This is a genomic window from Allobosea caraganae, from assembly GCF_003351345.1.
In the GTDB taxonomy this organism is placed as follows: Bacteria; Pseudomonadota; Alphaproteobacteria; order Rhizobiales; family Beijerinckiaceae; genus Allobosea; species Allobosea caraganae.
Genome location: NZ_QQTO01000005.1, coordinates 56,674 through 111,903 on the forward strand (window position 1 = coordinate 56,674; position 55,230 = coordinate 111,903).

General features: G+C 66.7%; 54 protein-coding genes (2 of these 54 cut by a window edge). 30 read left to right on the forward strand and 24 right to left on the reverse strand.

Features of this window, described 5'->3' with window-relative positions:
- Positions 1-88 carry the 5' end (the start) of an HlyD family secretion protein gene (locus tag DWF00_RS02345; protein WP_114830770.1) on the reverse strand. The gene continues 1,112 nt to the left of window position 1, outside the view, so the window shows 88 of its 1,200 coding nt (coding positions 1-88); the start codon lies at positions 86-88; its stop codon lies beyond the left edge, outside the window.
- A 144-nt stretch (positions 89-232) separates the two neighbouring features.
- Here DWF00_RS02345 and DWF00_RS02350 point away from each other — a divergent pair, with 144 nt between their 5' ends.
- Positions 233-898, forward strand: a complete 666-nt coding sequence (locus DWF00_RS02350) for a TetR/AcrR family transcriptional regulator (RefSeq protein WP_114830771.1) — start codon at positions 233-235, stop codon at positions 896-898.
- On the opposite strand, the gene DWF00_RS02355 is transcribed toward DWF00_RS02350, so the two are convergent.
- Both DWF00_RS02355 and DWF00_RS02360 read right to left on the reverse strand, forming a co-directional pair.
- Positions 861-1,817, reverse strand: a complete 957-nt coding sequence (locus tag DWF00_RS02355; protein ID WP_181832759.1) for a DMT family transporter — start codon at positions 1,815-1,817, stop codon at positions 861-863. The two genes, DWF00_RS02350 and DWF00_RS02355, sit on opposite strands and share 38 nt — an antisense overlap.
- 211 nt (positions 1,818-2,028) lie before the next feature.
- Positions 2,029-3,063, reverse strand: a complete 1,035-nt coding sequence (locus tag DWF00_RS02360) for an aspartate-semialdehyde dehydrogenase (RefSeq protein ID WP_114830773.1) — start codon at positions 3,061-3,063, stop codon at positions 2,029-2,031.
- A 596-nt stretch (positions 3,064-3,659) separates the two neighbouring features.
- Between DWF00_RS02360 and DWF00_RS02365 the strand changes: the two genes are divergently transcribed.
- Positions 3,660-4,751, forward strand: coding sequence for a hypothetical protein (locus tag DWF00_RS02365; RefSeq protein ID WP_114830774.1), 1,092 nt, complete (start codon positions 3,660-3,662; stop codon positions 4,749-4,751).
- 113 nt (positions 4,752-4,864) lie between these two features.
- Positions 4,865-5,170, forward strand: a complete 306-nt coding sequence (locus DWF00_RS02370) for a hypothetical protein (RefSeq protein WP_114830775.1) — start codon at positions 4,865-4,867, stop codon at positions 5,168-5,170.
- Between the two features lie 55 nt (positions 5,171-5,225).
- Here DWF00_RS02370 and DWF00_RS02375 read toward each other — a convergent pair whose 3' ends face one another.
- The 4 genes from DWF00_RS02375 to DWF00_RS02390 form a co-directional block, all read right to left on the reverse strand.
- Positions 5,226-6,662 carry a homospermidine synthase gene (locus tag DWF00_RS02375; RefSeq protein WP_114830776.1) on the reverse strand — a complete coding sequence of 479 codons (1,437 nt, stop codon included), beginning with the start codon at positions 6,660-6,662 and terminating at the stop codon, positions 5,226-5,228.
- A gap of 93 nt (positions 6,663-6,755) precedes the next feature.
- Positions 6,756-7,565 (reverse strand): phosphodiesterase, encoded by an 810-nt coding sequence (locus DWF00_RS02380; protein ID WP_114830777.1) that lies wholly within the window; start codon positions 7,563-7,565, stop codon positions 6,756-6,758.
- A 207-nt stretch (positions 7,566-7,772) separates the two neighbouring features.
- Complete coding sequence (locus DWF00_RS02385; protein WP_114830778.1) at positions 7,773-8,309, reverse strand: GNAT family N-acetyltransferase; 537 nt, start codon at positions 8,307-8,309, stop codon at positions 7,773-7,775.
- A 233-nt stretch (positions 8,310-8,542) separates the two neighbouring features.
- On the reverse strand, positions 8,543-9,688 hold the full coding sequence (locus DWF00_RS02390) for a type III PLP-dependent enzyme (protein WP_114830779.1): 1,146 nt from the start codon (positions 9,686-9,688) through the stop codon (positions 8,543-8,545).
- A 600-nt stretch (positions 9,689-10,288) separates the two neighbouring features.
- Between DWF00_RS02390 and DWF00_RS02395 the strand changes: the two genes are divergently transcribed.
- Positions 10,289-10,507, forward strand: coding sequence for a type II toxin-antitoxin system VapB family antitoxin (locus tag DWF00_RS02395; RefSeq protein ID WP_114830780.1), 219 nt, complete (start codon positions 10,289-10,291; stop codon positions 10,505-10,507).
- The gene (gene vapC / locus DWF00_RS02400; protein ID WP_114830781.1) at positions 10,494-10,883 is read left to right on the forward strand and encodes a type II toxin-antitoxin system VapC family toxin; all 390 of its coding nucleotides are present in this window, start codon (positions 10,494-10,496) and stop codon (positions 10,881-10,883) included. The genes DWF00_RS02395 and vapC overlap by 14 nt, the downstream gene beginning before the upstream one ends.
- 7 nt (positions 10,884-10,890) lie before the next feature.
- On the opposite strand, the gene DWF00_RS02405 is transcribed toward vapC, so the two are convergent.
- The 3 genes from DWF00_RS02405 to DWF00_RS02415 form a co-directional block, all read right to left on the reverse strand.
- Complete coding sequence (locus DWF00_RS02405) at positions 10,891-11,463, reverse strand: glyoxalase superfamily protein (RefSeq protein WP_114830958.1); 573 nt, start codon at positions 11,461-11,463, stop codon at positions 10,891-10,893.
- A gap of 190 nt (positions 11,464-11,653) precedes the next feature.
- Positions 11,654-12,763, reverse strand: coding sequence for a calcium:cation antiporter (locus DWF00_RS02410; RefSeq protein ID WP_114830782.1), 1,110 nt, complete (start codon positions 12,761-12,763; stop codon positions 11,654-11,656).
- Positions 12,764-12,840: 77 nt separating this feature from the next.
- A complete protein-coding gene (locus DWF00_RS02415; RefSeq protein WP_114830959.1) occupies positions 12,841-13,674 on the reverse strand; it encodes an N-acyl homoserine lactonase family protein in 834 nt (277 codons plus the stop codon).
- Positions 13,675-13,761: 87 nt separating this feature from the next.
- On the opposite strand from DWF00_RS02415, the gene DWF00_RS02420 reads away from it, so the two are divergent.
- Positions 13,762-14,430 (forward strand): TetR/AcrR family transcriptional regulator, encoded by a 669-nt coding sequence (locus DWF00_RS02420; RefSeq protein WP_114830783.1) that lies wholly within the window; start codon positions 13,762-13,764, stop codon positions 14,428-14,430.
- Between the two features lie 121 nt (positions 14,431-14,551).
- The gene (locus DWF00_RS02425; RefSeq protein ID WP_114830784.1) at positions 14,552-16,144 is read left to right on the forward strand and encodes an OpgD/OpgG family glucan biosynthesis protein; all 1,593 of its coding nucleotides are present in this window, start codon (positions 14,552-14,554) and stop codon (positions 16,142-16,144) included.
- A gap of 141 nt (positions 16,145-16,285) precedes the next feature.
- On the opposite strand, the gene DWF00_RS02430 is transcribed toward DWF00_RS02425, so the two are convergent.
- Positions 16,286-16,669: a RidA family protein gene (locus DWF00_RS02430; protein WP_114830785.1), complete on the reverse strand. Its 384-nt coding sequence runs from the start codon at positions 16,667-16,669 to the stop codon at positions 16,286-16,288.
- A gap of 190 nt (positions 16,670-16,859) precedes the next feature.
- Here DWF00_RS02430 and DWF00_RS02435 point away from each other — a divergent pair, with 190 nt between their 5' ends.
- Positions 16,860-17,594, forward strand: a complete 735-nt coding sequence (locus DWF00_RS02435) for an AprI/Inh family metalloprotease inhibitor (protein ID WP_245973717.1) — start codon at positions 16,860-16,862, stop codon at positions 17,592-17,594.
- Positions 17,595-17,697: 103 nt separating this feature from the next.
- On the opposite strand, the gene DWF00_RS02440 is transcribed toward DWF00_RS02435, so the two are convergent.
- On the reverse strand, positions 17,698-18,309 hold the full coding sequence (locus tag DWF00_RS02440) for a GNAT family N-acetyltransferase (protein WP_114830786.1): 612 nt from the start codon (positions 18,307-18,309) through the stop codon (positions 17,698-17,700).
- A 158-nt stretch (positions 18,310-18,467) separates the two neighbouring features.
- Positions 18,468-19,064 (reverse strand): LysE family translocator, encoded by a 597-nt coding sequence (locus DWF00_RS02445; protein WP_114830787.1) that lies wholly within the window; start codon positions 19,062-19,064, stop codon positions 18,468-18,470.
- Between the two features lie 98 nt (positions 19,065-19,162).
- On the opposite strand from DWF00_RS02445, the gene DWF00_RS02450 reads away from it, so the two are divergent.
- From DWF00_RS02450 to lpdA, 11 genes are all read left to right on the forward strand, one after another.
- Positions 19,163-20,029 (forward strand): LysR family transcriptional regulator, encoded by an 867-nt coding sequence (locus DWF00_RS02450; RefSeq protein WP_425453044.1) that lies wholly within the window; start codon positions 19,163-19,165, stop codon positions 20,027-20,029.
- A 93-nt stretch (positions 20,030-20,122) separates the two neighbouring features.
- Positions 20,123-21,304 (forward strand): cell division protein ZapE, encoded by a 1,182-nt coding sequence (gene zapE / locus DWF00_RS02455; protein ID WP_114830789.1) that lies wholly within the window; start codon positions 20,123-20,125, stop codon positions 21,302-21,304.
- A 248-nt stretch (positions 21,305-21,552) separates the two neighbouring features.
- On the forward strand, positions 21,553-22,152 hold the full coding sequence (locus tag DWF00_RS02460; protein WP_114830790.1) for a TetR/AcrR family transcriptional regulator: 600 nt from the start codon (positions 21,553-21,555) through the stop codon (positions 22,150-22,152).
- A 406-nt stretch (positions 22,153-22,558) separates the two neighbouring features.
- A complete protein-coding gene (gene mdh, locus DWF00_RS02465; protein ID WP_114830791.1) occupies positions 22,559-23,521 on the forward strand; it encodes a malate dehydrogenase in 963 nt (320 codons plus the stop codon).
- Positions 23,522-23,623: 102 nt separating this feature from the next.
- Entirely contained in the window at positions 23,624-24,820 is a 1,197-nt protein-coding gene (gene sucC, locus DWF00_RS02470) for an ADP-forming succinate--CoA ligase subunit beta (protein ID WP_114830792.1), read from the forward strand.
- A gap of 9 nt (positions 24,821-24,829) precedes the next feature.
- On the forward strand, positions 24,830-25,714 hold the full coding sequence (gene sucD, locus DWF00_RS02475; protein WP_114830793.1) for a succinate--CoA ligase subunit alpha: 885 nt from the start codon (positions 24,830-24,832) through the stop codon (positions 25,712-25,714).
- A 110-nt stretch (positions 25,715-25,824) separates the two neighbouring features.
- Positions 25,825-28,782 carry a 2-oxoglutarate dehydrogenase E1 component gene (locus tag DWF00_RS02480; protein WP_114830794.1) on the forward strand — a complete coding sequence of 986 codons (2,958 nt, stop codon included), beginning with the start codon at positions 25,825-25,827 and terminating at the stop codon, positions 28,780-28,782.
- Positions 28,783-28,825: 43 nt separating this feature from the next.
- On the forward strand, positions 28,826-30,097 hold the full coding sequence (odhB, locus tag DWF00_RS02485; protein ID WP_114830795.1) for a 2-oxoglutarate dehydrogenase complex dihydrolipoyllysine-residue succinyltransferase: 1,272 nt from the start codon (positions 28,826-28,828) through the stop codon (positions 30,095-30,097).
- 10 nt (positions 30,098-30,107) lie between these two features.
- Positions 30,108-30,509 (forward strand): MAPEG family protein, encoded by a 402-nt coding sequence (locus DWF00_RS02490; protein ID WP_114830796.1) that lies wholly within the window; start codon positions 30,108-30,110, stop codon positions 30,507-30,509.
- A gap of 17 nt (positions 30,510-30,526) precedes the next feature.
- Positions 30,527-30,952 carry a VOC family protein gene (locus DWF00_RS02495; protein ID WP_114830797.1) on the forward strand — a complete coding sequence of 142 codons (426 nt, stop codon included), beginning with the start codon at positions 30,527-30,529 and terminating at the stop codon, positions 30,950-30,952.
- 55 nt (positions 30,953-31,007) lie between these two features.
- A complete protein-coding gene (gene lpdA / locus DWF00_RS02500) occupies positions 31,008-32,405 on the forward strand; it encodes a dihydrolipoyl dehydrogenase (RefSeq protein ID WP_114830798.1) in 1,398 nt (465 codons plus the stop codon).
- Positions 32,406-32,518: 113 nt separating this feature from the next.
- Here the strand turns inward: lpdA and folD are convergent, their stop codons facing one another.
- Positions 32,519-33,379 (reverse strand): bifunctional methylenetetrahydrofolate dehydrogenase/methenyltetrahydrofolate cyclohydrolase FolD, encoded by an 861-nt coding sequence (gene folD, locus DWF00_RS02505; protein WP_114830961.1) that lies wholly within the window; start codon positions 33,377-33,379, stop codon positions 32,519-32,521.
- A 151-nt stretch (positions 33,380-33,530) separates the two neighbouring features.
- Between folD and DWF00_RS02510 the strand changes: the two genes are divergently transcribed.
- The 5 genes from DWF00_RS02510 (at position 33,531) to DWF00_RS02530 (ending at position 38,712) form a co-directional block, all read left to right on the forward strand.
- Positions 33,531-34,859: a cytosine deaminase gene (locus tag DWF00_RS02510; RefSeq protein ID WP_114830799.1), complete on the forward strand. Its 1,329-nt coding sequence runs from the start codon at positions 33,531-33,533 to the stop codon at positions 34,857-34,859.
- 136 nt (positions 34,860-34,995) lie between these two features.
- The gene (locus tag DWF00_RS02515) at positions 34,996-36,423 is read left to right on the forward strand and encodes an FAD-binding oxidoreductase (protein WP_114830800.1); all 1,428 of its coding nucleotides are present in this window, start codon (positions 34,996-34,998) and stop codon (positions 36,421-36,423) included.
- A 1-nt stretch (position 36,424) separates the two neighbouring features.
- Complete coding sequence (locus tag DWF00_RS02520) at positions 36,425-37,006, forward strand: NAD(P)H-dependent oxidoreductase (protein WP_114830801.1); 582 nt, start codon at positions 36,425-36,427, stop codon at positions 37,004-37,006.
- Positions 36,960-37,586: a MarR family winged helix-turn-helix transcriptional regulator gene (locus DWF00_RS02525; protein WP_245973719.1), complete on the forward strand. Its 627-nt coding sequence runs from the start codon at positions 36,960-36,962 to the stop codon at positions 37,584-37,586. The genes DWF00_RS02520 and DWF00_RS02525 overlap by 47 nt, the downstream gene beginning before the upstream one ends.
- 211 nt (positions 37,587-37,797) lie before the next feature.
- On the forward strand, positions 37,798-38,712 hold the full coding sequence (locus DWF00_RS02530; RefSeq protein WP_245973720.1) for a DMT family transporter: 915 nt from the start codon (positions 37,798-37,800) through the stop codon (positions 38,710-38,712).
- 100 nt (positions 38,713-38,812) lie between these two features.
- Here the strand turns inward: DWF00_RS02530 and DWF00_RS02535 are convergent, their stop codons facing one another.
- Positions 38,813-39,724: an NAD(P)-dependent oxidoreductase gene (locus DWF00_RS02535; protein WP_114830804.1), complete on the reverse strand. Its 912-nt coding sequence runs from the start codon at positions 39,722-39,724 to the stop codon at positions 38,813-38,815.
- 73 nt (positions 39,725-39,797) lie between these two features.
- Here DWF00_RS02535 and DWF00_RS02540 point away from each other — a divergent pair, with 73 nt between their 5' ends.
- The gene (locus DWF00_RS02540) at positions 39,798-40,880 is read left to right on the forward strand and encodes a LacI family DNA-binding transcriptional regulator (RefSeq protein ID WP_245973721.1); all 1,083 of its coding nucleotides are present in this window, start codon (positions 39,798-39,800) and stop codon (positions 40,878-40,880) included.
- A 7-nt stretch (positions 40,881-40,887) separates the two neighbouring features.
- Here the strand turns inward: DWF00_RS02540 and DWF00_RS02545 are convergent, their stop codons facing one another.
- The 5 genes from DWF00_RS02545 to DWF00_RS02565 form a co-directional block, all read right to left on the reverse strand.
- Positions 40,888-41,784: an NAD(P)-dependent oxidoreductase gene (locus DWF00_RS02545; protein WP_114830805.1), complete on the reverse strand. Its 897-nt coding sequence runs from the start codon at positions 41,782-41,784 to the stop codon at positions 40,888-40,890.
- Positions 41,785-41,828: 44 nt separating this feature from the next.
- The gene (locus tag DWF00_RS02550; RefSeq protein ID WP_114830806.1) at positions 41,829-42,743 is read right to left on the reverse strand and encodes a carbohydrate ABC transporter permease; all 915 of its coding nucleotides are present in this window, start codon (positions 42,741-42,743) and stop codon (positions 41,829-41,831) included.
- Positions 42,736-43,698 carry a carbohydrate ABC transporter permease gene (locus DWF00_RS02555; protein ID WP_114830807.1) on the reverse strand — a complete coding sequence of 321 codons (963 nt, stop codon included), beginning with the start codon at positions 43,696-43,698 and terminating at the stop codon, positions 42,736-42,738. The genes DWF00_RS02550 and DWF00_RS02555 overlap by 8 nt, the downstream gene beginning before the upstream one ends.
- 216 nt (positions 43,699-43,914) lie before the next feature.
- On the reverse strand, positions 43,915-45,216 hold the full coding sequence (locus DWF00_RS02560; RefSeq protein WP_114830808.1) for an ABC transporter substrate-binding protein: 1,302 nt from the start codon (positions 45,214-45,216) through the stop codon (positions 43,915-43,917).
- 173 nt (positions 45,217-45,389) lie between these two features.
- Positions 45,390-46,445 (reverse strand): ABC transporter ATP-binding protein, encoded by a 1,056-nt coding sequence (locus tag DWF00_RS02565; RefSeq protein WP_114830809.1) that lies wholly within the window; start codon positions 46,443-46,445, stop codon positions 45,390-45,392.
- 242 nt (positions 46,446-46,687) lie between these two features.
- Here DWF00_RS02565 and DWF00_RS02570 point away from each other — a divergent pair, with 242 nt between their 5' ends.
- The 3 genes from DWF00_RS02570 to DWF00_RS28955 all read left to right on the forward strand — a co-directional run bounded on the left by DWF00_RS02570 (position 46,688) and on the right by DWF00_RS28955 (position 49,508).
- Positions 46,688-47,449: a FadR/GntR family transcriptional regulator gene (locus tag DWF00_RS02570; protein ID WP_114830810.1), complete on the forward strand. Its 762-nt coding sequence runs from the start codon at positions 46,688-46,690 to the stop codon at positions 47,447-47,449.
- Between the two features lie 164 nt (positions 47,450-47,613).
- Positions 47,614-48,573: a 2-hydroxyacid dehydrogenase gene (locus DWF00_RS02575; RefSeq protein ID WP_245973722.1), complete on the forward strand. Its 960-nt coding sequence runs from the start codon at positions 47,614-47,616 to the stop codon at positions 48,571-48,573.
- A gap of 152 nt (positions 48,574-48,725) precedes the next feature.
- Complete coding sequence (locus DWF00_RS28955) at positions 48,726-49,508, forward strand: AprI/Inh family metalloprotease inhibitor (RefSeq protein WP_181832760.1); 783 nt, start codon at positions 48,726-48,728, stop codon at positions 49,506-49,508.
- A gap of 103 nt (positions 49,509-49,611) precedes the next feature.
- Here DWF00_RS28955 and DWF00_RS02590 read toward each other — a convergent pair whose 3' ends face one another.
- Together DWF00_RS02590 and hppD are read right to left on the reverse strand one after the other, a co-directional pair.
- Positions 49,612-50,940: a dicarboxylate/amino acid:cation symporter gene (locus DWF00_RS02590; protein ID WP_114830811.1), complete on the reverse strand. Its 1,329-nt coding sequence runs from the start codon at positions 50,938-50,940 to the stop codon at positions 49,612-49,614.
- 191 nt (positions 50,941-51,131) lie between these two features.
- Entirely contained in the window at positions 51,132-52,262 is a 1,131-nt protein-coding gene (gene hppD / locus DWF00_RS02595; protein WP_114830812.1) for a 4-hydroxyphenylpyruvate dioxygenase, read from the reverse strand.
- Between the two features lie 126 nt (positions 52,263-52,388).
- On the opposite strand from hppD, the gene DWF00_RS02600 reads away from it, so the two are divergent.
- Both DWF00_RS02600 and DWF00_RS02605 read left to right on the forward strand, forming a co-directional pair.
- Positions 52,389-52,859, forward strand: a complete 471-nt coding sequence (locus DWF00_RS02600; protein WP_114830965.1) for an Lrp/AsnC family transcriptional regulator — start codon at positions 52,389-52,391, stop codon at positions 52,857-52,859.
- A 109-nt stretch (positions 52,860-52,968) separates the two neighbouring features.
- Positions 52,969-53,934: a tellurite resistance TerB family protein gene (locus DWF00_RS02605; RefSeq protein WP_114830813.1), complete on the forward strand. Its 966-nt coding sequence runs from the start codon at positions 52,969-52,971 to the stop codon at positions 53,932-53,934.
- A gap of 12 nt (positions 53,935-53,946) precedes the next feature.
- Here the strand turns inward: DWF00_RS02605 and DWF00_RS02610 are convergent, their stop codons facing one another.
- Entirely contained in the window at positions 53,947-54,279 is a 333-nt protein-coding gene (locus tag DWF00_RS02610; RefSeq protein WP_114830814.1) for an NIPSNAP family protein, read from the reverse strand.
- A gap of 2 nt (positions 54,280-54,281) precedes the next feature.
- Positions 54,282-55,230: the 3' portion of a pyridoxal phosphate-dependent aminotransferase gene (locus tag DWF00_RS02615; protein WP_114830815.1), read on the reverse strand. It continues 236 nt past the right edge of the window; only the last 949 of its 1,185 coding nucleotides appear in the window; its start codon lies off the right edge, out of view; the stop codon is at positions 54,282-54,284.

The window sequence follows — 55,230 nt, forward strand, 5'->3', positions numbered from 1 at the left end:
GTTCGGGAGCGGCCGTCTCGGTGACCGGCTCGACGAGCTTGAGGCGGTCGCGGCCCTGCGGCTTTTCTGTGAGGGTCTCGGCAGACATGGACGATCCTGTCGCTTATAATTCGAACCCGGCGGTTCGATTTCGGTTGAAATAGCGCGGGCGATGGCGCATATCAAGCGAAATCGAACTGAGTGGTTCGATTTATTTTACGCGGTCCGATGCAGCGCCGCGCGGCTGGATGGAATGGACACGGTGTCAGAGACGATCGAGATGCCGCGCCGGCGGCGGGTTGCCGGAGCCGACCCGGAGAAGCGCCGCCAGATATTGGACGGTGCCCATGAAGTTTTCCTTGCCAGCGGCTTCGACGTTGCCAGCATGAGCGACATCGCCGCGGCGGCGAATGTCTCGAAGGGCACGCTCTACGTCTACTTCGAGGACAAGGAGCACCTGTTCCTCGCCCTGATCGAGCGGGAGCGCGAAAGCCAGAAGCGCGCCGCCTACGAGGCGCTGGACGACGATCCCGACCCGGCGCATGCGCTGGCGACCTTCGGCGAGCGGCTGATCCGGCTGCTCTCCTGCGATTTCGCGGTCAGCGCCCATCGCATCGTCATCGGCGTGGCCGAGCGCATGCCCGATCTCGGCCGCGAGTTCTATGAGAACGGCCCGCTCCAGGGCACGAAGCGCCTAGCCGGCTATCTCGACGACCGGGTCGCGGAGGGCAAGCTCGCGATCGAGGATACCGCACTCGCCGCCTCGCAATTCCTCGACCTCAGCCAGTCGACTCTGCTGCGGCCGCGGCTGTTCAACGCCGTGCGCGAGAAGCCGTCCGACGAGGAGATCGCCCGCGTGGTCACGGCCGCGGTCGAGATGTTCATGGCGCGCTATGCGCTGAAGCCTTCGAACGGGTGAATTCGCGGGCGCGCATGCGCTCGCGATGTGCCGTGTAGAGGCCCGAGCAGGCGATGATCACCGAGCCGACGATGGTCCAGATGTCGGGCAGGGCCGCGAACAGGAAGAAGCCGAAGAGCGAGGCCCAGAACAGCTGCGAATAGGTGAACGGCGCCAGCACCGAGGCGTCGGCGTGGCGGAAGGCCAGGATCATGAACCAGTGGCCGGTGGTCGAGACCAGGCCGACGAGGATGCAGAGCGCGAATTGCTCCGCGTTCAGCGGCTGCCACCAGAACGGAATGAACAGGCTGGAGATGGCGAGGCCGACCAGCGCCGAATAGGTCATGGTCGAGATCGGGTTCTCGGTGTTGCTCATCATCCGGGTGAAGATCAGCCCGAAGGCCCAGCTCAGCGCCGAGACCATCGGCAGCAGCGAGGCGAGATGGAAGCTCTGCCCGCCCGGCCGGACCACGATCAGCACGCCGGCGAGCCCGACCAGCGTCGCAGTCCAGCGCCGCCAGCCGACCCGCTCGCCGAGCAGGGGGATGGAGAGGGCGGTGACGAAGAGCGGCGTGACGAAGCCCGTCGCCGTCGCATCCGCGACCGGCAGGTAGCGCAGCCCCATGACGAAGACGATCGAGGAGCAGACCAGGCCGCAGCCGCGCAGGATGTGCAGCGCCGGGCGCTTCGTGCGCAGAAGCCGCGTGCTGCCGCTGCTGGCCACGATGGCAAGCATCAGGCCGGCGAAGGTGGCGTAGCGGATCCAGGTGATCTGGAAGGCAGGCAGGCTGGCGGCGAGGTATTTCGAGACGACGTCCGAGGACGAGAAGAACACCGCCGCGAGCAGGACCAGCCCGATGCCGCGCAAGGGGGCGTCGTGGCGCAGCGATTTCGGCTCCGCCGCCTTGGGCTTGGGCTCTGCCGCCGTGGCTGAGAACAACGGCGCGGATCTATTGGCGGTGGCGGGGAGGGTCACTGGCCTGGCAATTCATGACGAGGCCGTGACGTTAACAGTGTTCGCGCCGATCCGGACACGCAAAGGCGGCACGGGACCCATGCATGCCCGTGCGCCGCCAAGTCACCAATCGTTAAGGAAAAGGCGGGCCGCCGGGCCCGCCTGTCTTATTCGCTCGAATCGATAGACTATTGGCTCAGGCAGCCTGCTTGCGCGGCTGGATCAGCTTGCGGTTGATCAGCACTTCGGCGATCTGGACCGCGTTCAGGGCCGCGCCCTTGCGCAGGTTGTCGGAGACGCACCAGAAGGCGAGCCCGTTCTCGACCGTGTTGTCCTCGCGGATGCGCGAGATATAGGTCGCGTCCTCGCCGGCCGCCTCGTGCGGGGTGATGTAGCCGCCGGGCTCGTGCTTATCGATGACCAGGATGCCGGGCGCGGTGCGCAGCACCTCGCGGGCCTCGTCGGCCGTGATCGGCTTCTCGCACTCGATGTTGACGCTCTCGGAATGGCCGATGAAGACCGGCACGCGCACGCAGGTCGCGGTCAGCTTGATCTTCGGATCGAGGATCTTCTTCGTCTCCGCCATCATCTTCCACTCTTCCTTGGTGAAGCCGTCCTCCATGAAGGCGTCGATCTGCGGGATGAGGTTGAAGGAGATGCGCTTGGGGAACTTCTTGGTGCTGACCTCGCCGGCGGTGAAGATGGCGCGGGTCTGGTTGAAGAGCTCGTCCATGGCCTCCTTGCCGGCGCCGGAGACCGATTGATAGGTCGAAACGACGACGCGCTTGACCTTGAAGCGGTCATGCAGTGGCTTCAGCGCCACGACGAGCTGGGCGGTCGAGCAGTTCGGATTGGCGATGATGTTCAGCTTGGTGAAACCGGCGGCAGCGGCGGCGTTCACCTCCGGCACGATCAGCGGCACGTCGGGGTGCATGCGCCAGGCCGAGGAATTGTCGATGACGACGCAGCCCTTGGCGCCGATCTTCGGCGACCATTCCTTCGAGACCTCGCCGCCCGCCGACATCAGGCAGATATCGGTGTCGGAGAAATCGTAATGCTCGAGCGCCTTCACCTTCAGCACCCGGTCGCCGAAGGAGACTTCGGTACCGATCGAACGCGAGGATGCGAGTGCGACGACTTCGCTGACCGGGAAGGCGCGTTCAGCCAGGATGTCGAAGATTTCGCGGCCCACATTGCCTGTGGCGCCGACAACCGCGACCTTGAAGCTCATGATGTTGGTCCTTGATTGGATAAACCGGTTCTGTCTCCCCGGGGATTGCCGGCCCGCATCATCGAAGCGGGTCGGACTTAGCCCCCGCCGGGGGGGAGGGGCCCGGAACCGAGGCGAAGCGTCAGCGCGGCGTCCGGAGGGTTCCGGTCGCCGGTTTGGTCGTGCGTTTCGTCGTCAGACGGACAGTCACGTTCAACCAATCCCGAGGGCTGCAAGCATTCGCGGTCGCACGGTTGTGCCGCGCGACAGCATGTCAGAACACCGCCGGCCATCAAAAGTCAATCCGTTCTTCCTGCTCCCTCCTGTCTTCCCTTCTCCCCTTGCGGGAGAAGGTGCCCCGGCAGGGGCGGATGAGGGGTCGCGCCGCCCTTTCCAAGGACTTGAATCTTGCCGAGCGACATTGCAATCGTCGCGCGACCCCTCATCCGTCTCGGCTTCGCCGAGCCACCTTCTCCCGCAAGGGGAGAAGGGAAGACGCCTCGTTAACCCTGCTCCCTAACCCCGCGTTCACGCTGAGCGACGATCGCGCCGGTCCGGTAACCGGGCGCTGACCCGGCCGCGGCAGGCTGCCCTCCGGGTGAGGACAGGGTTCAGTTGTGTCGGGTCAATTCACGTCGCTTCTCTCGGAGCGCCTGCGCGCGCTGATGCCGGCCTGGCGCGAGGCCTGCGTCGCGGTCGCGCGCCGGGCGCCGGCGCTTCCGGCCGGCCGCCAGAGCAAGCTTCGCTCCTTCGATGGCGTCGGCGCGCTGATCAGCACGGCCGACAGCATCGAGGCAGCCTTTCGGGTCGTGCTGCGCTGGCCGCGCTCCCGCCTGAGCCGCTGGGGCCTCGGACTGACCGGCGCGCTCGCCTGGCGCGGGCTCGCGGCGCTGACGGGCATCGGCCTGACCGCGACGCTGGTCACCGCGCTCTCGACCGACGATAGCGAAATTCGCCTTGCGAGCCTGACCGAACTGCCTGCCGCCAGTCAGCGCTTGGTGCGCGACGTTCGCCAGGAGCCACGCGCGGTTCTCGGCGACGAGGGTTGGGTCAGGATCGCCAAGCCGATCGCGATGTTCGGACTGGATTCGGCCGAGCTCGACCGGCAGGCCCCCAGCTACGAGGCGCGGCGCAGCCAGGATGGCGGCAAGCGCGAGGACGTGCTGGCCTTCGGCGGCTTCACCGAGGCGAAGCCGTATCTGGTGCTGCGCCTGCTGCTGGACGCCAAAGACGAGCAGCTCTCCCAGCCTTTCGTCATCTCCCTGGTGCGCGAGGCGGCCGGGCGCGGCATGTCGCTCCAGCGCAGCGGCGCGCCGACCGGGATCGAGACCAAGTTCGGGCTGGTCGAGACCGCCGACGCGACGCTGAGCGACGGCGCGACCAGCCGCGCCTGCATCGGCTTCCGCCACCGGATGGGCGATGCTCAGCTGTCGCTGAGCGGCTGGTGGTGCGGCGCCGAGAAGCGCCCGGCCGACCGCCAGCAACTGGTCTGCCTGCTCGATCGGGTCGACCTGCTCAGCGCCGGCGACGACCGCGCCCTGCATGCCGCCTTCGCCCGCACCGAACTGAAGCGCCAGCCGGCCTGCTCGCCGCCGCGCCTCTCGGCAAGCGGGCGCAAGACCTCCTGGCTCGACGGCGACGGCAGCGCGCCGGCCCTGCGCACGAAGAGCGCCGCGGCGGAACGGCCCCGCGCCAATCCACGGCAATAGCGGCCTGCCTATCGGCTCGCTAACAAAAACGTTAACTACGCTGCGATAGGCTTCTGCCCGATCTTTTCGTCCCTATATCCAGTTGGTCGCCGCATCTTTTTGGAGTTGCCGTCATGCGTTCGCTCAAGCGCCTTGCAGCCGTCTTTGCCCTGTCGATCGCGGCGTCGACCGTTCTCGTTTCCATGGCCGAGGCCCAGTCGCGCCGGCAGCCGCTGCGCGTCACCGTGCAGAAGCGCAGCTATCTCGATCCGGGCAACGTCGTGCCGGTCAACTCGATGAACAGCTACGCCAGCCAGCATTTCTACACGAGCCCGGTCTACAGCAACACGGGCGAGCTTTACGGCGAAGGCACCTTGCCCTCCCGCATCGGCTCCGGCGCCAACCCCTTCGCCAACACGATCGCACTGCCGCGCTACTGAGCGCAGGCTCCGGAATGCGAAAGGCCCGCCGGTTGGCGGGCCTTTTTGTTGCGTGTCAACGCACCAGGATGTTCCGGAACTGCCAGGGGTCGCTGGTGTCGAGGTCCTCGGGGAAGAAGCCCGGGCGGCCGTCGAGCGGGGTCCAGTCGGTATAGGCGCCAATGACCGGGCCGAGATAGGGCAGCTGCACCTCGAGGCAGCGGCGGAAATCCATCTCGTCGGCCTCGACGATGCCGGCAGTCGGGTTCTCCAACGCCCAGACCATGCCGGCGAGCACGGCCGAGGTGACCTGCATGCCGGTGGCGTTCTGGTAGGGGGCGATGCGGCGGGTCTCCTCGACCGAGAGCTGCGAGCCGTACCAGTAGGCGTTCTTGCCGTGGCCGTAGAGCAGCACGCCGAGCTCGTCGATGCCGTCGACGATCTCGTTCTCTTCGAGGATGTGCTGCTCCTCCTGGACGTTGCCGCCATTGCCGAACATCTCGTGCAGCGAGAGCACGGCGTCGTTGGCCGGGTGATAGGCGTAGTGGCAGGTCGGCCGATAGGCCGGGTTGCCGGCGGCGTCGCGCACGGTGAAGTAGTCGGAGATCGAGATCGCCTCGTTATGGGTGACGAGGAAGCCGTATTGCGGGCCGGGCGTCGGGCACCAGGTGCGCACGCGCGTGTTGGCGCCGGGCTGGAGCAGGTAGATCGCGGCCTGGCAGCCCTTTTCATGGGTGCGGCCGTTCTCGGGCATCCAGGTCTCGTGCGTGCCCCAGCCGAGCTCGGCCGGCTGCATGCCCTCGGAGACGAAGCCCTCGACCGACCAGGTGTTGACGAAGACGTCGCGCGGCTTGGGGTGCCTGGCGCGCTGCGTGTCGCGCTCGGCGATGTGGATGCCCTTGACGCCGACCTGCTGCATCAAGGCGCCCCATTCGGCGCGGGTCTTCGGCTCGGGGACCTGCAGGCCGAGATCGGCCGAAAGGTTCAGCAGCGCCTGCTTGACGAACCAGGAGACCATGCCCGGATTGGCGCCGCAGCAGGAGACCGCCGTGGTGGTGCCGGCCGGACGGGCGTGCTTGGCCCCGATCGTGGCCTCGCGCAGCGCGTAGTTGGAGCGTTCGGCCGCGCCCTTGCTATGGTCGAAGTAGAAGCCGAGCCAGGGCTCGTTGACCGTGTCGATGTAGAGAGCGCCGAGCTCCGAGCAGAGCTGCATGATGTCGAGCGAGCCGGTGTCGACCGAGAGGTTGACACAGAAGCCCTGGCCGCCGCCCTCGGTGAGCAGGGGTTGGAGCAGCGCCTTGTAGTTCTCGGGCGTCACCGATTCCTGGATGAAGCGGATGCCGCGCTCGTCGAGCAGGGCGCGGTTGCTGTCATGCGGGTCGATCACGACGAGGCGCGAACGGTCATACTCGAAGTGCCGCTCGATCAGCGGCAGCGTCCCACGTCCGATGGAGCCGAAACCGATCATCACGATCGGGCCGGTGATCTTGCCGTGTACGGGCCAGCTGGTCATTTGCGGATATCCTCGTGTGCTGTGAACAATGATTGGGGCGGCTCCTATGGACGATGGCGGGTCGCGTCAACGTTCAAGGGCCGGTCGGCGGAACTAGCTTGCGTCCGGTCTGAAGGGGTAGGGGCCGTCATACCGGCCGGAATAGGCCGTGTGCGAGATCAGGCGGTCCTGCGCGAAGAGGTGCAGCAGGAAGGCCGGTGGCTCCATCAGGAAGCGCGCCGGTGCGCCCTCGCGCAGGTCGAGGATGACCTGATGCGAGACGCCGGGCGCGACCTGGCCGAGCGTGCCGGCATAGCGCACCTGGACCGGCCGGTGGTGATGGCCGCAGAGCACGCGCTCGATGTTGGGGTAGTGCGCCACGATCTCGGCGAGCCGCCCGGCGCCTTCCTTCAGCATGACGGCGTCGAGATAGCCGAGCCCGCAGGAAAACGGCGGATGGTGCATGAACAGCGCCACCGGGCGGCCGTCCGCGCCAGCGAGCGCCGCCTCCAGGAAATCGAGCCTGATATCGCAGATCGCGCCGGCGCTGGAGCCTGGCTGCACGGTGTCGAGGCCGATCAGCCTGATTGGCCCGAGATCGGCGAGGAACTGGACGAAGCCGCCATCGGTGACGGCATGCGGGCCGAGCTCGAGCCCGGCGACGAGGTTCTCGCGGTCGTCGTGGTTGCCGGGCAGGAGCAGCGTAGGCAGGCCGAGTCCGGCCAGCATGCTGCGCAGCAAGGCGTATTCCTCCGGCCGGCCGTTCTCGGTCAGGTCGCCGGTGATGACCAGCGCATCGGGTTTCACCGGCAACGCCGCGACCGCCTCGAAGGCGCGCCGGGTCATGCCGACCGTGTCGGAGACGCGGAGGGCGAGCTCGCCGGGCGGGCACAAGTGCAGGTCTGTGAGATGGGCGATGAGCATGCTGGTCGGCTTCTCGAACTGGCGGGCGTCAGCTGATTCAGGTGACGCAGGCTATGTCTTGAGCGAGTTCCTATCGCAAAGGCGGAAGCCACTTTTGCGGAACATGCTCTGCGGCCATGGCCGCAAACAGTTCGTCATGCCCCGGTTTGACGACGAATCGACGACGACCGGGACGAGGCGGTGCCCCGTCCCGGCACGTCAGCGTGATCAGGCGGCGCGGCGCAGCGGCGCGGCCTCGGCCTTGCCCGGCTCGGCGCGGCCGGTCGCGACCAGCACGCCCAAGGCGCCATCGAGCGCGCCATCGTGCAGCTCGAGCGCCAGGAAGCGCTCGCGCTCGACCGGGCCCGGCATGGCGAGATCCTGCGTCGGCTCGGTCGAGAAGCCGAAGCGCTCGTAGTAGGAGGCGTCGCCAACCAGGATGATGGCGCCATGGCCGCGGCAGGCGGCGCGCCAGATCGCCTCGCGCATCATCGCCTTGCCCAGGCCCTCGCCCTGCAGCTCGGGCGAGACCGCGAGCGGGCCGAGCAGCAGCGCCGGGCGGCCATTGGCCTCGACATGCCAGAGGCGCACGGTCGCGACGAGCTTGCCGTCGCGCTCGGCCGCGAGGGCCAGGCCTTGGGCCGGCAGCCGGCCCTCGCGCAGGCGCTCGCTCGACTTCGCGGTGCGGCGCTCGCCCAGGCAGGTGTCGAGCAGGGCTTCGCGGGCGGGAATGTCGGCAGCGATTTCATCGCGGATCGTGATCATGACGCACCTCCGGCCGGAGCGCCTGCTTGGTTGCAGACCTTCCCGGCGCCGCGCGAGCGCGGCCACAAGCAGAACAGGGATGTGTGGAAGAGGGTCCGGCGGGAGCCACGCCCGCGCCCTCCATTCTTGGAGGCACGAACGCTCCGCCCGGTTTCCCGGGCAGCCTGTCGACTCGTGACAGGGCGCTTCGCCGGACCCAATGGGGAAGGAGGGGCGCTAAGCGCCCCTCGGCGTCAGATGGCGTACTGCTTCAGCGGCGGGAAGCCGTTGAAGGCGACGGCCGAGTAGGTCGTCGTGTAGGCGCCCGTGCCCTCGATCAGCACCCGGTCGCCGATCTCCAGGGAGAACGGCAGCATGTACGGGGTCTTCTCGTAGAGCACGTCGACCGAGTCGCAGGTCGGGCCGGCCAGGATGCAAGGCACGGTCGCGTCGCCGTCCCGCGCGGTGCGGATCGGGTAGCGGATCGCCTCGTCCATGGTCTCGGCGAGACCGTTGAACTTGCCGATGTCAAGATAGACCCAGCGCACCTGGTCATCCTCGCTCTTCTTCGAGACGAGCACGACTTCGGCCTCGATCAGGCCGGCATCGCCGACCATGCCGCGGCCCGGCTCGATGATGGTCTCGGGCAGGCGGTTGCCGAAATGCTTCGACAGAGCCTGGAAGATCGCATCGCCATAGGCAGGGACGCCCGGGATCGGACGCAGGTAGCGCGCCGGGAAGCCGCCGCCGAGGTTGACCATCGACAGCGAGATGCCGCGGATGGCGCATTCCTTGAACACGGCCGAGGCCGAGGCCAGCGCCGAATCCCACGCCTTCACGTTGGACTGCTGCGAGCCGACATGGAACGAGATGCCATAGGCGGTGAGGCCGAGGCGATGGCCATGCTCGAGCACGTCCGCGGCCATCTCGGGCACGCAGCCGAACTTGCGCGAGAGCGGCCAATCGGCGCCGGCGCCGTCGCAGAGGATGCGGCAGAAGATGCGCGCGTCCTTGGCGCCGGTCACCTGGGCGGCGCGGGCGACCTTCTCCACCTCGGCGGTGCAATCGACCGCGAAGAGGCGCACGCCAAGCTCCATGGCGCGCACGACGTCGCGCTCCTTCTTGATCGTGTTGCCGAAGGAGATGCGGTCCGCGGTGGCGCCGGCAGCGAGCGCGAGCTCGATCTCGACGACCGAGGCGCAATCGAAGCAGGAGCCGAGCTTGGCCAGCAGGGCGAGCACTTCCGGCCCCGGGTTCGCCTTCACCGCGTAGAAGACGCGGGTGTCAGGCAGGGCCCGGGAGAAGGCATGGTAATTCTCGCGCACGACATCGAGATCGATGACGACGCAAGGGCCGTCCTCGCGACGGTTACGAAGAAACTCACGGATGCGCTCGGTCATCGGCGCGACTCCCCACCCGGCGCAAGCGGCGCCGATGCGACGTGTAGCCGGCTGAAACGTTCGCGATCCAAGGCGCGATGGAGACGCCAAGGACAGCGGACGAAACGTCCGGACCCGAAAACACCGTCGATTGGGGAAACCCCGCACGCCCGGCAATGAAGGACAAGCCTCTTCGGTGTTGGCCTTTGGAGGACCAACGAGACCAAAAAAGCCCGCTCCGTCGTTGCTTTAAGCTACGTCCCCCGTGGAGATTCGGGGTTCGCCGGTTTCGCCTCCGGCTGCCAGTCGCTGTTCGGGGAACGGTCTCTTGCGAGACCGGGAGCGTGATTTGAGGGGATGTCCATCCCCCTCCATCCGTCTCCAACCCCTGGCGGCTGTCCGGCCTCTTGTCCGGATGCCCACCGACCGGCACGCGGCCACAGGCACGTGCGAATTGGGTAAGCCCCATATACGGATGGGTGCCCCCCACTACAAGTTTTTTTTGACCCTCTGGTTCGGATTTTTTAGCGAACGCGGCTAAGGACCGCCCCGGGCCGCTGCGATTGTTGCCGGAGCGGCCAGTGTGTATGTTCTTTGGAATCTATACACACGGAGGTGGCGATGCGCACCAATATCGATATCGACGACGCGCTCCTGAAAGAGGCGATGGAGGCGACCGAGCTCTCGACCAAGAAGGCCGTCGTCGAGGAGGCTCTGCGGCGGCTGATCGAGAACAATCGCCGGCGGCAGGCAATCAAGGATCTGAAGGGAATTGGTTGGGAGGGTGACCTCGACGAGATGCGTCGAAACTTCTTCGATTCGCACGATGATCGTCGTTGACAGCTCCGTCTGGATTTCACAGTTCCGCGGCCATGATACGGTTGCCGTCGCCAAGCTCGAAGCGATCGACGATGTCGGGCAGATCCTGGTTGGGGATCTCGTTCTCCTCGAATTGCTCCAAGGCACGCGCGACGAGCAGCAGGCCGCCCGGATCGAGCGCGGTATGCGCCGCTTCACGGTCGCGCCCATGCTCGACGAAGCCATCGCGATAGCCGCCGCGCGCAATTATCGGAGGTTGCGCAGCGACGGTATCACGATTCGCAAGACCGCGGACCTGATCATTGCGACCTTCTGCATAGAGCGCGGTCACGCGCTACTGCACAATGACCGCGATTTCAGCGCTTTCGCCGACCGGCTTGGTCTCGCGATCGCCTGATAGCGGCTCAATCCCGCTTCTCGCAGAACCTGATCCTGTTGCCGAACGGATCGGGCACTTCGAGCGTGCGGCCGGCCGGACCCTGCTCCTGGATGCCCGGCTTTGAGTAGGGGTAGCTCTTCCCGATCAACTCGGCGCGGTAGGCGTCGACGCCCTGCATCCAGACGAAGACGGTCGAGCCCGGGCTGGCATCGCCATGATGCTCGGAGAGGTGCAGCTTCAGCCCGGACCGCGAGACCTGCATGTAGATCGGGAAGGTCTCGCCGTAGCGATGGTCCCAGTCCATGCTGAAGCCGAGGAAGCCGAGATAGAACTCCTTGGCCTTCTCGACGTCGAAGATCCGCAGGATCGGGACACCCATGGCGAGACCGATGCCATCGGCGGCGGCGGGCGGCTTGTCCCAGGCGGTGTCGCTGTCTCCGCCTGCCTCGCCGATCTTGGCGGCCAGGATGTTCCAGTCGTCATAGCCGAACTGGCGGGCGACGATCTCCAGGGTCTGGGCGTGGGAGAGCGTGGCTTGGGGGCCGAGCGCCTCGCGCAGGGCCTTGGCCATGAGTTTCGCATCGCGATAGGTGCGCATGATCACAATCCTTCTCGACGGCGGACGAGGCGTTCAGGGCTCGCGTTGCTGAGGCGTCCACCGGATCGATCGGGATCGGGAAGGAAGCTTGCGGATGCATTCACCATGCCCCGAGGGGCGCGAGCGGCTGGCTGCATCCGGCCAGGCCGCAACCCTAGGGATGTGCCGCTGCCGCTGTCAACGCCTGCCGTCAGGGCTGGAAGGTCAGGAACAGGAAGGTCGCGAAGATCACGAGGTGGACGAAGCCGTTGAGGATGTTGGTGCGGCCGGTCGCGAAGGTGAGCGTGCTGACCAGCAGGGTCAGCGCGAGCAGGACCGCGTCGGACGCGTCGAGGCCGAGCACCAGCGGCTTGTCGAGATGCAGCGCGACGATGGCGACGGCCGGAAAGGTCATGCCGATCGTCGCCAGCGCCGAGCCGAGCGCGAGGTTGAGCGATTTCTGCAGGGCGTCGCTGCGCGCGGCCCGGACGGCGGCGATGCCTTCCGGCAGCAGGATCAGGATGGCGACGACGAGGCCGGTGACGGGCGGCGGGGCGCCGATCGCCTCGCGGGCGACCTCGACCACGACCGAGAACTTCTTCGAGAGCAGGACGACCGCAATCAGGGCGACGAGCAGCAGCGCGGCGCTGATCGCGACGCGGCGAATGGAGAGGTTCGAATGCCAGTCGCCCTCGCCCGCGTCGGCGATGAAGTAGTCGCGGTGGCGCACGGTCTGGATGTAGAGGAAAGCGCCATAGAGCACGACCGTGACGATGGCGGCGAAGGCGAGCTGGCTGTCGGAATAGCTCGGCCCGGGCGTCTCGCGCGTGTAGTTCGGCAGGATCAGCGTCAGCGTCGCCAGCACGAGAAGCACGGTCAGATAGGCGCTGGCGCCGGAGACCCGGAAGCTCTGCTCGCGATAGCGCAGCCCGCCGACGAGGATGCACAGGCCGGTCAGGCCGGTGCAGACCGTCATCACGACGGCATAGACCGTGTCGCGCGCCAGCGCCGGGCTGCCATCCTTGCCCGAGAGCATGATCGAGGCGATCAGCGCGACCTCGATGACGGTGACGGCGGCGGTGAGGACGAGCGTGCCATAGGGCTCGCCGCTCCAATGGGCGATGACCTCGGCATGATAGACGGCGGCGAAGATGGCGCCGAAGATCACCGGGATCAGCACGACCGCGAAGACGATCCCGGTCATGCCCGGAGCCAGCGTGTCGGCAAAGCCCATCGCGGATGCGACGCCGTAGAAGACGAGGCCGAGAAGCGGGTAGATCCAGGCCGTCATCGGCATGGCCAGCAAGCGTTCGGCGTTCATGGTCGGTCTCGGCCTCTCAATCGGTTCGCTCGGGATGGACGGCCCCCGTGCCCATAGGCAAGGACCGCGTCGAAAGATCAGAGAAGAGTCTCCCGGCCGGCGAGCCGAGCCGGCCCCTCGGGGTCATGTGCCGGCAAGAGGACCGTTGGTTCGCTGGCGGCGAAGCGCTTGATCGCCTTCAGCGTCGCGAGCGCGGTCGCGGGGTCGTTGGTGACGCCGTCGGTCTTCTCGGCCAGCAGGTTGGCCTGCGAATAGGTGGCGTCGCCGGCGAGGAAATAGGTGGCGTCGTCGGCGCGCACGATGACCGAGACATGGCCGATGGCGTGGCCCGGCGTCGGCACCAGCACGATCCGGCCGTCGCTCGTGATTGGGTGCGAGGCGGGAAAGGGGCCGAGCGCCGACCCGTCCATCTCGACCAACTCCGGCGCGAGCCAGACCGGCCAGCGCTGCGGCAGGCACCCCATCATCATGCCCTTCACGCCGGTGGAGACCGCGAAGTTCGCGCGCGGGCCGATGATGCGGCTATGCGGGAAATGGTCGAGCCCGCCGGTATGGTCGTGGTGGAAATGGGTGAGGATCACGGTGCCGACCTCGGCCGGGTCGATGCCCATCGCCAGCAGCCGCGGGCCGATCTCCTCATGCGGCGCGACCTTGATCGAGACCTGCTTGTAGAAAGGGTTCCAGCCCGGCAGGTAGCCCGGCACCGAATTGCGCCAGGTGTCGCCGGTGTCGACGAGGAAGCGCCCTTCCGGATGCTCGATCAGGAAGCACAGGATCGGCAGCGGCTCGACCCAGTCGCGGTCGCGGAAGATGTCGAGCTTGCGGCCGATCGCGCCGCGATCGTCGCGGCCGGTGCGCTGCGCCGTCTTCATCCTCGCCTTGCCGGTCTCGATCGCCGTGACCTTGATCATTGCCGCCTCCATAAAAAAGAACGATCGTTCGTTTTATTATCTAGCGGCGCGCCTTGTAAAGAGGGAGCGTTCGTTTTATTTCAGGGCATGCCGAAGATCTCAGACGAGAAGCGCGCCGCCCGCCGGGCCCAGATCCTCGCCGCCGCCTGGACCTGCTTCCAGAAGGAGGGGCTGCACGCGACGACGATGGACGACATCATCCGTACCTCCGGGCTCTCGGCCGGGGCGGTCTATTCCTACTATGCGAGCAAGGACGAACTGATCCTGGCCGCGGTGACGAGCTCGCTCTCGGGCCTGAGCGCACTGGTCGAACCCATCCTCAAGGCCGAGCCGCTGCCGGCGCCCGACCAGTTCGTCTGGCAGGTCACCGCGACCATCGCGGGCTTCACGGCCAGGGGCGGCTATGACTTGAAGCGCATCGCACTGCTCGGCTGGAGCGAGGCGCAGCGCAACGAGAGACTGCGCGCGACGATGCGGGGCTTCTACCTCGCGTTCCGCAGCCGGCTCGAAGAGGTGGTGGAGGCGTGGAAGCGCTCGGGCGTCGTCGAGGAGGCCGCCTCCGTGCAGGACACGGCGAAGGCGCTGCTCTCGATCATCCTCGGCTTCGTCGTGCAGGCGGCGATCCTGGGCGATGTCGATGCCGGCGCCCTCGCCAACGGCCTGACCGGGCTGCGCACCCCGGACACGCCGGCGCAGAAATCGGCGCAAGCGCTGCGGCGTCAATCGACCCTCAAGCGGGCCGTGCCGGAGCTGTAGCCGGCCTCCGACACCGTCTTGACCGGATGTGCCGCAACAGCGCCCTAGACCGGCCCCAATTCATCGCCTAAGTCACTGGCGTAACTGCCTTCAGGGCAACTCGACGGGGCGCCATTCCATCATGACCGTGACCGACCGCCGCCAGATCCTGGCCGGCCTCACTGCAGCCCTGAGCTTGTCCGCGGCGCCCTCCGCCCTGTTCGCGCAGCAGCCCGAGGCTCAGCCGGCGCCGGTTCCGGCGCCGCCGCAGCCGCGCTTCGGCTTCGAGGAGGTGGTGCGCCGGGCCCGCGAGGTCGCGGCTGCCCCCTACGAGCCCGGCCCGAGCCTGCCCGAGCCGCTGTCGAAGCTCGACTTCGACAGCTGGCGCGATATCCGCTTCCGGCCGGAACGGGCGCTGCTGGCGCAGGGCGGCTCCGGCTTCCGGATGCAGATGTTCCACCCCGGCTTCCTGTTCACGCGGCCGGTCGTGGTCAACGTTATCCGCGACGGCGTGCCGACGCCGGTGCCCTATTCGGCCAACCTGTTCGACTATGGCAAGGTCAAGTTCGAGAAGCCGCTGCCGGTCAATCTCGGCTTCGCCGGGTTCCGCCTGCATTATCCGCTGAACGACCCGCGCATCTTCGACGAGCTGATCTCCTTCATCGGCTCGAGCTATTTCCGCGTGCTCGGCCGCGGCCAGCGCTACGGCATCTCGGCGCGCGGGCTGTCGATCGGCGCCGGCCAGAACGGCGCCGAGGAGTTCCCGGTCTTCCGCGAGTTCTGGGTCGAGGCGCCTACCGCGGGGGCCGAGCGCGTCACCGTCTACGCGCTGCTCGACTCGGCCTCCGTCTCGGGCGCGTACCGCTTCTACATCTATCCGGATGTCGACAGCGTGCTCGACATCTCGGTGACGCTGTTCCCGCGCAAGCCGATCGAGAAGCTCGGCCTGGCGCCGCTGACCTCGATGTTCTTCACCGGCGAGAACGATCGGCGCTTCCACGACGATTTCCGCAGCGAGCTCCACGATTCCGACGGGCTGATGCTGCATTCGCGCACTGGCGAGTGGATCTGGCGGCCGCTGCGCAACCCGCGCCAGCCGGTGGTCTCCTCCTTCGTCGAGCCCAACGTGCGCGGCTTCGGGCTGATGCAGCGCGACCGCAGCTTCGAGCACTATCAGGACCTCGACCTCGCCTACGAGCTGCGGCCCTCCTACTGGATCGAGCCCCAGGGCGAGTGGGGCGAGGGCACGGTGGAGCTGATCGAGCTGCCGACCGGCGACGAATCCGTCGACAACATCGTCGCGCTCTGGGCGCCCAAGGTGCCGCTGGAGCCCGGCCGCGAGTTCAGCTTCGGCTACAAGCTGACCGCCATGCTCGATACCGAGGACATGCATCCAGGCGGTCGGATCATCAACACCTATCAGGCCAAGCCGAAGGCGCTGGGTTCCGGCGAGGCGGTGACGGATGGGGCGCGGCGCTTCATCGTCGACTTCGCCGGCGGCGACCTGGCCTATTATCTCAAGCAGCCCGACAGGGTCGAGATCGTGCCCTCGATCGCCTATGGCCGGATCAACCGGGCCTTCATCGTGCCGAATCCGAAGACCGAGGGCTTCCGCGCCTTCATCGACATCGTCGTCGAGCCCGGCCAGGTGGCGGAGATGCGCGCCTTCCTGAAGAGCGGCGAGAAGACGCTGACCGAAACCTGGAGCTATCCTTGGAAAAACGAGGCGGCTTGATACTTCTACTGGCGTGGAAGAACGAGGCGTAGACCGCCTCCACCGTCATTGCGAGCGCAGCGAAGCAATCCAGGGGGTCTCGCTCACCCGGTCCCCCTGGGTTGCTTCGTCGGCTGCGCCTCCTCGCAATGACGGCGAGGGTCATGGTACGGCCGCGACGACCTCGATCTCGACCTTGAACTCGGGGAAGGTGAAGCCGGAGACGATCATCAGCGTCGAGGCCGGCGGCGGGGTGCCGACATGGGCGTCGCGCGATTCCATATAGGGCTTCATGTAGGTGCGGTCGCTGACATAGGCGTTGATGCGGATGATGTCGGCCAGCGTCATGCCGGCCTCGGCCAGGATCGCCGCGATGTTGGCGAAGCAGAGATCGGCCTGGGCGCGGGCATCCTCGGGGATCGTGCCGTCGGCGGCCGCGCCGAGCTGGCCGGAGCAATAGACCAGCCGCTGGCCGGCCGGCACTTCGACGCCATGGCTGTAGCGCGCGAAGGGCGGGCGGATCGAGGGCGGATTGAGCGGCTTCATGCGGGTTCTCCAGGTCCTATTCCGATTTAGCTAAAGCCGGGTCCGGAACCAAATCGGCTGGCGCAGGTTGGCGAGCGGCGGCTATTGGGCTCTTAAAGCCATTTGGGCACCAGCCGCGCTCATGCCACGTTCACGCGGCAGGGCTAAACTTGCGAATCAGATCAAGCGACTAACCAGGGGTGGACGCCGCATGATGACCGGAGCTGCGAACCGGAACAGCCTCCTCAAGGCGGCATCGCTGCTGCCTTTGCTCGCGTTGACGGCCTGCGCCGGCTCGCAGCGCTTTTCCGGTGGCCCGTTCTCGAGCGAGCCGGCCTATAGCCAGCCGTCGCGGCCGAGCTATAGCCAGCCCGATTATCAGCCGGCTCCGCCGATCGGCTCCGCGCCCGTGACCTCCGAGCCGCTGCCGCCTCCGGGTGGCTATCCGGCCGGGAACTATCCTTCCGCGTCGGCGCCGCTGCCGGCTTCCTCCGGCGGCCCGCTGCCGCCGCCGGGAGACCCGTACTACCAGCCCAGCCCGCCGCCATCGGCGCCGAACACGCCGCCGCCGCTCGGCAACCCGGCCGGCGCGCCGCCTGCTCAGAGCGGCGGCCAGGTCGCGACGCTGGGCGCCGGCGCCGGATCGGGCCGTGGTGCTGTGACCTCGCGCGATGGCGTGGTCGGCAACTGGACGGCGCGCGAGGCGACCGGCACCTCCTGCCGCGTCCAGCTCTCGAGCTCGCCGACGCTCGACCTCTACCGCGCCAACGCGTCGGGCTGCGCCAATCGCGACCTGCAGAAGGTCAATGCCTGGGACTACCGCGACGGCGAGATCTATCTCTACCAGTCCGGCGGATCGGTGGTGGCGCGGCTGCGGGCCAGCGATGGCGGCGCGCTGAGCGGCGCCGTGACCAAGTCGGGCGCCGCCCTTTCGATGAATCGCTGAGCTAGATCGCCGTGCGTCCTATCGGACGCAAAGTGGCGATCTAGGCTTTTGTTATTGCATCGGATTGTTCCGAAAACCGGATTCCACTTTTCGGTCCGATGCTCTAGCGGGCGGCTCGGCCGAAGAAGGCGGGTCGCCAGAACTTGCGCTGCAATGACAGCGCCAGAGTCGCGAAGCCGCGCGCATGGTCGAAGGCCTCGTCGAGGATGGTGAAGGGCGTCGGGCCGCCGGTCGCGATCGTGCCCTCGACGTCGTTGTAGCCGCCGATCAGCTCCGCCTCGAACTTGCGGGCGAGCTGGCGCATCGCGGCGTTCTCGGGCAGGCAGGTCATGTAGAGCGTGCGGATGCCGCGGTTGCGCGCCGCGGTGATCAGGCGGGCGAAGAGCGCCTCGCCGATGCCGCGCCGGCGCCAGGCCTTCTCGACGCTGAAGGCGGCCTCGCCGGTCTGGGCGACGAGGTCCTCGAGCCCGCGCAGCTCGGCGGCGCCGCGAATCCTGCCATCCTCGATATAGGCATAGACCAGCCCGCCGACGCCGAAGGTGGTGGTGGCGTAGTTGGCCAGGAAGTCGTCGTTCACAGCCGTGCCGAAGCGCTCGCGGCGCGTCAGCGCGTCGAGCCGCAGCAGATGGGCGGTGAAGAGTTCGCGCTCCGCGGGCCAAAGCCGGCGGATTTCGCCTTGGACGGTCGTTGTGCCGCCCATTTTTGATTGAGCCATCGTTCACTCCTGATAGCGGCGCGATTGCCGCGCTGCTCTCCAGGAGGCGAATCTTCCCTAACTCGGTTGCGAAGATGCGCTGCGAATCATGGAATGCAAGTGGCGAGGCTGCGGCATTTTCGGGCGAAATGGCGGGTTTTCGCGCATGCCCGGAGGCTTCAAAGCCACATCGGCACGATCGAGGCCGCGAGCAGGAGGCCGAGCGCGCCGTTGAGCAGCCGCCATTGCCACGCGCTGCGCAGCAGACGGGCGAGCACGAGCCCGGCGAGGCACCAGAGCATCAGCGAAACCGCTGCGGTGACGCCGAAGGTCAGGCCGAGCAAGGTGGCGAGCTCGACCGGCCCGCTCGCCAGCGCGGCGAAGGAGGCGGCGGCACCCAGCGTCATCGCCCAGCCCTTGGGATTCTGGAACTGGACCCCGATGGCGGCGAGGAAGCCGGTCGGCCTGATGACCTTGGCATCGAGATGCGGCGGGCCGCTGCGGCCGATCTTCCAGGCGAGCCAAAGCAGGTAGAGCGAGCCCAGCGCCTTCATCGCGAATTGCAGCGAGGGCTGCGCCAGCAGCAGGCTCGCAAGTCCGGCGGCCGCGGCGACCGCCATCGTCGCGAGGCCGAGCGATATTCCGGCCATGAGCGGCAGCGAGCGGCGGAAGCCGAAATGCGCGCCCGACGCCGTGGCAAGCGTCGTCGACATGCCCGGCGTGATGGTCGAGACCGCCGCGAAGAGGAAGAGCGGCAGAAATTCCGCGAGTGTCATGGCCCTGCTCCAGAAGTGAGCGGGCAGAGCTAGGCGCATGGCCGGTATTATGGAAACGAATGTTGGGTATATCAGGTATTATGAGTCATGATGGTGGGATGCGAAACCTCGACATCGCCCTGATCCGAACCTTCGTCGCCGTCGCCGAGCATGCCAGCATGACCGCCGCCGGCAACGTGCTGCACCTGACGCAGAGCGCCGTCAGCCAGCAGGTCAAGCGGCTGGAGGAGACGCTCGGCGTCGCATTGTTCGCGCGCGGCAAGCGCGGGCTTGCCGTCACCGACGCCGGCGAGCGCCTGCTCGGCCGGGCCCGGCGGCTGCTTAGCCTCAACGACGAGATCTGGACTGATATGACCGCCAAGGTCACGCGCGGCAGCGTGCGGCTCGGCGTGCCCTATGACCTGATCGGCACCAGCCTCGCGCCGGTGCTGAAGGCCTATGCCGACGCCTGCCCGCAGGTGGAGATCTCGCTGGTCTGCAATTCCTCGCCGCGGCTGCTCGAGGCGCTGGAGCGGGGCGAGATCGACATCGCCGTGATCGAGGAGCCGCTGGGCGCGAGCCGGGGCGAGTGCCTCGGCATCGAGCGGCTGGTCTGGGTCGGCGCGAAGGCGGGCGCGGCCCATCTCAAGCCGGTGCTGCCGATCTCGATGGTGGCCGATACCTGCGCCTTCCGGCCGGCCGTGCTCTCGGCCTTGCGCGAGCAGGGCCGGGAATGGCGCACCGTGTTCGAGAACGGCAATATCGAGGCGACGACGGCGACGGTGCGGACCGACCTCGCGGTGACCGCCTGGCTGGCCTCGACGGTACCAGGCGATCTCGACATCCTCGGCGTCGAGCAGGGCTTGCCCGAGCTGCCGCCCTTCGCGATCAACCTGCATCTCTCCCGCTCGGGAATGGACGTGCCGGCCACGGAGCTTGCCCGCCACATCCGCAACGGCCTCGTGCGGCAGCGACAGGCGGCCTGAGCTTTGTGGTGGGATGGCCCGGCGCCCGCCGGGCTTGCGGTTAGCCCGAGCCTGCCGTAACCGGGGCTTCCATCGCTTCTCTTCGCGCAGGCCATGCCCGCAACGATCACCGAACGCTACGCTGCCCTGGTCGAAGCCGGCGCCATCGAGCGCGATCCGGCGCAGGTCGCCGTGGTCAAGCGCCTGGCGGCGCTGAGCGAGGCGCTGGCGGCCAAACGCCTGGCCAAGAAGAGCAGCGCGCTCGGCTGGCTCTTCGGCGGCAGCCGGCACGCCTCGGACAATCCCGTGAAGGGGCTCTACATCTGGGGCTCGGTCGGCCGCGGCAAGACCATGCTGATGGACATGTTCTACGATTCCGTGCCGCTGCATAAGCGCCGGCGCGTGCATTTCCATGCCTTCATGGCCGACGTCCACGTCCGCATCCACGCCTATCGCCAGCGTCTGAAGTCCGGTGAGGTCAAGGAGCCCGATCCGATCGTCCCGGTCGCGGCCCAACTCGCGGAAGAGGCGGTGCTGCTCTGCTTCGACGAGTTCACCGTGACCGATATCGCCGACGCGATGATTTTGGGCCGGCTCTTCACCGCGCTCTTCGCGGACGGCGTCACCGTGGTGGCGACCTCCAATGTCGAGCCTTCCCGGCTTTATGAGAACGGCCTCAACCGGGCGCTGTTCCTGCCCTTCATCGCCTTGCTGGACCAGAAGGTCGAGACCATCCGCCTCGATGCCCGCACCGATTTCCGGCTGGAGAAGCTGGGCGGCGCGCCGACCTATCACGTCCCGCCCGACAAGGCGGCGAAGGAGGCGCTCGACACCGCCTTCCGCAGCCTCAGCGGGGTGGCGCAGGGCCAGCCGGTGACGCTCTCGGTCAAGGGCCACGAACTGCGCGTACCGCAGGCGGCGGGCAGCGTCGCGCGGGCCTCCTTCGCCGATCTCTGCGCCCAGGCCTATGGCGCCTCCGACTATATCGCGCTGGCGCAGCGCTTCCACTCGCTGATCCTCGACGGCATCCCGGTGATGGACCTGGACCGCCGCAACGAGGCCAAGCGCTTCATCATCCTGATCGACACGCTTTATGAGCACCATGTGAAGCTGCTCGCCTCGGCCGAGGCCGAGCCGCATGAGCTCTACAAGGCCGAGACCGGGCGCGAGGCCTTCGAGTTCGATCGCACCGTGTCGCGCCTGATCGAGATGCGCTCGGAGGAGTATCTCGCCCTGCCGCATGGCCGTGTGGACTCGGCGGCGAGCGACGATACCACCGGCTTGATCGATACGTGATGGCGATGAGAGGGGTGGGCTTAGCGGTGAAACGACCGGGTGGGCGGCGCTCTTCCCTTCTCCCCCTGCGGGAGAAGGTGCCCCAGCAGGGGCGGATGAGGGGTCGCGTTGCCCTCTCCGAAATGCAGAGCATTCCATGTGCCGAACCTGGCAGCGTCGCGCGACCCCTCATCCGTCAGCGCTTTGCGCTGCCCCCTTCTCCCGCAAGGGGAGAAGGGGACGCGCGCGCCAGTTTCTAGGGGGGCGGGATGCCGACGCGCGAGCCGAGCGAGACCCGCATCCTCACCGTCGCCAGCGAGCATCTGCGCCTGCATGGCCTCAAGCGCTTCACCGTCGTCGCGGTGGCGGAGGAGGCGGGCATGACTCATGCCAACGTCTACCGCTACTTCCCCTCGCGCGCCGCGCTGGTCGATGCGGTCGTCGACGTCTGGCTCAAGGCGACCGAGCGTCGCCTCGCCGACATCGCCGACGGACCCGACCCGGCCGACGACAAGCTGGAGCGGCTGATCCTGGCGCTGGCCAAGGGCAATCGCGACCTGCTGACCGAGGACCCGCACCTGTTCTCGGCGCTGTCCCAGGCAGTGGCGAAGCGCCATGCGATCAGCCGGCGCAACCGGACCCGCGTCAGGGCGCTGTTCGAGCGCGTCATCGACGAGGGCATCGCGTCCGGCACCTTCGAGCCGCGCGACCGCGACAAGGCGATCGCCTACGTCATCGACACCACGCATCGCTTCATCCACCCTGCCGCACTGGAGCTGGAGGCGGACGTTCCGCAGGCCTCCGTCGATGCCAGGTTGTCGACGCTGATCCGGGTGGCGCTGCGAGTGCTCGCGACCGGGATCGTGTGAGAGTCTGCCCGCGAAATCTACTGGCGCGGCCGTCTGACGCGGCCGCCTGCGCCTCCTGTGCTCACGTACTGATGTACGCTCCGCTCCGGTTCTCGACGGCCACGCCAGCCAGCTCACGCCAGCGAATTCTCAGGCAGGCTCTGAAAAAATCGCGCTACAAATTACAAAAAACGTAAATCGTCATTTTTCTGCTGCCGTAACGGCCCTACGCGGGCGCGTTCTTAAGAATCCGTCCAAAGCTTTGATATAGCGGGAAGAACATGGCCGGTCAGCGCCATGGGCCGGGCGCTTCCATCAAATTGCCGCAACCTGATTCAGGGTTGCGGCGGAAGGTGCGTCGAGTCAAAGACACGCAAGCTTTCGCCGGGTTTCCGGCACATCGCAGCGCTAAGACAAGGACTAGGCTATGGCCCGCAAGAAGATCGCCCTTATCGGCGCCGGCCAGATCGGCGGCACCCTCGCCCATCTCGTCGGCCTGAAGGAACTTGGCGACGTCGTGCTGTTCGACATCGCCGAAGGCATCCCGCAGGGCAAAGGCCTCGATATCGCCGAGTCCGCTCCGGTCGACGGCTTCGACGCCGCCTATAAGGGCACGAACTCCTACGAGGACATCAAGGGCGCCGACGTGATCATCGTCACCGCCGGCGTGCCGCGCAAGCCCGGCATGAGCCGCGACGACCTGATCGGCATCAACCTGAAGGTGATGAAGGCCGTCGGCGAGGGCATCAAGGCCTATGCTCCCGACGCCTTCGTGATCTGCATCACCAACCCGCTCGACGCGATGGTCTGGGCCCTGCAGAAGTTCTCGGGCCTGCCCGCGAACAAGATCTGCGGCATGGCCGGCGTGCTCGATAGCGCCCGCTTCCGCCACTTCCTCGCCGACGAGTTCAAGGTCTCGGTCAAGGACGTCTCGGCCTTCGTGCTCGGCGGCCATGGCGACGACATGGTGCCGCTTGTCCGCTATTCCGGCGTCGCCGGCATCCCGCTGCCGGACCTGGTCAAGATGGGCTGGACCACGCAGGACAAGCTCGACGCCATCGTCGACCGCACCCGCAAGGGCGGCGGCGAGATCGTCAACCTGCTCAAGACCGGCTCGGCTTTCTATGCGCCTGCGGCCTCAGCCATCTCGATGGCCGAGAGCTATCTCAAGGACCAGAAGCGCGTTCTCCCGGCCGCGGCGGCTCTGACCGGCCAGTACGGCGTCAAGGACATCTTCCTCGGCGTTCCCGTGGTGATCGGCGCCGGCGGTGTCGAGAAGGTGGTCGAGATCGGTCTCGATACCGCCGAGAAGGCGATGCTGGAGAAGTCGGTCGCTTCGGTTCAGGGCCTGATCGACGCCTGCAAGACCATCGATTCGTCATTGGCGTGAAATAGAGCGGATGGCGGAATGGACAGCGGCGCCTGAGGCGCCGCCGTCCAGCACTCGCCATCTTCCGCCCGCCATTCGCTTCTTCCGCACAGGACATCAGGCATGAATATCCACGAATACCAGGGCAAGGCGGTTCTCAAGGAGTTCGGCGCGCCGGTCTCCGCCGGCTTCCCCGCGCTCACGGTGACTGAAGCCGTCGAGGCCGCCAAGAAGCTGCCCGGCCCGCTCTACGTCGTGAAGAGCCAGATTCATGCCGGTGGCCGCGGCAAGGGCAAGTTCAAGGAACTGCCGGCCGATGCCAAGGGCGGCGTCCGCCTGGCCAAATCGATCGAAGAGGTCGAGTCCCATGCCAAGGAAATGCTCGGCAACACGCTGGTGACGGCGCAGACCGGCCCGGCCGGCAAGCAGGTCAACCGCCTCTATATCGAGGACGGCTCCGACATCGAGAAGGAGTTCTACCTCTCGGCCCTGGTCGATCGCGAGACCTCGCGCATCGCCTTCGTGGTGTCCACCGAGGGCGGCATGGACATCGAGGCGGTCGCGCACGACACGCCGGAGAAGATCAAGACCTTCTCGGTCGATCCCGCCACCGGCATCATGCCGCATCACGGCCGCACCGTCGCCCAGACGCTCGGCCTGACCGGCGACCAAGCCAAGCAGGCCGGGACGGTGCTCGCCCAGATCTATGCCGCCTTCGTCGGCAAGGACATGGCGATGCTGGAGATCAACCCGCTGATCGTGACCAAGCAGGGCCAGATCAAGTGCCTGGACGCCAAGGTCTCGTTCGATTCCAACTCGCTCTACCGCCATCCCGACGTCGTCGCGCTGCGTGACGAGACCGAGGAGGACGCCAAGGAGATCGAGGCCTCGAAGTACGACCTCGCCTATATCGCGCTCGACGGCACGATCGGCTGCATGGTCAACGGCGCCGGCCTCGCCATGGCGACGCTCGACATCATCCAGCTCTACGGCGAAAGCCCGGCGAACTTCCTCGACGTCGGCGGCGGCGCCACCGAAGAGAAGGTCACCGCGGCCTTCAAGATCATCACCGCCGACCCGAAGGTGAAGGGCATCCTCGTCAACATCTTCGGCGGCATCATGAAGTGCGACGTGATCGCGCGCGGGGTCATCGCCGCCGTGAAGGCGGTCGGCCTCCAGGTTCCGCTGGTCGTGCGGCTCGAAGGCACCAATGTCGAAGAGGGCAAGGAGATCATCCGGACCTCCGGCCTGAACGTCATTCCTGCCGACGATCTCGACGATGCCGCCCAGAAGATCGTGGCTGCGGTCAAGAAGGCCTGAGGAAAAACCATGTCCATCCTGATCGACAAGAACACCAAGGTCATCTGCCAGGGTTTCACCGGCAAGAACGGCACCTTCCATTCCGAGCAGGCCATCGCCTATGGCACGCAGATGGTCGGCGGCACCTCGCCGGGTAAGGGCGGCGCCCTGCATCTCGGCCTGCCGGTCTTCGACACCGTCGCGGAAGCCCGCGATGCGACCGGCGCCGACGCTTCGGTCGTCTACGTGCCGCCGCCGGGCGCAGCCGATGCGATCTGCGAGGCGATCGACGCCGAGATCCCGCTGATCATCTGCATCACCGAGGGCATCCCGGTGCTCGACATGGTCCGCGTCAAGCGCTCGCTCTCGGGTTCGAAGTCGCGGCTGATCGGGCCGAACTGCCCGGGCGTCGTCACCGCCGGTGAATCGAAGATCGGCATCATGCCGGCGAACATCTTCAAGCCCGGCTCGGTCGGCATCGTCTCGCGCTCCGGCACGCTGACTTATGAGGCGGTGTTCCAGACCACGCGCGAGGGCCTGGGCCAGTCGACCGCGGTCGGCATCGGCGGCGACCCGGTCAAGGGCACCGAGTTCATCGACATGCTCGAGATGTTCCTGGCCGACGACAAGACCACCTCGATCATCATGATCGGCGAGATCGGCGGCTCGGCCGAGGAGGACGCGGCGCAGTTCCTCAAGGACGAGGCCAAGCGCGGCCGCAAGAAGCCGATGGTTGGTTTCATCGCCGGCCGCACGGCTCCTCCCGGCCGCCGCATGGGTCATGCCGGCGCGATCATCTCGGGCGGCAAGGGCGGCGCGGAAGACAAGATCGCGGCGATGGAAGCCGCGGGAATCCGGGTCTCGCCGTCGCCGGCGCGCCTTGGAAAGACCTTGGTCGACGTGTTGAAGGGTTGACCCTCGCAAGGGGCGTCATGGCCGGGCTCGACCCGGCCATCTCGTCCGCGAAGGCAGAACGATAAAAGGTGCCCGGATCAGGCCGGGCAGGATGTGGAAGGCACAGGACAATGGCTCGCCAGGACATCAACGAGGCTCTCGCGCAGACCGGTTTCCTCTATGGCGGCAACGCGGCCTATATCGAGGACCTCTACGCCCGCTACCAGGCCGACCCGAAGTCGGTCGACGAGCAGTGGCAGGGGTTCTTCTCCGGCTTGAAGGACGAGGGCTCCGCCATCGTCCAGAACGCCAAGGGCGCCTCCTGGAAGAAGCCGAACTGGCCGGTCCACGCCAATGGCGAGCTGGTCTCGGCGCTCGACGGCGACTGGGGCGTGGTCGAGAAGGTCCTGGGCGACAAGCTCGCCGGCAAGGCCAAGGCGGCGGGCGCGACGCTGAGCGCGTCCGACGTGCAGCAGGCGACGCGTGATTCCGTCCGCGCCCTGATGCTGATCCGGGCCTACCGCATGCGCGGCCATCTCCATGCCAAGCTCGATCCGCTCGGCATCGAGCAGGTCAAGGACCCGGAGGAGTTCTCCCCGGCATCGTTCGGCTTCGGCGAGGCCGATCTCGACCGCAAGATCTTCATCGACAACGTGCTCGGCCTCGAGTTCGCGTCGGTGCGCGAGATGACGACGATCCTGCAGCGGACCTACTGCAATACGATCGGCATCGAGTTCATGCACATCTCCGATCCGGAGCAGAAGGCATGGCTGCAGGAGCGGATCGAGGGGCCGGACAAGGAGATCGCCTTCACCCGCGAGGGCAAGCGCGCCATCCTGAACAAGCTGGTCGAGGCCGAGGGCTTCGAGAAGTTCATCGACCTCAAGTACACCGGCACCAAGCGCTTCGGCCTCGACGGCGGTGAATCGCTGATCCCGGCGCTGGAGCAGATCATCAAGCGCGGCGGCGCGCTCGGCGTGCGCGACATCGTCTTCGGCATGGCCCATCGCGGCCGCCTGAACGTGCTGACCCAGGTGCTGGGCAAGCCGCACCGGGCCCTGTTCCACGAGTTCAAGGGCGGCTCCTTCGCCCCCGACGACGTCGAGGGCTCGGGCGACGTCAAGTACCATCTCGGCGCCTCCTCGGACCGCGAGTTCGACGGCAACAACGTCCACGTCTCGCTGACTGCCAACCCGTCGCATCTCGAGATCGTCGACCCCGTCGTGCTCGGCAAGGTCCGCGCCAAGCAAGACCAGTTCGGCGACATCGTCGAGCGCTCCAAGGTGCTGCCGCTGCTGCTGCATGGCGATGCCGCCTTTGCCGGCCAGGGCGTCGTGGCGGAATGCCTCGGCCTGTCCGGGCTGAAGGGCCACCGCACCGGCGGCTCGGTCCACTTCATCATCAACAACCAGATCGGCTTCACCACCTATCCGCGCTATTCGCGCTCCTCGCCCTATCCGTCCGACGTGGCGAAGATGGTCGAGGCCCCGGTCTTCCACGTCAACGGCGACGATCCGGAGGCGGTCGTGTTCGCCGCCAAGATCGCGATCGAGTTCCGGCAGAAGTTCCACAAGCCGGTCGTGGTCGACATGTTCTGCTATCGCCGCTTCGGCCATAACGAGGGCGACGAGCCGGGCTTCACCCAGCCGCTGATGTACCGCAAGATCCGCAGCCACAAGTCGACGCTGGAGCTCTACTCCGGCAAGCTCGAGGCCGAGGGCGTGATCAAGCCGGGCGAGATCGACGAGATGCGCGCGGCCTGGAAGGCCAAGCTCGAGGTCGAGTTCGAGGCCGGCCAGCACTTCAAGCCGAACAAGGCCGACTGGCTCGACGGCCGCTGGGCCGGCATGAAGGCGATCCGCGCCGACGAGGACGATCCGCGCCGCGGCGCGACCAGCGTCCCGGCCGCGGTGCTGAAGGAGATCACCGAGAAGATCACCTCCGTTCCCGCCGGCTTCAACGTCCACAAGACGATCCAGCGCTTCCTCGACAACCGCCGCAAGGCGGTCGAGACCGGGCAAGGCATCGACTGGGCGACGGCGGAGGCGCTGGCCTTCGGCTCGCTGCTGCTCGACGGCAACCCCGTCCGGCTTTCGGGCCAGGACAGCGAGCGCGGCACCTTCTCGCAGCGCCATTCCGTGCTGATCGACCAGGAGACCGAGGCCCGCCACACCTCGCTGAACCATATCCGCGAGGGCCAGCCACGCTACGAGGTCATCAACTCGATGCTCTCGGAAGAGGCGGTGCTCGGCTTCGAATACGGCTACACCCTGTCGGAGCCGAACGCGCTGACGATGTGGGAGGCGCAGTTCGGCGACTTCGCCAACGGTGCGCAGGTCCTGTTCGACCAGTTCATCTCGTCCGGCGAGCGCAAGTGGCTGCGCATGTCCGGCCTCGTCTGCCTGCTGCCGCACGGCTATGAGGGCCAGGGTCCGGAGCACTCCTCCGCCCGGCTCGAGCGCTTCCTGCAGATGTGCGCCGAGGACAACATGCAGGTGGCGAACTGCTCGACCCCGGCGAGCTATTTCCACATCCTGCGCCGCCAGCTGAAGCGCGACTTCCGCAAGCCGCTGATCCTGATGACGCCGAAGAGCCTGCTGCGCCACAAGCGCTGCGTCTCCGACCTGTCGGACCTGGCCGAGGGCTCGACCTTCCATCGTGTCCTGCACGATGACGCCCAGCGCGGCGTGTCCTCGACCAAGCTGGTCAAGGATTCGAAGATCCGCCGCGTCGTGCTCTGCACCGGCAAGGTCTATTTCGACCTGCTGGAGGAGCGCGAGAAGCGCGGCATCGACGACGTCTACCTGATGCGCGTCGAGCAGCTCTACCCGTTCCCGCTGAAGTCGCTGGCGCAGGAGCTGGCGCGCTTCAAGGCCGCCGACGTGATCTGGTGCCAGGAGGAGCCGAAGAACATGGGCTCCTGGACCTTCGTCGAGCCCTATCTCGAATGGGTGCTGGGCCATGCCGGCTCGAAGTCGAAGCGTGCGCGCTATGTCGGCCGCCCGGCCTCGGCCGCGACCGCGACCGGCCTGATGTCGAAGCACCTCGCCCAGCTCAACGCATTCCTGGACGAAGCCTTCGCGGCCTGAGCCAGACCCCACGCCAGACAAAGACACGAACAAGAGGCCTGACATGGCGACCGAAATCCGCGTACCCACCCTCGGCGAATCCGTCTCCGAGGCGACGATCGGCAAGTGGTTCAAGAAGCAGGGCGACGCCGTGAAGGCCGACGAGCCCCTGGTCGAGCTCGAGACCGACAAGGTCACGCTCGAGGTCAACGCGCCGGCCGCCGGCGTGCTCGGCGAGATCGTCGCCAAGGAAGGCGAGACGGTTGGCGTCAACGCGCTGCTCGGCTCGATCGCGGCCGGCTCCGGCGCTGCGGCCGCGCCGAAGGCCGATGCCGCAATCGCGCAGGCGGCGGGCAAGGCTGGTGCGGCTACCTCCGCCGAAGCGCAGAAGAAGGCCGGCGAGGTCGCCGGCGACACGCCGATCAAGCCTGCGGCCAAGGCCGCCGATTCCGGCCCGGCCGTGAGCCGCCTCGCGGCCGAGAGCGGCGTCGACCCGGCCTCGGTCAATGGCAGCGGCAAGGATGGCCGCGTCACCAAGGGCGACATGCTCGCGGCCATCGCGACCGGCCCGGCTGTGGCCGCTGCTGCCCCGGCTGCCCCCGTCCAGGTCCGCGCCCCGTCGCCGGCCGACGACGCCTCGCGCGAAGAGCGCGTCAAGATGACCAAGCTGCGCCAGACCATCGCGCGCCGCCTCAAGGAGGCGCAGAACACCGCCGCCATGCTGACCACCTTCAACGAGGTGGACATGTCGGCCGTGATGGCCCTCCGCAACCAGTACAAGGACGTGTTCGAGAAGAAGCACGGCGTGAAGCTCGGCTTCATGGGCTTCTTCGTGAAGGCCTGCGTCCAGGCGCTGAAGGAGATCCCCTCCGTCAACGCCGAGATCGACGGCACCGACATCGTCTACAAGAACTACTACCACGTCGCGGTCGCGGTCGGCACCGACAAGGGTCTGGTCGTGCCGGTGGTGCGCGATGCCGACCTGCTCTCGATCGCCGGTGTCGAGAAGGAGATCGGCGCGCTCGGCAAGAAGGCTAGAGACGGTTCCCTCAAGATCGAGGACATGCAGGGCGGCACCTTCACGATCTCGAATGGCGGCGTCTACGGCTCGCTGATGTCGACGCCGATCCTGAACGCGCCGCAATCGGCGATCCTGGGCATGCACAAGATCCAGGAGCGGCCGATGGTCGTCGGCGGCCAGATCGTGGTGCGCCCGATGATGTACCTCGCGGTCAGCTACGACCACCGCATCATCGACGGCAAGGAGGCCGTGACCTTCCTGGTGCGCGTCAAGGAGGCGCTGGAGGACCCGGCGCGCCTCGTCCTCGACCTCTGAGGCCTGGCCGATGGGGCATGCCTCCGTCATGGCGCCTCTGATCGTCGCGGGCGTCGCCCTGCTGCTCCTGCATATCGGGGTTCAGGCGATTTCCGTGACGCGCGAACTCGGCTCGGCCTGGAATGCTGGGCCGCGCGATGAGGGGCTCGGGCCGAAGGGCGCTTTCGCGGGGCGGGCCGAGCGGGCGCTGCGCAACTATCTCGAGACCTTTCCGGCCTTCGGCATCATGGCCCTGACCTTGATCGCGCTGGAGCGCGCCGACGGGCTCGGCCTGGCCGGAGCGCTGCTCTGGCTCGCGGCGCGCTTGATCTACCTGCCGGTCTATCTCGCCGGGATTCCCTATCTCCGCAGCCTGGTCTGGGTTGCTGCCCTGATCGGGCTCTTGCTGATGGTTATTCGCGCGGTCGTCTGAACCAGGAGGGAAACGCCATGGCCTTCGGACCCAATCCCCCATCCCTGCAGCCGCATCTCTGCGTCAAGGGCGGCATCGAGGCGATCGCCTTCTACGAGAAGGCCTTTGGCGCCGAATGCACCTTCAAGCAGATGGCCGAGGATGGCGCGCGCGTGATGCACGCCAACCTGGCGGTGTTCGGCGGCGAGATCATGCTGCACGACGACTTCCCGGAATTCGGCGGCGATGTCAGGCCGCCGCATGGCCATGGCGGCGCCAGCGTCGCGCTGAACGTCAACCTGCCGAGCCCCGCCGATGTCGACGCCGCCATCGCGCGCGCGGAAGCGGCCGGCGGGACCGTCTTCATGCCGGCAGGCGATGTGTTCTGGGGCGCTCGCTATGGCCGCCTGACCGATCCGTTCGGCCATGTCTGGGCCTTCAACGCGCCATTGGCCAAAGCCTAGCCCTCGCCAACTCCTCCCTTTATCTCCATTCATTGCCTGATCCTGAGAGAGAACCATGTCCTACGATCTCGTCGTCATCGGTACCGGCCCAGGCGGCTATGTCGCGGCCATTCGCGCTGCGCAGCTCGGCCTCAAGACGGCCGTCGTCGAGAAGCGCAAGACGCATGGCGGCACCTGCCTCAACGTCGGCTGCATCCCGTCCAAGGCGCTGCTGCACGCTTCCGAGATGTTCGAGGAGGCCAACCACACCTTCCCGGCGCTCGGCATCAGCGTCGGCAAGCCGAAGCTCGATCTGAAGCAGATGATGGTTCACAAGCAGGAGACCGTGGACGCCAACGTCAACGGCGTCGCCTTCCTGCTGAAGAAGAACAAGATCGACGCCTTCCACGGCACGGCCAGCATTCCCGCCGCCGGCAAGGTCGAGGTCAAGGCCGAAGACGGCAGCACGCAGGTGCTGGAGACCAAGAACATCGTCATCGCCACCGGCTCGGAATCCGCGCCGCTGCCCGGCGTGACCATCGACGAGAAGATCGTGGTGACCTCGACCGGCGCGCTCGAGCTCGGCTCGGTGCCGAAGGAGCTGCTGGTCGTCGGCGCCGGCGTGATCGGCCTGGAGATCGGCTCGGTCTGGAGCCGGCTCGGCGCCAAGGTCACGGTGGTCGAGTTCCTCGACCGCATCCTGCCCGGCACCGATGACGAGATCGCCAAGCAGTTCCAGCGCATCCTGCAGAAGCAGGGTTTCGAGTTCCATCTCGGCTCGAAGGTCACCAAGGTCGAGACCGGCAAGAAGGGCACCGTCGTCACCGTCGAGCCCTCGGCCGGCGGCGAGGCCAAGACGCTCTCGGCCGATATCGTGCTGGTCGCGATCGGTCGCCGGCCGAACACGGACGGGCTCGGGCTGGAAGGCGCCGGCGTCGCGACCGAGCGCGGCCGCGTGACGATCGACGACCATTTCCGCACCAACGTTCCCGGCATCTACGCGATCGGCGACGTGGTGCGTGGGCCGATGCTGGCCCACAAGGCCGAGGATGAGGGCGTCGCGGTGGCCGAGATCATCGCTGGCAAGGCCGGGCATGTGAACTATGACGCGATCCCCGGCATCATCTACACGGCGCCGGAAGTCGCGACGATCGGCAAGACCGAGGAGGAGCTCAAGGCCGCCGGCATCGCCTACAAGATCGGCAAGTTCCCCTTCACCGCCAATGGCCGGGCCCGCGCCATCCGCCACACCGACGGCTTCGTGAAGGTGCTGGCGGATGCTGCGACCGACCGCGTGCTCGGCTGCCACATCATCGGCCCGCATGCCGGCGACCTGATCGCCGAAGTGACGGTACTGATGGAGTTCGGCGGCTCGTCGGAGGACCTCGCCCGCACCTGCCACGCGCACCCGACGCTGTCGGAAGCGGTCAAGGAAGCGGCGATGGCCGTGGAGAAGCGCCAGATCCACATGTGATCTGGCCCACCGTCATTGCGAGGAGCGTAGCGACGAAGCAATCCAGGGGGACCGGGTGAGCGAGCCCCCTGGATTGCTTCGCTGCGCTCGCAATGACGGGGGGAGGGCGGGGGTCAGCCCCGCCGGGCGTGGAACGCCGTCAGCGTGTTCCGCAGCAGGCAGGCGATCGTCATCGGGCCGACGCCGCCGGGCACCGGCGTGATAGCACCGGCAACTTTTACGGCCTCAGCGAAGTCGACATCGCCGGTGAGCTTGCCGTCAGGCAGGCGGTTGATGCCGACATCGATCACGGTCGCGCCCGGCTTGATCCAATCGCCCTTGACCAGGCCGGGGCGCCCGACGGCGGCGATCAGGATATCGGCGCGGCGGCAGGTGGCGGCGAGGTCGCGGGTGCGCGAATGCGCGATCGTGACGGTGCAATCGGCTTGGAGCAGGAGCTGCGCCACCGGCCGGCCGACCAGCTCGGAGCGGCCGACGACGACGGCCTCCAGCCCCGAGAGCGAGGGCAGCACGCTCTTCACCAGCAGCATCGAGCCGAGCGGCGTGCACGGCACCAGCCCTGGCTTTCCGCCGGCGAGCCTTCCGGCATTGATCGGATGCAGGCCGTCGACATCCTTGGCCGGGTCGATCGCGTCGATGACGCGGCCGGTGTCGATATGCTTGGGCAGCGGCAATTGCACCAGGATGCCGTCGACGCTGTCGTCGGCGTTGAGTTCGGCGAGCTTGGCGAGCAGCTCCGCTTCGCTGGTCTCGGCTGGCAGGCGGTGGGCGACCGAGCTCATGCCGATTTCGGCCGCGAGCTTCTCTTTTGAGGCGACATAGACGCGGCTCGCCGGATCGTCGCCGACCAGCACGACGTGCAGGCCGGGCACGAGGCCGCGCCTGGCCTTGATCGCGGCAACCTCCAGGCCGATCTCGGCCCGCAGCGAAGCTGCTGCGGCCTTGCCGTCGATGATGAGAGCTTGCTCCGCCATGATGCCGTCCTCTTCGCCGTGAGCCGACCTCATGCGCGATCGGGGCTGCGCGGGCAAGCGCGGAAGCGACGCATCCGGCGCCGGAAGCGCCTTGCCCGGGCCGGTGGCGCCCGCTAACGATTGGTCATAAGCGGGATGGAGAGCTGACGACGTGACGACCGGTTTTGCCGCCATTCCCGCCGCCAGCGTCTATCGCCTGACCAATGCCCGTTCGCCGCTCTGCCTGATCGAGGGCGCCGATCTCGCGGCCGATCGCGACGGGTTGGCGCTGGTCGATCTCGGCATTGCCGATGGACGTGTCGCCTCGATTCTGCCGGCCGGCACGGAGACGCCGGACGCAGGGCCGGGTTTCGATCTCGACGGCGGCATCGTCCTACCGCGCCTCGTCGATGCCCATGTTCATCTCGACAAGGGCCATATCTGGCCGCGCCGGCGCAATCCCGACGGCACCTTCATGGGTGCCCTTGAGAACGTGATGGCCGATCGCGAGGCGAACTGGTCGGCGGAGGACGTGCGCACGCGCATGGAGTTCGGCCTGCGCTGCGCCTTTGCGCATGGCACCGCGGCTTTGCGGACGCATATCGACTCGGTCGGCAAGCAGATCGGGATTTCCTGGCCGGTGCTGGCTGAGCTTCGGGAGAAATGGGCCGGGCGGATCGTGCTGCAGGGCTCGCCACTCTTCGGCATCCAGCTCGCGCTCGACGGCGAGCACATGCGCGCGGTCACGGATGTGGTGAAGGCGCATGGCGACGGTATCTTCGGCTGCGTCACCTACATGATCCCCGAGATCGGCGCGGCGCTCGACATCGTCTTCCGCAACGCGATCGAGCATGGCTTCGACCTCGACTTCCATGTCGACGAGACCAACGACCCGGAAGCGCGCACGCTGGAGCACATTGCCGACGCTGCGCTCCGGCATCGCTTCGCCGGCAAAATCCTTGCCGGGCATTGCTGTTCACTCGCCGTGCAGATGCCGGAAGACGAGGCGCGGATCATCGCCAAGGTGGGGGAGGCGGGGATCGCCGTCGTCTCGCTGCCGATGTGCAATATGTACCTTCAGGACCGGCAGGGTGGCCGCACGCCGCGCTGGCGGGGCGTCACCGCGCTGCACGAGCTGAAGGCGGCCGGCGTGCCGGTGATGATCGCGTCGGACAACACGCGCGACCCGTTCTACGCCTATGGCGATCTCGACCTGATCGAGGTGCTGCGCGAGGGCACGCGCATCCTCCAGCTCGACCATTCCGGCACGGACTGGGCCAATGCGGTGGCGCGGACGCCGGCGGCGATCATGGGCCATGCCGGCAAGGGCGTGATCGCGCCCGGCCGCGCGGCCGACCTGATCCTGACCCGCGCCCGCGACTGGACCGAGTTCTTCGCCCGGCCGCAGGCCGACCGCACCGTGTTGGTCGATGGCAAGCCGATCGACCGAGCCTTGCCGGACCATCGCGAACTCGATCATCTGATGGGTCGTTCCGTATGACTACAGCCTCGTCCGTAGCCCATCCCCGTCATGGTCGGGCTTGTCCCGACCATCCACGTCTTCGCCTGCCGCGGGCACCGTTCAAGACGTGGATGCTCGCCACAAGGGCGAGCATGACGGCGGAGGATCAGCGGCTATGAGTCCCCGCTACGACATTGCCGGCCTGAAGGCCCGCCTCGGCTCAATCCGCAGCGAGGACAATCCGGCGCTGGTGAAGCAGAAGAGCCGCGACTTCTTCTGGTACTCGCCAGTGCTGAAGCGCCAGCTCGACCATGTCACGGCCGATCTCATCGTCTCGCCCACCAGCGAAGCCGAGGTGCTGGAGGTGCTCGCCGCCGCCCATGCGCTCGGCATCCCGGTGACGCCGCGCGGCACCGGCACCGGCAATTACGGCCAGGCGATGCCGCTCTCCGGCGGCGTGCTGCTCGACCTCTCCGGCTTCAACAAGGTCAAGGCGATCCATCCCGGTCGCTATGTCGCTGAGCCCGGCGCGGTCATGGCGCGGATCGACGACGAGACGCGGGCGCATTCGCGCCAGGAACTGCGGCTGCATCCCTCGACCTACCAGACCGCCTCGATCGGCGGCTTCATCGCCGGTGGCTCGGGCGGCGTCGGCTCGATCAAATGGGGCGGGCTGCGCGACTGGGGCAACATCATCCGGCTCAAGGTCGCGACGATGGAGGCGAGCCCGCGCATCCTCGATGTCGCCGGCGAGGATTTGCACAAGGTCGCGCATGCCTATGGCACCAACGGCATCATCACCGAGGTCGAGATGCCGCTCGGGCCGGCCTATGACTGGGCCGACGTCATCCTCGGCTTCGAGACGCTGCGCGCCGCGACCGAGTTCGCCAATGCACTCGGCGAGCAGGACGGCCTGGCGCTGAAGAACCTTGCCGTGGTCGCTGCGCCGATCCCGCACGACTACTTTCTGCGGCACCGCAAATTCCTGCCGCGCGAGAGCCATCTCGTCATCGTCATGGCGGCGGATTTCGCGGTCGAGGCGCTGCTCGCCTATTCCAGGCGCTTCCGCGGGGCGGAGCTGCTGATGCGCTCCGACAAGCTCACGCCCGAGGAGGCGAAGGGCCTGCCGCCGGGCTATGAGCTCGGCTGGAACCACACGACGCTCCGGGCGCTCCGGGTCGATCCGTCGATCACCTATCTCCAGGTGCTCTATCCCTTCCCGAACCAGGTCGAGCTCGTCGAGCGCATTCATGCCCGCTTTGGCGACGAGGTGCTTTGCCACCTCGAATTCGTTCGCTTCGACGGCAAGGTCACCTGCTTCGGCCTGCCGCTGGTGCGCTTCACCACAGAGGAGCGGCTGGAGGAGATCATGGCCATCCATGAAGAGATGGGCGCGCCGATCTTCAATCCGCATCGCTATACCCTGGAGGAGGGCGGCATGAAGCAGACCGACGAGCTCCAGCTCGCCTTCAAGCGCGAGGCCGATCCGCAGGGGCTGCTCAACCCCGGCAAGATGATCGCCTGGGAAGACCCGAGCTATGATTTCCGTTCCGGCAAGACCTTCCTGTTCCGCAGCCTGGCCCAGGCGGGAGTGAGTGGCTGAGATGCGCGTCCTCGTCCTCTATGCCCATCCCGATCCCGCAAGCTTCGGCGCGGCGCTGCACGGCGCGGTGGTGAAGGGGCTCACCGAAGCCGGCCATGAGGTCGATGATTGCGACCTCTATGCCGAGGGCTTCGACCCGGTGCTGAGCCAAGCGGAGCGGGTCGGCTATCATGACCTTGCCAGCAACATTGATCCTGTTGCCGGCTATGTCGCGCGTTTGCGCGCGGCCGAGGCGCTGGTTCTGTGCTTTCCGGTCTGGAATTACGGCTACCCGGCGATTCTGAAGGGATTTTTCGACCGGGTCTTCCTGCCGGGCGTTTCGTTCAAGCTGGTCGACGGCAAGGTGCGGCCGAACCTCTGGAACATCCGCAAGCTTGCTGCGGTGACGAGCTATGGCGGCACGCGCTGGCGCGCGCTCCTGATGGGTGATCCGCCGCGCAAGCTGGTCAAACGTGCGGTGCGCGCGGTTTGCCACCCCACTGCGCAGCCGCTTTATCTGGCTCATTACGACATGAATCGCGCCACGCCGGAGAGCCGTGCTAGGTTCCTGGGGACAGTGGAGAAAAAGATGCGCGCGCTCTGATTTCATGCCGCGCCTGCGTCATCACGCCGTCATGATCGCAGGCGATTTGACAGCCGGCGAAAAAATTCTTCGATCACTTTCCAAGGACCGGCTCATGACCAAGTCCCTCGAGAAAAGTGTCGGTCGGGCCCTCTTGGTGGCTGCGCGGCTGCACAGGTCGCGCATGGGCGAGCGGTTGAACGCGCTCGGGCTGTTCCCCGGTCAGGAGCAGGCGCTGAAGGCGTTGCAACCGGCGCCGATGACGATGGGCGAATTGGCGACGCTGCTGCGGGTCAAGCCGCCGACTGTTTCCAAGACGATTGGCCGGCTTTCCTTGCAGGGCCTGGTGACGCGCGAGGGCGGCGGCCGCGATGGGCGCCTCGTCCAGGTCGCGCTGACCGAGACCGGCCAGAAGACGGCCGCGGCGCTCGATGCGGTCTGGAACCAGGTCGAGGACGAGCTGCTCGAAAAGCTTGACGCCAAGGAGCGCAAGCAATTGCGCAAGCTGCTGCGCAAGGCCTCGAAGGGCCTGTCCAAGGCCGGCGTCGATGTCGACGATCCCGAGGCCGATGCGGACGAAGTCGACAGCGACGCCGCTTAATATCGAGGGCTCCAGCGCCTCTCCCGTCATTGCGAGCGTAGTGAAGCAATCCAGGGGGGCTCGCTCTACGTCCCCCTGGATTGCTTCGTCGCTGCGCTCCTCGCAATGGCGGTGGCGCACGCATAGAGCGCATGCTTCCAGGCGCTGGCTTCGCGGTATAAATCGGTTAAATCTCGTCGCGTCATTCTCCCCACGCATGACGGGACAGGACTTGCCCGCCGCTCTCTCCCACCAACCGGAAACCCGCCGCACCAGGCTGATCGCCATCGGCCTGATGTGCGCGGCGGTGATCTGCTTCTCGGCCCTCGACACCAGCGCGAAATGGCTGGGGCATGGGATGGACCCGCTGCAGGTGGTGTTCGCGCGCTATGCCGGCAGCATGATCCTGGTCTCGCTGCTGCTGAATCCGTGGAGCCATCCCGGCATCCTGCACACGCGCCGGCCCTGGCTGCAGGCCTTCCGCTCGCTGCTGCTGCTCGGCTCGACTGCGCTGAACTTCTTCGCGCTGCAATATCTCCAGCTCGCCGAGACGGTCTCAATCATGTTCGCGACGCCGCTGCTGGTGGCGCTGGTCTCGGGGCCGCTGCTCGGCGAATGGCCGGGGCCGCGCCGCATGGTGGCGATCGGCATCGGCTTCCTGGGCGTCATCGTGGTGGCGCGGCCCGGCGTGGGCGGGATGCATCCGGCGGCGCTGCTCTCGGTGATCAGCGTGTTCTGCTACGCCTTCTATTCGCTCTCGACGCGCATCCTCGCGGCCTATGATCCGCCGGAGACCACGATGGTCTATTCCGGCGCGGCCGGCACGATCGCGATGATCCCGGTCATCCCGTTCGTCTGGACCTGGCCGGACGGGTTGTCCTGGGGGCTGATGATCTTCGCCGGCGCGATGGGCGGCATCGGCCATTGGCTGCTGATCCTGGCGCACCGGCTGGCGCCGGCGACGGTGCTCGCGCCCTTCATCTACTCGCAGATCATCTGGATGATCGCGCTCGGCTACCTCGTCTTCGGGCAATTGCCGGATCGCTGGACCTTCATCGGCGCGGCGATCGTCATCGCCTCGGGGCTCTACCTGCTCTATCGCGAGCGGGTGCGGGCCGTGCCCGAAGGCTCGGCCCGGTTGGATTGAACCTCACCGTCATTGCGAGCGCAGCGAAGCAATCCAGGGGTCTCGCTCTACGTCCCCCTGGATTGCTTCGTCGCTACGCTCCTCGCAATGACGGCAACGCTCAGCCCTTCTTGCCGAGCGAGACGCCGTTCTGCTCGGCGACCCAGTCCGAGATCATCGGCACGTATTCGTCGCCGCGTCCGCCGGCGACGGCCGAGGCGTAGACGTTCTTGACGGCGTTGCCGACCGGGTTGGGCACGCCAGCGGCGTTGGCGACGCTTTCCAGATAGCGCACGTCCTTCAGCGCGTTGACCAGCGTGAACTTATGGGCCTCGCGGTCGCGCTCCAGCACGTATTTCATGAAGGTCTGGTAGAAGCCGCAATCCATCCGGCTGCCGGAGAGCACGCTGTTGAAGGTCTGCGGGGTGATGCCGATCTTTTGCGCCAGGGTGAGCGCCTCGGCGTAGATCGCGCCGTAGCCCATCGAGAGGAAGTTGTTGAGCAGCTTCATCTTGTGGCCGTCGCCGACCGGGCCGAGATGGGTGACCTTCTGCGCCCAGGCCTCGCAGGCCGGCTTGATGCGGGCGAAGACCTCGTCGCTGGCGCCGATCATGGTCGAGAGCTGGCCGAGCCCGGCCTGGGCCGGAGTGCCGCCGAGCGGCGCGTCGCAGAGATGCAGGCCCGCCTCCTCCAGCATGGCGGCGAGCTTCACCGTCGACGTCGGGTCGGAGGTCGAGCAATCGACTACGATCGTGCCGGGTTTGGCGCCGGCGATGATGCCGTCCGGCCCGCTCAGAACGGCCTCGACCTGGGCAGAGCCGGTGACGCACAGGAAGATGATCGTCGCCCGGCCGGCGAGCTCCTTCGGCGTCTTGGCTTCCGTGGCGCCGGCCGCGACCAGCTCCTCGACCGGCTTGCGGTTGCGGTGGCCCATCACGGTGAGCGGGAAGCCCTTGGCGAGCAGGCAACTGGCCATGCCCTGGCCCATCATGCCGACGCCGATGAAGCCGACGGCTTCCTTGCTGGTGCTCATCTTCAATTTCTCCGCTTTATATGAGAGGACGTAGCCGGAGCCGGACGGTTTGGCCAGTTCCTGAGAGGGGTGCATGACCACGAACGGCTACCCGCCCGAGAGCGATTCCACGGTGACGACCGGCATGCGCCTGGGCAGCGGCCGCGCCCGCGTGACGCTGCAGATCATCGCCGAGCAATTGGCTGTGTCGACCGCGACCGTCTCGCTCGCCCTGCGCAACTCGCCGCTGGTGGCGGAGGCGACGCGGCTGCGCGTGCAGATTCTCGCCCGCGAGATGGGCTACAGCTACAATCGCAGCGCCGCCTCGCTCAGGACCGACCGCACCAACATCCTCGGCGTCGGCTTCCACGACATCACCAACCCCTATTTCGCCGAGCTTCTGGCGGCGATCGAGGAGACCGCGGCCGAGCGTGGCCGCTCGATCCTGCTCGCGACCTATGGCGAGAAGCTCGACCGGCAGGAGCGGGCGCTGACCACGCTGAAGGAGTACCGGCCGGACGGCATGATCGTCTGCGCGGCCGGCGGCAGCACGGCGGAGAGCTTCACCCCCCTGATCGTGGCCGACATGCCGCTGGTCCAGCTTTCGCGCGAGATTCCCGGGCTGGATCTTGATTTCGTCGGCTCGGACGACCGGCATGGCACCGTGCTGGCGCTGGAGCACCTGATCGGGCTCGGCCATCGCCGCATCGCCTTCCTGGGCGAGAACCAGCTGATCTCGACCGCCCGGAACCGCTATGAGGGCTATCGCGACACGCTTGCTGGACACGGCCTGTCGTTCGACCCAGCGCTCGTCTATGCCGGGTATGGCACGCGCGAGAGTGGACTGAAGGGCGTCCAGCATGTGCTCGACGCCACGGAGCCGCCGACGGCGGCGATCTGCTTCAACGACCTCACCGCTTTCGGCGCCATGCTCGGCCTGCGCCATCGCGGCCGCGAGGCGGGGGCCGACTTCTCGATCGTCGGCTGCGACGACGTGCAGGAAGCCGCGCAATGGTATCCGGCGCTGACCACGATCAAGAACTTCCAGGGGGAGATGGGCCGGCGCTCGGCCGAGCTGCTGATCCGGCGCATCGCTGAACCGGCCGCGCCGGTCAGGCGCATCGTGCTGACGCCGGAGCTGGTGGTGCGCGGCACAACCGCGCCGCCACGAGCCTAAGTCAGTTTCAGGGATCATTCGCGGGCTTGGCGTTCAACGCGCGATAGGCCCGCACCACCTGCGAATCGTCGCGCGCGCCATGGCCGAGGCCGGAGCTGGCGAGGAACATCTGGTGGGCGGCCGCAGCGAGCGGCAGGGCCGTCTTGGCGGAGCGGCCGGCGTCGAGCACGATGCCGAGGTCCTTGACGAAGATGTCGACCGCGCTCGCGATCGGCGCGTCGTCGAGCAGCATGCGCGGGCCGCGATCCTTGAGCATCCACGAGGATGCGGCCGAGCCGCCCATGATCTCGAAGAGCAGGGCGCCGTCGATGCCGGCCTTTTCGGCCAGCGACAGCGCCTCGGCCGCCGCCGCGATATGGACGCCGCAGAGCAGCTGGTTGACGGTCTTCACCGTCGCGCCTTGACCGGGCTTGAAGCCGACATGGAAGACCTTGTCGCCCATCGCGTCGAGCACCGGCCTGGCCAGGGCGAAGCTCTCTTGGGTGGCGCCGACCATGATGGTCAGCGTCGCGCCCCGCGCCCCGGCGATGCCGCCGGAAACGGGCGCATCGACAAGGTGCCGGCCGGTCTTCTCGACTGCCGCCGCGATCGCCTCGGCCTCGCCGGGCGGGCAGGTCGCCATCAGGAAGACGCTGGCACTAGGCGCGAGCGCCTCAAGCGCGCCGGCCTCGAACAGCACGGAGCGGGCCTGTGCGGCGTTGACCACCATCAGCACCAGCGCGTCGGCGCCTGTGGCGGCAGCCTTGGCGCTGTCGGCGGCATGGCCGCCGGCATTGACCAAAGCCTGGCGCGCCTCCTGGCGCATGTCGAAGCCGGTGACGCGGAATTGGCGCTTGACCAGGTTCTCGGCCATCGGCGCGCCCATGGCGCCGAGGCCGATGAAGGCGATGGATTTTATGCTCACGTCGGGTCCACTCTGATGCGGCGGGAGGTCGTCCTATTGGACTTTTATTCCTTCACCGCACCAGTCATCGCCGACACATAGTGCTCGACGAAGAATGCATAGAGGATGACGAGCGGCAGCGAGCCGGCGAGCGCGCCCGCCATCAGCGAGCCCCAGCGATAGATGTCGCCATCGACGAACTCGTTCACGATCGCGACCGGCACCGTCTTGTTCTGCGTCGAGGACAGGAAGGTCAGGGCGTAGATGAACTCGTTCCAGCACAGGGTGAAGGAGAAGATGAAGGCCGAGATCAGGCCGGGGATCGCCAGCGGCAGGATGATCTGGATCAGGATCTGGCTGCGGCTGGCGCCGTCGATCAGGGCGCATTCCTCGAGCTCGTAGGGGATGGTCTTGAAGTAGCCCATCAGAAGCCAGGTCGAGAACGGGATCAGGATGGTCGGGTAGACCAGGATCAGCGCCAGCGGCGTGTCGAACAGGCCGACCTTGTAGATCACCGTGGCGAGCGGGATGAACAGGATCGAGGGCGGCACGAGGTAGGCCAGGAAGATCAGCGCGCCGACCGCGGTGGCGCCCTTGAAGCGCAGCCGCACGATCGCGTAGGCGGCGAGCACGCTGGCGACCAGCGAGATGAAGGTGGCGCAGGTCGCGATGAACATCGTGTTCCAGAGCCAGCGCGGGTACTCGCTCTCGAAGAGCAGCTTGTAGAAATGCTTGAAGGTCGGCGTCCACGTCCAGAACGGGCTGACCTTGTCCATCTCGATCAGCTGGTCGTCCGGCTTGATCGCCGTCAGCGCCATCCAGTAGAACGGGAAGAGCAGGACGATGATGATCAGGAAGAGCGGGATGTAGGTGGTGACGATGCGCCGCGGCAGCGTCTCCAGATAGGCCATGCCCTCGCTGTGGTCCTGGGTGGCGGCCCGGCCGCCGCCGCTGGTGGTGCCGGCGTCGATGCTAGTCATTGCTGCCGCCCTGCTGCCATTTGCGTGTCTGGAGGCCGTACCAGGCGATGCCGATCGCGGCGAGGAGGAACGGGATCATCGCCGTCGAGATCGCCGCGCCTTCGCCGAGCTGCCCGGCGATGATCGCGCGCTGGTAGGAGAGCGTCGCCATCAGGTGGGTCGCGTTGACCGGGCCGCCGCGGGTGAGCGCCCAGATCAGCTGGAAGTCGGTGAAGGTGAACAGCACCGAGAAGGTCATCACCACCGCGATGATCGGGGTCAGCAACGGGTAGGTGATGTGTCGGAAGCGCTGCCAGGGCGTGGCGCCGTCGAGCGTCGCGGCCTCGTAGAGCGAGGGTGAGACGGTCTGCAGGCCGGCCAGCAGCGTGATCGCGATGAAGGGCACGCCGCGCCAGACATTGGCGAAGATGGTCGACCAGCGCGCGTTCCAGGGATCGCCGAGGAAGTTGATGTTGCCGCTGATCCAGCCGAGCTGGCGCAGCGACCAGGAGATGATCGAGAACTGCGAATCGTAGATCCACCAGAAGGCGATGGCCGAAAGCACGGTCGGCACGATGAAGGGGATCAGCACGAGGGCGCGGATCATCGCCTTGAAGGGCAGGTGCCGGTTCAGGAGCAGCGCGAGATAGAGCCCGATGACGAATTTCGCGATGCTGGCGACGATCGTGTAGAGCAGCGTGTTGAAGACCGAGGTCCAGAAGACGCTGTCATCCGAGAGCCATTCGTAGTTCTCGAGCCCGATGAACTCGCCGGCGCGACCGATCTTGGTGTCGGTGAAGGAGAGCCAGACGCCGAGGAAGAGCGGATAGGCGAGGAACAGGATCAGGATCAGCATCGCCGGCATCATGTACCAGAAGCCGAGCCAGTTGCGGCTGACGCGCAGCTTCTGCCAGGCGGTGCGCTCGCTGCGCGCCGGGATCCTCGTTGCTGGCAGGTCGAGTGTCGAATGGACCATTGTGCTTCCGTTCTGCGCGCTTTCCGTTCGGCCGTTTCGGCCGAACGACAAGAATTCGCGCTAGATCACTCTCTTGAGCGTGTTCTTCTCGCAAAAGTGCGTCCCACGTTTGCGGAACACGCTCTAACGGCGGGCGGTTCCGGCGGTCTCAGCCGTAGCGCAGCGTTAAAAGCTCCGGGCGGCCCGTCCGGAGACGGGCCGCCCGGCGATCTGACATCAGCGATAGATGCGCTTGGCCTGCCGCTCGGCGCTGGCGATGGCGCCCTTCACGTCCTCGCGGCCGGTGACGTAGTTCGCGAACATGTCGACGACGATGAAGTCGGCAACCGCTGCCGCCGCCTTCTCGCCGAGCGTGCCGAGGCCGGCCGGGGTGAGCGTTCGCTTCGAGACATCGCGATAGGGCGTCGTCTTCGGATCGGCGGTCCAGACCGGGTTGGCGTCGTATTCGGCGAGGAAGTGCGACAGGTAGCCTTCGGCCGCGCCCATCCACGGGTTGAAGTTGGGGCTATCCAGCATGAAGGCGATGAAGGCCTTGCAGGTGTTCGGGTACTTGGTGAAGCTGAAGGTCAGGATCGGGAAGGAGAGGTGCAGCTCCGTCGGCTTCCCGATCGGCCCGACCGGCATGTAGGCGTGGTTCATGTCGGCGGCGAGCTCGGGCTTCTCCTTCTTCGCCGTGACGTAGATCGAGATGCCGTTATTGGTGCAGAACAGCTCGCCGGCGAGGAAGGCCTTGTTGTTCGACGAATCGTTCCAGGCGGCGGTGCCGGGAATGAAGGTGTCGTAGAGCGCCTTGCCGTATTCGAGCGCCTTGGCAGTTTCGGGCGAGTTGATGATGACCTTGTCGTTGGCGTCGACGAGGTTGCCGCCGAAGGTCCAGAGCAGCCAGTGCATCCAGCCATTGGCGTCGCCCGATGCGTGGCCGAACGCCATGCCGGCCGGGGTGTTGTTGGCCTTGAGCGCCTTGCAGAGCTCGAGGAAGCCCGCGGTGTCCTTCGGGAACTCCTTGAAGCCGGCCTTCTCGCAGGCGGCGATGCGGTAGTTGATCAGCGAGCCGGTCGTTGCGATCGGGACGGCGATCCACTTGTCGCCCGACTTGCCGTATTTCTCGGCCGCCGGGAACCAGCCGCCATGAGCCTTGCCGAGATAGTCGGCGACGTCGGTGACGTCGAGGCACTTCTGCGGGAACAGGTGCGGCAGCGAGTAGAGGCCCCAGACCATGTCGAGGCCCTGGCCGGTATTGGCGACGACCGAGGCCTTGGGCTGGATGTCGTCATAGGATTCGTTGGTGATGTTGATCTTGGCGCCCGTGGCCGCTTCAAAAGCCGCGACCAGCTTCATGAACTGGACGTCCTCGGCCTCGACGAAGCGCTTCCAGCGCATCATGTTGAGGCGGGCGTTCGGCTCGGCCTTGAAAGGCGAGGCCTGGGCCCAGGCCTTGGCGTAGTCGAGCAGGCCGGCACTTGCGCCGAGACCCAGCGCCGCGCCGCCCTTGATGAGCGATCTGCGATCGAAGTTCATTGACTATCCCTCCCTTAGGATATGGCTCGGCGGCTCTCTTTCGGCCGCCTTGACCGGGTCATTCCGGTGTCGGATTCGAGCGGCGCTCCACGTCGCGGGACGAAAAGAGCGCGCGCTCCTAAATCATCGTCGAAAGCTCCTCATCGCAACGCTGGCCCGCTGCCGGGCTCAGCTCACGAAATTCTCTTGCCGGTGGCGGCGTCGAAGAGATGCGTCACGTTGGTGTCGGGCGTGATGCCGATGCTCTCGCCGGGCTTGGCGGTGATGCGCTCGCGGAAGACGCAAGTCAGGTTCTGCCCGCCGCAGCGCACGACGACCTGGGTCTCCGAGCCCATCGGCTCGATCACCACGACCTCGGCCTTGAGCCCGTTCGGGTTGAGCTGGATGTGCTCGGGCCGGATGCCGAACACCGCCGCCGTGCCGTTGGAATCGGCCGGATGCTGGCCGATCGGCCAGACCACGCCGCCCTCGGTCTCGAAGCCGGCCGCGGTGATCGTGCCCTTGAGCAGGTTCATCGAGGGCGAGCCGATGAAGGAGGCGACGAAGAGGTTGTTGGGCCGGTCGTAGAGGTCGAGCGGGGCGCCCATCTGCTCGACGATGCCGTCATGCATCACGACGATCTTGTCGGCCATGGTCATGGCCTCGATCTGGTCGTGGGTGACGTAGACCGTCGTGGTCTTGAGGCGCTGGTGCAGCTCCTTGATCTCGGTGCGCATCTGCACGCGCAGCTTGGCGTCGAGGTTCGAGAGCGGCTCGTCGAACAGGAAGACCTGCGGATCGCGCACGATGGCGCGGCCCATGGCGACGCGCTGGCGCTGGCCGCCGGAGAGCTGGCGCGGATAGCGGTCGAGCAGCTTGTCGAGGCCGAGGATGCCGGCCGCCTTGCTGACGCGCTCCTCGATCTCGGCCTTCGGCGCCTTCCGCAGCTTCATCGAGAAGGCCATGTTGTCGGCCACGGTCATGTGCGGGTAGAGCGCGTAGTTCTGGAAGACCATCGCGATGTCGCGCTCTTTCGGCGGCACGTCGTTGACGACGCGCGGGCCGATGCGGATCTCGCCGCCGGAAATGTTCTCGAGCCCGGCGATCATGCGCAGCAGGGTCGACTTCCCGCAGCCGGAGGGGCCGACGAGGATGACGAACTCGCCGTCGGGGATGTCGATGTCGACGCCATGGATGACCTGCGTCGAGCCATAGGCCTTGCGCACGTCGGCAATCTGGACTGAGGCCATTTGCGCCTTCTCCTGGTCTTAACGTTCCTCGAGGATGCGGCGTCGTCTCTCTCCGGAGACCTCCGCATCATTGGTGCTACCGGTTTCTTGTGACCGATCAATGGAAAACGTCACAACCATGCGGCGCCGGTTGCATCGGTTTCCATCTGCGATAAAGTCATATGATACTGACAGGCGTGTCAAGCGCCCGGCTCTCCTCCAAAAGACGTGGTCCGGCGCTGTAAAACCGAGGACGCCCGGCCATGCGGGTGCGTGACTTTTCGCGGCCGACGACCCTGAATTCCGACCGTCTCTTCGGGCAGGTCGCGCAGAAGCTCGCGGTCGCCATCATCAACGGCACTTTCAAGGCCGGCGAATTGCTGCCGAACGAGGACGCGCTGAAGTCCGAGATCTCGGTTTCGCGCACGGCCTATCGCGAAGCTGTGAAGGTGCTGACGGCCAAGGGGCTGGTCGAGTCCAGGCCGAAGAGCGGCACGCGGGTGGCGCCGCGCGACGGCTGGAACCTGCTCGATCCCGACGTGCTCTCCTGGCATTTCCGGGCCGACCCGAACGAGACATTCATTCGCGATCTCTTCGAGTTGCGCTGCTTCATCGAGCCGAGCGCGGCGAAGCTGGCGGCGCTGCGGCGCACGCCGGCCGACCTCGCCCGGATCGAGGCCGGCTATCGCGGCATGATCGACAACCCGCCCTATGCCGAGGCGACGATCCGCGCCGACATCGCCTTCCACGAGGCGATCTTCGTCGCCGCCGGCAACTCGACCCTGCAATGCCTGGCGAGCGTCGTCTCAGCCGCGATCCAATGGTCGCTGCTGCTGAAATCCGCCGACGACAAGAACTGCTTCGTCGAGTCGCTGGTCGATCACGAGCGGGTGCTCGACGCGATCATCCGGCGCGACGGCGATCTCGCAGCCGCCCGGATGAGCGCGCTCGTCATCGACAGCCTCAACAGCACTTTGGCCCTGCTGCCGGGGGCTATGAGCGCAAACACGGCCAAAATCGCCTGATTAAGTCATACTACATATGACGAGGATGCGCTTTTCTCGCGTCCCCGGCCGTGTAGAACTGACGGTGCCGCTACGTTTCGAGCGGTGCGACCATCTAATCGTTTTAAAAATTTGAAATCAACCATCCGCCAGATCGCCTCTCCAGCCCGACGGAAGTTCACGACATGACCGAGATCCTCATGACCGGCCCGCTGATGGCCTATGCCGCCGACCAGCTCAAGGCGCGCTTCACCGTGCATGAGCTCTGGAAGGCCGAGGACCGCGCCGCGCTGCTGCGCGAGGTCGGCGGGCGGGTGCAGGGCGTCGCCGGCGGCGGCCATATCAGGATCGACGGCGCGCTGTTCGACACACTGCCGAAGCTCGAGGTCGTCTCGAATTTCGGTGTCGGCTACGACAATGTCGACGCCAGGGAGGCCGGCAAGCGCGGGCTCGTCGTCACCAACACGCCGGACGTGCTGACCGACGAGGTCGCCGACCTGACGCTCGGCCTGCTGCTCGCCACGGTCCGCCAGCTGCCGCAGGTCGACCGCTACCTGCGCGCCGGCAAGTGGCTTTCGAGCGCCTATCCGCTCACCACCTCGCTGCGCACCCGCAAGGTCGGCATCGTCGGGCTCGGCCGCATCGGCAAGGCGGTGGCGAGCCGGATCGAGGCTTTCGGCCTGCCCGTCGTCTATCATGGCCGCAGCCGCCAGGACGACGTGTCCTATCGCTACTATCCCTCGCTGGTCGAGATGGCCCAGGACGTCGACACGCTGATCTCGGTCGCGCCCGGCGGCGCCTCGACCCATCACATGATCAACGCCGAGGTGCTGAAGGCGCTCGGGCCGAACGGCATCCTGGTCAATGTCGGCCGTGGCACGGTCGTCGACGAGAAGGCGCTGATCGAGGCGCTGAACAGCAAGACCATCCTGTCCGCCGGCCTCGACGTGTTCGAGGACGAGCCGCGCGTGCCGGCCGAGCTGATCGCGATCGACCATGTCGTGCTGCTGCCCCATGTCGGCTCGGCATCGGTGCATACGCGCGAGGCGATGGGCCAGTTGCTGGTCGACAATCTCGTGTCATGGTTCGATGGCAAGGGTCCCCTGACGCCGGTTGTCGAGACGCCATGGACGAAGAAAGCCTGAGAGCCCGCTTGATGCTTCTATTGGCGAGGTCGCCTGACGCGACCGTCTGCGCTTCCCGTGCTCACGGACCAAAGTCCGCTGCGCTCCGGTTCTCGACGGCCGCGCCGGTCGACTCACGCCAGCGAAGCCTCAAACGGGCTCTGGGAGGCCGGGTGCTGCCGCTCCTGATCGCGAGCCTCGCCACGGGCGTGGCCCAGGCGCAGACCGCGCCCTTGCCGCGCGGGGCCGAGACGGCCCCGGCGCGGATCAGGCCGCTGCTCGGCGCCTGGGACCTCACCCAGATCGGCGGGCCGCGCCAATGCACCATCACGCTCGGCACGGAGGCTGCGGCGCACGGCCGGCAGGTCCGCTTTCCCGCGACTTGCCACCGCGCCCTGCCGATTCTGGGCCAGGTTGCGTCCTGGAGCGTCGGCGCCAATGGTCAGCCGCAGCTCGATGACGCCACCGGGAAGCTCGTGATCGCCTTCGCCAAGGCCAAGCCCGATGCGGATATCGAAGGCAAGGCGACGGACGGCAAGCAATACGCGCTCTCGTCCAAGGACCATCCGAGGGCGGCGCGGGCTCCGGTCGCGAGTCCGGCCGAGCAGTCGGCGACGCTTGCCGCGCGCGCGACCGTCGTCGACCCCGCCAAGGCGCCGGCGACCGAGAGCCTGCCCGGGCGCTATGCGCTGATGCGGCAGGCCAACCGCGAGGCCTGCCGGCTGACCCTATCCGGCACGCCCGATGCGAGCGGCCGTGCGCCGGCCGCGTTCGACGGGCGCTGCGACGATACCGGCCTGACGATCTTCGATCCTGTCGGCTGGCGCTATGCTGTGGGCCGGCTCGCGCTGGTCGCGCGCAAGGGCCATAGCGTCGAGCTCGTCTTCGAGAACGGGCAGTGGCGCAAGGACCCGGCGGTCGGCGCGCCACTGCTGATGCGGAAGCTGCCGAACTAGATCGCCGTGCGTCCTTTCGGACGCAAAGTGGCGATCTAGGCTTTTGTTATTGCATCGGATCTTTCCGAAAACCGGATTCCACTTTTCGGTCCGATGCTCTAGCTCAGACCACCGCGATCTGCTCGGGCTCGTCGGCGTCGAGCCCGGTCTCCTTGGCCAGAATGCGCTGCATCCGGTTTTCGTCGAGCGAGTTCTCCCATTTGGAGACCACGATCGTGGCGACGCCGTTGCCGATCAGGTTGGTCAGCGCGCGCGCCTCCGACATGAAGCGGTCGATGCCGAGGATCAGCGCGATCGAGGCGACGGGGATGGTGCCGACCGAGGCCAGCGTCGCCGCCAGCACGATGAAGCCGGAGCCGGTGACGCCGGCCGCGCCCTTCGAGGTCAGCAGCAGCACGGCGATGATGCCGATCTCCTGCGACAGCGAGAGGTCGGTATTGGTCGCCTGCGCCAGGAAGACGGCCGCCATGGTCAGATAGATGCAGGTGCCGTCGAGGTTGAAGGAGTAGCCGGTGGGGATGACCAGGCCGACGACGCTCTCCTTGCAGCCGAGATGGCTCATCTTGGCGATCATGCGCGGCAGTACGCTCTCCGAGGAGGAGGTGCCGAGCACGATCAGCAGTTCTTCCTTGATGTAGGCGATGAACTTGACGATCGAGAAGCCGGTCAGCCGCGCGATCGTGCCGAGCACGAGGAAGATGAAGATCAGGCAGGTGGCGTAGAACGCAGCCATGAAGCTGCCGAGCGAGAGCAGCGTGCCGACGCCGAACTTGCCGATGGTGTAGGCCATCGCGCCGAAGGCGCCGATCGGCGCCGCCTTCATGATGATGCCGACGATCTTGAAGAAGATCTGGGCGATGTCGTCGATGAAGTGCAGCACGGCCTTGCCGCGCGCGCCGAGCATCTGCAGGCCGAAGGCGAAGAGCAGCGCGAAGAACAGCACCTGCAGGATCTCGCCGTTGGCGAAGGCGCCGACGACGGTCTCGGGGATGATCGCCATCAGGAAGGCGAGGGTGCTCTGCTCCTGCGCCTTGGCGGTGAAGGTGGCGATGCCGGCGGTGTTGATCGTGTGCGGGTCGACGTTCATGCCGACGCCGGGCTTCCACAGGTTGATCACGACGAGGCCGACGATCAGCGCCAGCGTCGTCACGGCCTCGAAGTAGACGAGCGCCTTGAGCCCGACCCGGCCGACCTTCTTCATGTCGTCCATCGAGGCGACGCCGTGGACGACGGTGAGGAAGATGATCGGCGCGATGATCATCTTGATCGCCTTGATGAAGGCGTCGCCGAGCGGCTTCATCGCCTCGCCGGTCTGCGGGTAGAAATGCCCGAGCAGCACGCCGATGGCGATCGCGGTCAGGACCTGGACGTAAAGGTGGGTCCACCAGGGGCCCTGATGCCCGCGGAGGGTTTCAGCCGTTGCTGTCGTCATTGTTCTTCTCCCGATGCGCCTGTAGCCGACGCGTTAATTCAGCGGTTACGCCGATTTCGGGACTGCGACAAGTTGACGTTAGCGCGCTTTCCGTTCGATCGAGATTGGTCGAACGAAAAGAATTCGCGCCAGATCAATAAGTTGAGCATGTTCTTATCGCAAAAGTGGTTTCCACTTTTGCGGAACATGCTCTATGCCGCGTCGGCCGTCAGCACGCCGCGCCGGATCTGGTCTTCCTCGATCGATTCGAACAGCGCGCGGAAATTGCCCTCGCCGAAACCGTCATCGCCCTTGCGCTGGATGAATTCGAAGAAGATCGGCCCGAGCACCGTGCCGGAGAAGATCTGCAGCAGCACCTTGCTCATGCGGCCCTCCTTGTCGCCGAGCGCGACCGCACCCTCGCCGTCGATCAGGATGCCGTTGGCCTTGAGCCGCTCGACCGGCTCGCCATGGTTCGGCACGCGGGCATCGACCTTCTCGTAGTAGGTCGCGGGTGGGGCCGGCATGAAGGGCAGCTCGTTGCGGCGGAGCTGCTCGACGGTGGCGTAGATGTCATGGGCGCCGAGCGCGACGTGCTGGATGCCCTCGCCCTTGTACTGGCGCAGGTATTCCTCGATCTGGCTCCTGTCGTCGAGCGACTCGTTGATCGGGATGCGGATCTTGCCGCAGGGCGAGGTCAGGGCCCGCGAGATCAGGCCGGTGAGCTTGCCTTCGATGTTGAAGAAGCGGATCTCGCGGAAGTTGAAGAGGTCGCCGTACCAGCCGGCCCAATGGTCCATGCGGCCGCGCTGGACGTTATGGGTGAGGTGGTCGAGATAATACATGCCGGCCTGCTCGGGATGCGGGTCGCGCTCGCCGAGCCAGTCGAAATCGACCTCCCAGATCGAGCCCTTCTCGCCGTAGCGCTCGACGAAATACAGGATCGAGCCGCCAATGCCCTTCACGGCGGGGATGGCGAGTTCGCCGGGGCCGACCTTGCTCTCATAAGGCTCGGCGCCGAGCGAGACGGCGCGCTCGAAGGCATGTTTGGCGTCGACGACGCGGAAGGCCATGGCGCAGGCGCAGGGGCCATGCTCGGCGGCGAACGCTTGAGCGAATGAATCCGGCTCGGCGTTGACGACGAAGTTGACGTCGCCCTGGCGGTAGAGCGTGACGTTCTTGGAGCGGTGCTTTGCCACCGGCGTGAAGCCCATGGTCTCGAAGAGCGGGCCGAGCTTCTCCGGCTCGGGATGGGCGAACTCGACGAACTCGAAGCCATCCGTGCCCATCGGGTTGGACTCGGAGATTTCGGGCGGCGCGGAATCGTGCGGGAACGGACCCATGAGCGACTTCCTCCAGTTCGGTGATGCTCATCATCGCGCATGGGTGCAGCACGAAGTTTGCAAAATGGGTAGTGGTGCGGCAAAATCCGCATGAAGCACGCATTCGTTTGTTGGATGGCGCACGAAATGACCGCTCTCGACGCCTTCGACCTGCGCCTGCTCGATGCGCTCCAGCGCGACGCCTCGCAGACCAATGGCGCGCTGGCCGAGACGATCGGCCTTTCGGCCAGCCAGGTCTCGCGGCGGCGGCAGCGGCTGGAGCAGGAGGGCACGATCCGCGGCTATCGGGCGCTGATCGAGCCGGCTGCGATCGGGCTCGGCGTCACCGTCTTCATCCATGTCGCGCTCGACACGCATTCGCGCGACAACGCCCGGCGGTTCCGCGACCTGGTGCGGCTGACGCCTGCCGTGCTGGAGGCGCATGCGCTGACCGGGGAGGCGGACTATCTGCTCAAGGTCGCCGTCGGCGACCTCAAGGAGCTGTCGCGCCTCGTCAACGAGATCCTGCTGCCGCATGAAAGCGTGGCGCGGGTGCGCTCGGAGATCGCGCTGGAGACGCTGAAGGAGCCGGGCCTGCTGCCCCTGCCCTCGCCTTGATGGCGTCATTGTTCCTTCGCATGGCCTACCTACCGATTATGGGGCTTGCACCTCATATGCAGGCCAAGGCGCCAGAGTGGGCGCCGCAGATCAGATAAGGGGAACGCCGATGTTCAACGCCAAATCTCTTCTCGACGCGCTGGTCAACGCCGGCAGCCAGGCTGGCCAGCAGGCCGGGCAGGCAGGAGGCCTTGGCGGGATGCTGGGCAATCTCGCGCAGCAGGTGCAGCAGGCCGGTGCCCAAGGCGGACAAGGCGGCGGGCTAGGCGGCATGCTCGGCAACCTGGCCCAGCAGGTCCAGCAATCCGGCGGCGCCGGGGGCCTCGGCGGGATGCTCGGCAGCGTGCTCGGCCAGGCGACGCAGGGCGTTCAGGATGCGGCGCAGCAGACCGGCGTGCAGCAGAAGGCGACCGACGTGCTCGGCCAGCTTTCCGGCGGCCAGTCGCCCGGCCAGCTGCTCGAACAGGCCAAGGGCATGTTCGCCAACAATCCCGCCGTCGCCACCGCCGTCCTCGGCGGGCTCGGCGCGCTGATCTTCGGGTCTTCGGCCGGACGCGCAGTCGTCGGCTCGGCCGCCAAGCTCGGCGGCCTCGCGCTGATCGGTGGCCTTGCCTACAAGGCCTACCAGAACAGCCAGGCCGGCAAGCCGCTGCTCGACCTGCAGCGCCAGGAGGTCCTGCCGGCCCCGGCCGGCTCGGGCTTCGAGCCGGAAGCTGCGAACGAGAAGACGGCGCTGGTCTTCATCCGCGCGATGGTCGCGGCCGCGGCTGCCGACGGCAAGATCGACGCCGACGAGCGCAACGCCATCCTCGGTGGCCTGAAGGAGGCCGGCTTCGACCCCGAGGCGAACGACTGGCTGGCCAACGAGATGGCCCACCCGGCCTCGATCGATGCGCTGGCCGAAGGCGCCGAGACGCCCGAGCTCGCGGCGCAGATCTATACGGCGGCACGCCTCGCCATCAATCCGGACACGCCGGCCGAGAAGGACTTTTTGGCGGGGCTCGCCGGCTCGGTCGGGCTCGACGCTGAGCTGGTCGCGAATATCGACGCGGCCGCGAGCGCGGCGAAGGTCTGAAGGCCGTCGCGATCAGGGCGCGCGGCGCACGCCCTGATCGTCCTCGAAGACCGGACGGAAAAAGGACCGCTCATAGCTGATGATGAAGCGGTCCTTGTCGTTCATGGCGATGGCCGCCTGGCACTCCGGGTCGGTCGCTGCCCGCACGCGGTAGTCCTCGTAGGCCGCCAGCGACGGGAAGCTGAACATGGCAAGCGCCACGTTCGAGGTTCCCTCCGACGGCATGAAGTAGCCGTGGTGCTTGCCGCCGAACTTCTCGACCAGCCTGATCCAGAGCTTGCCATAGGCCTCGAAGGCGGCAAGCTGGTAGGGGTCGACGACGTAGCGCAGGTAGCAGGTGACCATCGTTACGCCGCCTTCGCACTCTTGAGGAACGAGCCCATCCGCTCCAGCGCCCGCTCGATGTTCTCCAGCGAGTTGGCATAGGAGAGGCGGATATAGCCCTCGCCATGGACGCCGAAATCGGGTCCGCCGATGGTGGCGACGCCGGCGTCTTCCAGCAGGGCCGAGGCCAGCTTCTTTGCCTTCCAGCCGGTCTGCGAGACGTTCGGGAAGGCGTAGAAGGCGCCCTTCGGCTCGATGCAGGACACGCCGGGCAGGGTGTTCAGGCCCTTGACCACGGCCTTCCGGCGCCGGTCGAACTCCGCCAGCATCATGTGGACCGCGTCCTGCGGCCCGGTCAGCGCGGCCAAACCCGCCCATTGGGCGGGGGCGTTGACGCAGGAATGCGAGTTGACCGCGAGCTTGCGGGCATTGTCGTAGAGTGGCTTCGGCCAGACCGAGAAGCCCATGCGCCAGCCGGTCATGGCATAGGTCTTCGACCAGCCGTTGAGCAGGATCAGCCGGTCGCGGATCTCGGGATAGCTGAGCAGGCAGACGTGCTTCTCGCCGTCGTAGAGCATCTGGTCGTAGATCTCGTCCGACATCACCGCGACATCGGGGAACCTGGCGAGGCCGGCGACGAGCTTGTCGACTTCCGATTTCGGCGTGACGCCGCCGGTCGGGTTCGCCGGCGAGTTGATGATCAGCAGCCGGGTCTTCGGCGTGATCAGCGAGAGCGTCTCCTCGGCCGAGAAGGCGAAGCCGTTCTCCTCGCGGATCGGCACCGGGATCGGCGTCGCGCCGGTATACTCGATCATCGAGCGATAGATCGGGAAGCCGGGATCGGGATAGAGGATCTCGGCGCCGGGCTCGCCGAACATCAGGATCGCCATGAACATGGTGACCTTGCCGCCCGGCACGATCATCACCTCCTCCGGCGAGACGTTCACGGCGAAGCGCTTGTGCAGGTCGGCG

What these genes read in the sequence shown, in the direction of transcription:
- DWF00_RS02350 (WP_114830771.1), top strand. Translation starts at nt 233, where the DNA reads ATGGACACGGTGTCAGAGACGATCGAGATGCCGCGCCGGCGGCGGGTT.
- DWF00_RS02360 (WP_114830773.1), bottom strand. Translation starts at nt 3,063, where the DNA reads ATGAGCTTCAAGGTCGCGGTTGTCGGCGCCACAGGCAATGTGGGCCGC.
- DWF00_RS02370 (WP_114830775.1), top strand. Translation starts at nt 4,865, where the DNA reads ATGCGTTCGCTCAAGCGCCTTGCAGCCGTCTTTGCCCTGTCGATCGCG.
- DWF00_RS02375 (WP_114830776.1), bottom strand. Translation starts at nt 6,662, where the DNA reads ATGACCAGCTGGCCCGTACACGGCAAGATCACCGGCCCGATCGTGATG.
- DWF00_RS02380 (WP_114830777.1), bottom strand. Translation starts at nt 7,565, where the DNA reads ATGCTCATCGCCCATCTCACAGACCTGCACTTGTGCCCGCCCGGCGAG.
- DWF00_RS02385 (WP_114830778.1), bottom strand. Translation starts at nt 8,309, where the DNA reads ATGATCACGATCCGCGATGAAATCGCTGCCGACATTCCCGCCCGCGAA.
- DWF00_RS02390 (WP_114830779.1), bottom strand. Translation starts at nt 9,688, where the DNA reads ATGACCGAGCGCATCCGTGAGTTTCTTCGTAACCGTCGCGAGGACGGC.
- DWF00_RS02395 (WP_114830780.1), top strand. Translation starts at nt 10,289, where the DNA reads ATGCGCACCAATATCGATATCGACGACGCGCTCCTGAAAGAGGCGATG.
- vapC (WP_114830781.1), top strand. Translation starts at nt 10,494, where the DNA reads ATGATCGTCGTTGACAGCTCCGTCTGGATTTCACAGTTCCGCGGCCAT.
- DWF00_RS02405 (WP_114830958.1), bottom strand. Translation starts at nt 11,463, where the DNA reads ATGCGCACCTATCGCGATGCGAAACTCATGGCCAAGGCCCTGCGCGAG.
- DWF00_RS02410 (WP_114830782.1), bottom strand. Translation starts at nt 12,763, where the DNA reads ATGAACGCCGAACGCTTGCTGGCCATGCCGATGACGGCCTGGATCTAC.
- DWF00_RS02415 (WP_114830959.1), bottom strand. Translation starts at nt 13,674, where the DNA reads ATGATCAAGGTCACGGCGATCGAGACCGGCAAGGCGAGGATGAAGACG.
- DWF00_RS02420 (WP_114830783.1), top strand. Translation starts at nt 13,762, where the DNA reads ATGCCGAAGATCTCAGACGAGAAGCGCGCCGCCCGCCGGGCCCAGATC.
- DWF00_RS02425 (WP_114830784.1), top strand. Translation starts at nt 14,552, where the DNA reads ATGACCGTGACCGACCGCCGCCAGATCCTGGCCGGCCTCACTGCAGCC.
- DWF00_RS02430 (WP_114830785.1), bottom strand. Translation starts at nt 16,669, where the DNA reads ATGAAGCCGCTCAATCCGCCCTCGATCCGCCCGCCCTTCGCGCGCTAC.
- DWF00_RS02435 (WP_245973717.1), top strand. Translation starts at nt 16,860, where the DNA reads ATGATGACCGGAGCTGCGAACCGGAACAGCCTCCTCAAGGCGGCATCG.
- DWF00_RS02440 (WP_114830786.1), bottom strand. Translation starts at nt 18,309, where the DNA reads ATGGCTCAATCAAAAATGGGCGGCACAACGACCGTCCAAGGCGAAATC.
- DWF00_RS02445 (WP_114830787.1), bottom strand. Translation starts at nt 19,064, where the DNA reads ATGACACTCGCGGAATTTCTGCCGCTCTTCCTCTTCGCGGCGGTCTCG.
- DWF00_RS02450 (WP_425453044.1), top strand. Translation starts at nt 19,163, where the DNA reads ATGCGAAACCTCGACATCGCCCTGATCCGAACCTTCGTCGCCGTCGCC.
- zapE (WP_114830789.1), top strand. Translation starts at nt 20,123, where the DNA reads ATGCCCGCAACGATCACCGAACGCTACGCTGCCCTGGTCGAAGCCGGC.
- DWF00_RS02460 (WP_114830790.1), top strand. Translation starts at nt 21,553, where the DNA reads ATGCCGACGCGCGAGCCGAGCGAGACCCGCATCCTCACCGTCGCCAGC.
- mdh (WP_114830791.1), top strand. Translation starts at nt 22,559, where the DNA reads ATGGCCCGCAAGAAGATCGCCCTTATCGGCGCCGGCCAGATCGGCGGC.
- sucC (WP_114830792.1), top strand. Translation starts at nt 23,624, where the DNA reads ATGAATATCCACGAATACCAGGGCAAGGCGGTTCTCAAGGAGTTCGGC.
- sucD (WP_114830793.1), top strand. Translation starts at nt 24,830, where the DNA reads ATGTCCATCCTGATCGACAAGAACACCAAGGTCATCTGCCAGGGTTTC.
- DWF00_RS02480 (WP_114830794.1), top strand. Translation starts at nt 25,825, where the DNA reads ATGGCTCGCCAGGACATCAACGAGGCTCTCGCGCAGACCGGTTTCCTC.
- odhB (WP_114830795.1), top strand. Translation starts at nt 28,826, where the DNA reads ATGGCGACCGAAATCCGCGTACCCACCCTCGGCGAATCCGTCTCCGAG.
- DWF00_RS02490 (WP_114830796.1), top strand. Translation starts at nt 30,108, where the DNA reads ATGGGGCATGCCTCCGTCATGGCGCCTCTGATCGTCGCGGGCGTCGCC.
- DWF00_RS02495 (WP_114830797.1), top strand. Translation starts at nt 30,527, where the DNA reads ATGGCCTTCGGACCCAATCCCCCATCCCTGCAGCCGCATCTCTGCGTC.
- lpdA (WP_114830798.1), top strand. Translation starts at nt 31,008, where the DNA reads ATGTCCTACGATCTCGTCGTCATCGGTACCGGCCCAGGCGGCTATGTC.
- folD (WP_114830961.1), bottom strand. Translation starts at nt 33,379, where the DNA reads ATGGCGGAGCAAGCTCTCATCATCGACGGCAAGGCCGCAGCAGCTTCG.
- DWF00_RS02515 (WP_114830800.1), top strand. Translation starts at nt 34,996, where the DNA reads ATGAGTCCCCGCTACGACATTGCCGGCCTGAAGGCCCGCCTCGGCTCA.
- DWF00_RS02520 (WP_114830801.1), top strand. Translation starts at nt 36,425, where the DNA reads ATGCGCGTCCTCGTCCTCTATGCCCATCCCGATCCCGCAAGCTTCGGC.
- DWF00_RS02535 (WP_114830804.1), bottom strand. Translation starts at nt 39,724, where the DNA reads ATGAGCACCAGCAAGGAAGCCGTCGGCTTCATCGGCGTCGGCATGATG.
- DWF00_RS02540 (WP_245973721.1), top strand. Translation starts at nt 39,798, where the DNA reads ATGACCACGAACGGCTACCCGCCCGAGAGCGATTCCACGGTGACGACC.
- DWF00_RS02550 (WP_114830806.1), bottom strand. Translation starts at nt 42,743, where the DNA reads ATGACTAGCATCGACGCCGGCACCACCAGCGGCGGCGGCCGGGCCGCC.
- DWF00_RS02555 (WP_114830807.1), bottom strand. Translation starts at nt 43,698, where the DNA reads ATGGTCCATTCGACACTCGACCTGCCAGCAACGAGGATCCCGGCGCGC.
- DWF00_RS02560 (WP_114830808.1), bottom strand. Translation starts at nt 45,216, where the DNA reads ATGAACTTCGATCGCAGATCGCTCATCAAGGGCGGCGCGGCGCTGGGT.
- DWF00_RS02565 (WP_114830809.1), bottom strand. Translation starts at nt 46,445, where the DNA reads ATGGCCTCAGTCCAGATTGCCGACGTGCGCAAGGCCTATGGCTCGACG.
- DWF00_RS02570 (WP_114830810.1), top strand. Translation starts at nt 46,688, where the DNA reads ATGCGGGTGCGTGACTTTTCGCGGCCGACGACCCTGAATTCCGACCGT.
- DWF00_RS02575 (WP_245973722.1), top strand. Translation starts at nt 47,614, where the DNA reads ATGACCGAGATCCTCATGACCGGCCCGCTGATGGCCTATGCCGCCGAC.
- DWF00_RS02590 (WP_114830811.1), bottom strand. Translation starts at nt 50,940, where the DNA reads ATGACGACAGCAACGGCTGAAACCCTCCGCGGGCATCAGGGCCCCTGG.
- hppD (WP_114830812.1), bottom strand. Translation starts at nt 52,262, where the DNA reads ATGGGTCCGTTCCCGCACGATTCCGCGCCGCCCGAAATCTCCGAGTCC.
- DWF00_RS02600 (WP_114830965.1), top strand. Translation starts at nt 52,389, where the DNA reads ATGACCGCTCTCGACGCCTTCGACCTGCGCCTGCTCGATGCGCTCCAG.
- DWF00_RS02605 (WP_114830813.1), top strand. Translation starts at nt 52,969, where the DNA reads ATGTTCAACGCCAAATCTCTTCTCGACGCGCTGGTCAACGCCGGCAGC.
- DWF00_RS02610 (WP_114830814.1), bottom strand. Translation starts at nt 54,279, where the DNA reads ATGGTCACCTGCTACCTGCGCTACGTCGTCGACCCCTACCAGCTTGCC.